Raw genomic sequence first — 57,671 nt, forward strand, 5'->3', positions numbered from 1 at the left:
GTATCGAATAAATATCGCCAATTGACCCTTCTCTTCTGATTTTAAGTGCGAATTAAAAAGGTGATATTGCTGGGGAAGACTAAATTTACAGTGCTAATGAAAGCCGCAGTGCGTACCCGATATGGCTCCCCTAATATTTTAACCATTCAGGAGGTGGATCAGACCCGACCAAAGAGCTACGAAATTTTAGTAAGAGTACATGCTACCACCGTAAACCGTACCGACTGCGGAATACTTAGCGGATACCCAGTCGCTATAAGACTATTTACCGGACTAACGAAGCCAAAGCTGACCACTACCGGAACTGATTTTGCCGGAGAAGTGCAAGCAGTGGGAAAGAAAGTCAGCCGCTTCAAGATTGGTGATAAAGTTTGGGGCTTCAATGATAACGGACTTCCATCGCACGCCAAATACTTAGCCATTGCGGAAGATCAACCTATCGCAATTATACCAGCGGAAGTTACGTATAAGCAAGCGGCTGCTAGTGCGGAAGGAGCACACTATGCTTACAATTTTATTAACAAAGTTGATCTTCGGGCCGGTAGTAGGGTGATGCTCAACGGGGCTACCGGCGCAATTGGCTCGGCAGCCCTACAATTTCTGAAACACGCCGGGGCTTACGTGACTGCCACCGCTAACACCAAAAACGTAGACCTGATAAAATCGCTGGAAGCTGATCGGGTAATTAACTACGAGCGGGAAGATTTTACTCAAGATGATGAGCGATATGATTTTGTGTTCGATGCAGTAGGTAAAAGCACTTTTGGCCGGTGTAAAAGGCTACTCAAACCGCAGGGCATTTATATTTCATCGGAGTTGGGGCCGAAGGCGCAGAATCCACTATTAGCCTTAATCACTCCGCTGCTAGGTGGCAAACAAGTAAAGTTTCCGGTACCGCTCAATATCCTCCGAAGTCTCAACTTCACTAATGAATTGCTGGAGGCTGGTAAGTTTCGCTCGATAATTGATCGAACTTATTCGCTAGGCCAGATTCAGGAAGCCTTCCGCTATGTAGCTTCCGGGCAAAAAACCGGGAACGTAGTTATCTCGCTAGACCAGAATTAGCATTATCCACTATGATTAAATTATTCTTATTCCTACTTCTCAATGGGTTTTTCCTCTCGCTTGCGGTGCTGGGGCAGAAAAACTATACTCCGGGCTACGTAGTACTCATTTCGGGTGATACGCTGAGGGGGCAAGTAATGGATCGGAGAGAAACCTTTACGGGTACCGAGCTACTTGATAAGATTCGTTTTAAACCAGAAGGTGGCGGTTTACGCCGAAAGTATCGGGCTAAAAAGCTGTTGGCTTATCGGGCAAATGATAATATCTACGAGCGGCACCAGCTTCGACCAAAAGGTATTAGTCTGCTGGATGCGTACTACGAGATTGTTCCGAACGGTGGCGAGCCGGTCTTCTTGCGGGTAGTTAGCCGGGGTAAGGTTACGTATTACCAGTGGGAGTGGGTAGATCCAGATGATAGCACAACAGACACCGCTGACTACTTTCGTAAAGGAAATGAACCACTGTTGGTCAGAGCTACCCAAGGCATCTTCGGCTTGAAGCGGAAAAACCTCACCGAGTACTTTCAGGATTGCCCTAGCTTACAGGAGAAAATTCAGCAGAAAGTATTTAAGTATCCTTTTGAAGTGGCGAATTACTATAACCAGAACTGTCGCTGATTAAATGAATAACGGGTGTTCCAGGTATTTTTCCTACCAAAAACACTAAGTTTGAAAAGAAACTTAGATTTATTTTGCGGTTGTATACGGGTTAGGCGTAGTTATGCGCTATACTTATGTCGTGTGCCACAAAATATAGCTAAATGGATAAATTGATCTTTCTGTTGCTTCTCTTCATTGCCTTTTTACTAATCATAGGATTGCCAATAGGGCTATCATATTTAGTATATTTGTGGACAAAAAGGAGAAGGTTCGACAGGAGATTAAGATTGCTTGCACTAACCCCTATTATCCTGTTTATCTACGCAGTTTATGATTCATTCTATCCATCAGATGATTTTTATAAGGAGGATTATGAGGAAGTAACCAGCCAAAAATTTCCAGAGAATGGGAAGATTTTATCCAAATCAGCCTCATTTCCTGATCACTTTGGTGATTATAATTCAGCAGCTCTTATAGAAATAGATTCTAGTGAATGTCAAATACTACAGGCGAGATTAGTAGAAAATAATTTTGAAGAAGACTCTATTGAATTTAGTTCGACTGAGCGAAGGTACGTTGAAAAAGAGTTGAGTGGACGAATATATGAGGTGCAATTGAAGAAAGAGATAAATGAAGGGAAGTACTACTTCGTGGGTTTTCTTTCTGATGGAAAATCAATAGTATACCAAAGGATAAGTTGGTGAAGAAAGTACGGACATACAACACCATGTAGCCGTCAGTCGAATGAAGTGAGAGTATGAGTACTTATTGTTGACCACAAGCAAAAAATACGCACAGGTATGTTTGAGAAAAATTTTCCAAATTTAGATTGGTGGATAAATGGACAGGGATGGGTTGAACTTGGCTCAGATGAACACAGTGACAGTTGGGTGAGAATACTTGATATTGGAGGAATGTGTTGGGAAGACGACAACTCTAAAACTTTCGAAGAAGCTTTACTAGCAGCAGAAAAATGGCTTGAAGTAGAGATAGAAGATCGGTTTGGAGAAGTTCCACCAAAAAAGTATTGATATGTCGCAGGAACAAAACGACCATATGGATTCATTTCCTGATAAAATGAACATCTTTGAAAAAGGTATTTCAGAAGAGTCATTCAATGAATTCTACAAAATACTTGGAGGGATTGGAAATGCGGATGAAAAATATAAAAATGATTTAATCTCAGCTTACAGATCAAGCCCGAAGTCCTGTTCCGAACAGGAGGTGAAAAAGGCTTTAGTATTACTTTCTAAGAAAGGAGATGTTCAAAGTTATCGGTTAATCGAGAGAACATACAATGAAAATCAAAATCTATCAATAAAGAATATTGCGTTAGTGGCACTTAGAAATGCACGGATGTATTTGGAAAGTGAGTTGATGGACGAACAATTTGGCATAATTTCTACAGGATTAGGTGGAGAGGGCAATAAATTGAGATATTACTTGGCATTCAGGCCAAGGGATCGAGAGGATTGCCTGCCAAAAGGTGATATTTTTTCTAGAATGGAAAGTCTTTGCTCAACATTGAAATCTAAAGTGGAAAATGTAGAAGAGGTGAAAGGGTGCTACCTTTTTAAAATATTGTTACCGACGGATTTAGCAGTAGGGGTGCTTGCCGAAGGTTTTATCGAAAAGAACGAGCTTCTATTAGACAGCTACTTCTGTACGAATGTTGAAAAGCCAGATGACGCTCAAATTGAGAGCTGGATAGAGGATTACGGATAGAATGAATATGTCTTAATAAGAATATAAATGTATTCATGCCTCTGTCTCAATCTAACTCAATCGTCTTTCCACTTTCTGCCGAGCGGATAGCCGCATCCAGAATCTCCATCACCACCAAGTTATTTTCTAGGGCAGAAAGGTCGGTGGGTTTAACTTTTATATTTCCGCGCACTACTCCCGTCAAGTAGGCAAACGGATCGTCTTGGGGATTCTCTAGTGGCTGGGCTTTTAAGGTTTGCTCGCTTTCTTGTTCGCTAGGGCGAAAGCGCATGTTGGTGGCATTGAGGGCGTGTACGTAGCCCGTTTTGCCGTACATCTCCATATCTTTCCGATGGGTAGGCCAGTTCCACGAGGCTTGAATGATACCTTGCATTTCGGGATAAGTCACAATAATCGTAGCTTCATCGTCTACCTTGGGATAGATATCCGGTTTAATCTGCTGGGTAACTGCGGTTACGGAAGTAGGGCGTTCGCCCTGCATCAGCCAAGTAATTAGGTTAGCCCCGTAGCAGCCAAAGTCAGTTAGTGCTCCTGCTCCGTTCCACTTAGGGTCGGTAAGCCACTCTAGAAATTCTTCATTCACCCCAATTTCTTCCGGCCCCGGGTGGCCATCGTGTACGACGATTTTTCGTAGGTCACCAATTGCATTTTCTTCGTGTACCAAGCGGTAGGCCTCGTGATTACTGCCGTACCAAGTGGTTTCGTAGTTGGTGAGCAAATGAATGTTGTGTCGACGAGCAAGCTTTGCCATTTGCTGAGCATGATCCAGGCTCACTGCCAGTGGTTTCTCTACCATCACGTGAACGCCCCGAGGAGCACAGGTTTCTACCACACTCAGGTGATCGTAAATAGTATTGAAGGCCGTAACTGCCTCGGGCTGGGTTTTATCTAGCATCGTTTCCAGATCATCGTACACCAAGTCCATAGAGTAACCGTGCTGATTAGCGTACCGTTGGGCTAGTTCGCGATTGGGCTCCACAATTCCGACAATTTTGATATCGCCCCGATCTTCCCGCCCCAAAATCCAGTGAACGTGGGTATGTACCAATCCTACTACGCCCACCCGAAGTGGCTTGTCGTTAGAGGATTGGGCAAAGGTTGTTGATATTCCTACTAAGAATAGAAGTGCGTATGTCCATTTCATACACCAAGTTTACGAAGAATAATTTAGTAAAACCTGTTCTCAATAGTACCTCAGAATTAAGCAGCTCAGCTCTTTTACCATCCCTCCCGCTCTTTTAATGATTGAATATGAGCGACGTGGTGCTGGCCGTGCCAGGCGTAGAGGGCTAGCATAGTATCTAACCGAATAATTTTGCTGGTTTGGGGATGTACAAGACTACGGGCGTAGTCTTTATCAGTCATTGCTCGCAGCAACAGCAACCAGCGTTGATGCAATGCCTCCAACAACTGTAGCGAGGGTTCGATAGGAGCCGATGAAGCATCAGGAAGCTCACCCCAGCGATCTTCGTAGTAGGCTTTGATGGTAGGCTGATTTTCAGTAAGAGTCCAGCGGTAGCGGATGTAGCTGTTGGCATGGCTATCAGGCACATGGTGCACTACTTGCCGTAGTGTCCAACCCTCTGGCCGATACGGAGTATTCAGCTGGTCGTCCGTTAAGCCTGCTACGGCTTCTCGCATAGCAGCCGGAAGCTTTTTAATTTCATTTAGGTAGTTTTCTCGGTCTTGGGCGGTAACCTCTGCCGGAGGCGAAAACCGCCCAATAGGGTAGCGTAAAGATTCGTCAGTCATACTTTTATTCAGTAGATTTAATCCGGGGTTCAGTGTTAAGGAGATCATCGCGAGGTGTTTTGATTCTGGGTCTTATGAGCTTGAACAATGTTTCACAACACCATTAAAGATAACACGAATACCCGAACATGTTACACTCTAACACCATATAACTATAACACTGACTTATCCCCAGTAAAGGCAAACTCGTGTACTGCTTTACGCGGTTTGTTAGGGCGTTCTTCTTTGCCTAAGTACCCCACAGCCATCATTGCCACCGGGTCATACTCATCGGGAATATTTAAAACGTCGCGAGCCTTATCAGGGAAGAATCCCGCCATTTGGTGAGCGTATAAATCAAGTTCGGTTGCTTTGAGTAATAAAAAACCAACGGCAGTTCCGGTATCGTGCCAAGCGTGGCGGTTGAGTTTCTCGGTTTGACTGAAGTGTTTCTTCGCAAGGCTCAGCATTAATACGTAGGCTTGTCGTGCCCACGCCCGATTAGATTCGTTAATACATGATAGCAACTGCTGGTACGCCTCGGGCTGATCGTGGGTAGCGTAGATAAACCGCCAAGGCTGTTCGTTATAGCTAGAAGGAGCATGCTGGGCTGCCTCAAATAACTGCTGCAACTGCTCTTGGCTTACTGGCTGTTCAGCAAAATGGTAGGGGCTGTATCGCTGCTCAATTAATGTGTCTAATGATTTCATGGATGTTGGTAATGTACTTTAGAAGTGTATGCGTTGCTAACGGGAAAGGTAGGTGAAGAGGTTGCGGTTCTTACCAACGAGCCTAGTGTAAATTGCGGTCTGGACTGAGCGGTATAATCAACTTCCAATACCAGGGTTAAATCTGCGTAGCTAGTAGGTTGATCTTAAGGAAGTTTTGGGATAAGCACAAGATGGCACAGGATGGCAGGCTTGCCCGATTTTTTGTATTTTCACCTTTGTAAATTAATTTTTCCTTTTTACGAAACCTATTCTTTATGGAAAGCATAACCGCCACCTTTAAATACGTAAATCATTTGTGGGACGAGGAAAAAGCGAAGTCGCTAGAAGGCGATGAAGTAGCTTTACTACTCTACCGCTCCAACATATTGGGGTCTGATCTTCGAATTACCAATTACGGCGGTGGTAACACGAGTTGCAAGACGGTTGAGAAAGATCCATTGACCGGTGAGGATACCGAGGTAATGTGGATTAAAGGCTCGGGGGGAGACATTGGGTCGCTAACCCGGAGTGGCTTGGCTGGACTATTTAACGAGCGACTACACGCCCTAAAAAACCGCTACCGAGGTATAGAGCATGAAGATGAAATGGTAGGACTATTCTACCATTGTCTTTACGACCTGGATTCACGTGCTCCGAGTATTGACACTCCTCTGCACGCATTTTTACCCTACAAACATATCGATCATCTGCACCCTGATGCCCTCATTGCCATTGCGGCGGCCAAAGATGGTAAGCGCATCAACGAAGAGCTATTTGAAGGACAGATTGGCTGGGTAGACTGGCAACGGCCGGGCTTTGATCTGGGGCTACAGTTGGAGAAATGCATTCAGGATAATCCTGACTTACGAGGAATTACGCTGGGTAGCCACGGATTGTTCACCTGGGCTGACAATGCTTACGATTGCTACGTGAACAGCCTTGAGATTATCGAAAAAGCATCGCGATACATTGAAGAACATGCCGGAAAAGACCGCCCGGTATTTGGTGGAATGAAGGTCGATTCCTTACCGGAAGTAGATCGGAAGAAGCAAGCGGCTGAATTGGCTCCTACCTTGCGAGGGCTTTGTTCCAGCCACCAACCCATGATCGGGCATTTTACCGATAATGATCGGGTACTGGAATTTATCAACAGTGAGGATTTATCTAAGCTTGCTCCTATGGGAACATCGTGTCCCGATCACTTTCTACGAACCAAAATTCGTCCACTGGTATTAGATTTTCTTCCGGCTGATGCCGATTTATCGGATGCTAAAGCCGTTCGCGACCAAATGCACGGCGCGTTTCAGGAGTATCGTAAAGATTATGCCGAGTACTACGAAAATCATAAGCACGACGATAGCCCGGCCATGCGAGATCCCAATCCGGTAGTAATTCTGTGGCCCGGAGTAGGTATGTTTACCTTTGCTAAAAACAAGCAAACGGCTCGGGTTGCTAGCGAGTTCTACGTGAATGCAATTAATGTAATGCGGGGTTCGGAGGCTATCTCGGAATATACATCGCTTCCGCTGCAAGAAGCCTTCAATATTGAGTACTGGCTGCTAGAAGAAGCCAAACTAAAGCGGATGCCTCCCGAAAAGCCACTCTCGCGAAAAGTGGCGCTGATTACCGGTAGCGGGGGCGGTATTGGTAAAGCTATTGCCGAAAAGTTTGTACAGCAAGGTGCCTGCGTTATTCTTTCCGATATGGATCAGGAGCGCCTGGAGGAAGCCCGTAAAGAGTTTGTAGAGAAGTACGGCAAAGATTCGGCTATTGGAGCCCAACTAAATGTCACTAAACCGGAAGACATTCACCAGTCGTTACAAGCGGCAGCTTTGGCCTTTGGTGGAGTAGATATTCTGGTGAACAACGCGGGACTGTCTATTTCCAAAACACTGGAAGATACTTCGGAGGGTGACTGGGACTTGCAGCAAAATGTGATGGTGAAAGGGCAGTTTCTGATGACCCAAGCGGCCGTAGATGTTATGCGTAAACAGCGGTTGGGGGGAGATGTAGTAAATATTGTTAGTAAAAATGCGCTGGTTTCCGGGCCTAACAACGCTGCCTATGGCACTGCTAAGGCTGCCCAGTTACATCTATCGCGTTTGCTGGCGGCGGAATTAGGCAAAGATAAAATCCGAGTGAATGTGGTCAATCCTGATGCAGTAATTCAGGGTAGCAACATTTGGGCCGGTGGTTGGGCTAAAGGCCGGGCAGAAGCCTACGGAGTTTCGGAGGATGAGCTGCCTAACCACTACGCAAAGCGAACGTTGCTCAACGAAGCAATTTTGCCCGAAGATATTGCGAACGGGGTATTTGCTTTAGTAAGTGGATTAATGAAGAAAAGTACCGGAAACGTACTGAACGTCGACGGAGGTTTAGCTCCGGCGTTTGTCCGCTAAAAGCTAATTATCTGGGGGAGCAGCAGTACCGATTTCCTGAAATGAAATATAGCCGGAAGTCGGTATCCACTCTTTTACTGAAGCAAAGTATTTTTTTCGTAAATGTTCATTACGCAATACTTTCGTTGCTACAATCGTAACCTCTTGATGCTGGGCTAATTCGCGATCTTCTATCAGCAGCATACATGCCAACGTAACCGTATTTAGTTTATCAATAGTAACCATATAAAGAAGGTATCTTGCTCTTTTTATCTAATTATTCAAGATACTTTCTTTACGGTTCCTACTGCTTAAATTTAGCTCACCTCATCTTACTCCTCGTTCAGTAGCACGAATAACTCGCTCAACACAAAGAGTGATGACTACTCATCCCAAACGGGAGCAAAATCTGGATTAATGAGCCGATGGTTTTTACTCAGAGAATGAATGCTTTCCATCTCTTCGTCTGTTAACGAAAAGTCAAAAATATTCAGGTTCTCAGCGCGGTGTTCGTGACTACTGGCTTTGGGAATAGCCGCCACATTTTCTTGCTGTACCAGCCACCGAAGCGTAATTTGCGTAGCCGACTTTCCGTATTTTTTTCCTAGCTCGAGCAAATTTTGGTCTTCCAATACTTCGCCTTTGGCAATGGGACAATAGGCCGTAAGCATCATGTTGTGTTCGCGCAGTGCACTAAGTACTGTGCTTTGACTCAAGTAAGGGTGATACTCTACCTGATTGCAAATGACCGGAGCAATAGATCGGGCTTCTTGCAGCAAATCAGCCGGAAAGTTGCTTACGCCAATTAGGCGAGTTTTTCCTTGCTGTTGCAACTCCATCAAGGTGTCTAAACATTCCTGCAAATTCATATTATCCGAAGGCCAGTGGATAAGCGTGAGATTCACATAATCTAGTTGCAATTTCTGTAAGCTGTCTTCCAGTCCGGCAGTGATTCCCGATCGGGTCAGGTCAGTATGCCATATCTTAGTAGTTACAAATAAATCGTTTCGGTTAATAGCGGCATCCTTAATGCCGTAGCCTACATCTTGCTCATTGTCGTACATTTTAGCAGTATCAATGTGGCGGTAACCAAGTGCAATAGCATCGGCTACTGAGGTGCGGCAGGTTTGTCCTTTGAGGCTAAAGGTACCCAGCCCCAAGACTGGAATACGCTCCTGGTTCATGTCTATGAAAATCATGGAATAATAAATGATTACAGTTGTTAAAAATCTTCTGATTACTTAACACCAGAGAGACTAATAGGTTTGTGCGCTATCCAGACCTAGAGTATCATAAAACGCTTGACTGGGTGAGGCTGAGCTACCATATTGTCGCTTTTTATCCATATCTCTTCTCACGATAAAGTATCACTACATTGTAGCCATGAGAAAATAGCCAAGGAATTTAGAAAGTACAACCCTTGAACTACGAATCGCAGCCAAGCTGAATACCTAAGGGTTTTTTATTAGCGAGGCTTCTTTTCTTTTTCTAGTAACTCTCCTTGTTCATCGTAGGACTTCCAGGTGCCGGAGGGTTCGCCACCGTTGTACTGCCCCTCTTCCTTAAGCTGACCGTTTTCATGATAAGCACGATAGTCGCCCTGAGCTACTCCGGCATAATACTCAGTTTCGCTCCTGAGCTGACCGGAAGGGTAATAGGTTTTGGTAGTCTGGGTTCTGCGCCCATCTTTAAACACCTCGGTTCGTTGCACGTTTCCGTTTTCGTGATAGTAGGTAGCTGTGTCGTTGAGCTTGCCTGCCAGATAGAACAGCTCTTCTTTCAACTGTCCGGAAGGGTAGTAAGCTTGCCAACGCCCGGCCGGTTTATCATTTACGCGCTGCTGTCGGTCTCGTAATTGCTGGTCTTGGTAGTATTTCTCTACGAATATTGTGTCGGGTTGGTGGATGGTTCGTTGCTGAAGAGCACCACTCGGAAAGTATTCCCGATGTTCGTTAGTCGGCTTTCCTGCTCTGTAGGTGCCCTCGGCTTTGGGAGTACCGTCGGGGTAAAAGTAGCGAACTGAACCATTCAAAAAACCATCTTCGTAAGGTTCTTCTACTACCAATTGACCGCTGGACGTGTAAGAGCGAGAGATACCCTGCCGCTGCCCCTGGCGAAAACTGGTCTGGCTGGCTATTTTCCCATTGGGATAATATTCAGTATATGGCCCTTCCAGGCTAGAGTTCAGGTAAGTGCCTTCGTTGCGGAGTGTTCCGTCCTCGTAAAACTGGCGTACTGGTCCCTGTTGTTTACCCTGCTCATAGGTAAGCTGCTCTCGCAAATTTCCGTTGGGATAATACGACTCGATGAGGCCATCGGGCTTATCGTTTACGAAAGTAGTTTTATTTTTGAGTGAGCCATCTTCGTGGTAAGCCCGCAACTCACCTTCCATTTTATCGGCTTGAAAGTGAGCCGTTTGCAGGGTGTCTCCGGTAGGGGTAAGTACCACTACGGCTCCTTCTTTTTTACCGGCTTGGTAAGGAATTACTCGTTGTACTGCTCCATTCGGGTAGAATTCCCGGAAGGTGCCAATCATCTTACCGTCGTCAAATACTCCTCGGGCGGAGACACTTCCATCAGGAAAGTAACGCACGTAGTCGCCGTGGGCTCGGGTGCTGTCGTTGTCTAGAATAAAATATTTTGCTTTGGGTATGGTTTGAGCCGAATCGTAGTAGGTGATAATCTGGGTAGTATCTAGCGGGGTTTGTGCCGACAAATTCCAGCTCATTACTATAAAAATGAACACAACACTTCGCATAATATAGCTGTTTTGAGCAGTTGTTAATAATTTGTTGGGTACTTAATGGTTCAATTGCTGATTGGTTATTAGTCTACGGTCGATAGTCTACAGTCCACAGTTTTCTATGGAAGCCTGGTCCCTGGTCATTAGATTACAGGCGACCGTTGCGCGGGTTAGAATGAAGTGTTCAGGTGTTAAAGTGTTAGCGTAGTTTGATGTACGGAATTTAGCTTTACCCATTGCTCATTGTCTACTGCACAGTGTCCCACGCCAATTCATCATGATTCATCAGTCATTACTCATTGCTCATTGCTCATTGCACACTGTTCATTGCCCATTGCTCACGGTCTCCGTTTTCCATCCACTATCAATTATCAACGGTACATTGTTAATTGTCCTCTGCTCATTGCTTATTAGCCCTAACGATCGGGTAATCTATTTTATTTGAACCCGGGTGGCACCGTAGCCAAATTTATCGCGCATACTATCTTGAAAATAATTAATGTTCTTGATCTTCGATAAGCGTTTGTGGATAGCATCGCGCAGCACTCCGCTACCTACTCCGTGAATAAAGGTGATTTCATCCATTCCGGTAGCAATCGCCTGATCTAGCTTCTCTTCAAAAATTTTTAGCTGCAGCTCCAGCATTTCGGGGTTGCTCATGGTATCATACGCCGAAGTAAGCTTCTCAATATGTAAGTCTACTTCGCGCGGTGGCCGCTCTAGTTGTGATATTGGTGTCTCAACACCCTGTTCTTCCTGTCGCATAAACATGCTCTCTTTAAGCTTCTCCGGGTCAAGGGGTTTACCCGTTTGCTCATCTATCCGAAAAACAAAAGCGGGTTTGTTCAGCACCGGAGCGGTAGCCTTACTTTTGAAGAAAGTATTAGCCTTAAATTGAACGCGTCGTTGCAGAGGTTCACGTAGAGTAAAGTAACCCGTGCGGTGAAAGATTAACTGCACAATTAGAGTAGGCCACTGATCGAACTCGGCTATCTGCACATTCTTCAGCTTAACTGTACCTTGGGGGGAAAGTAGGCCGGCGTTAATACCACGGTAATCTCCCTGAGCATCTTCGCCTACTGAGAAGGGTAGTTCAAAATCGGTAGCATTCACTAAGTGTAGCGAAAGCTGCTTATCATTAATCGCTACATGAGCGAAATAAATTCCCTGCTGCTGAGGTTTAGTGGTGCTTTCATCAGCCATAGAAGGGCGGGAGGTAGCCCGTTCGGGTTTCTCAAAGTAGTTTTTCTCTTCTTGGGCAACCACCACCACATCGCTGCGAAGCACCGGAATACCAAAGCCATCTTCAATTTCAATCTCGATCAGGTTTTTCTCCAAAAAGCGGGTAATTACCCCTTCTTCGCTGCCCCGCAACATGCGGACTTTATCTCCTATTTTCATCGTTTATTCTGCTTTAAATGCGTTAAAAGTGAGGTCTAGTATATTATTTAAGTAATAATTATTGTACGATTAAGCTTTTGCTGTGTTGTTTAATTAGCTGACTAACAACAACACATTAACGCGCCAGTGATTCACTATTTTTGGTTTATGGTAACAATTTCGTAAAATTAGATGTATATGTAATACGTCAGTTATAAGTTCTCTAAGAAATATGCCGAATGTTGCTATCACCGAGTCGTTAGTAAAACGTTTTATTCAGGGCAACCCTAAAGCATTTCGTCGTATATTTGACACACTTCACGCGCAGGTTTATGCCTTTAGTCTAAAAATCACTAAATCACCTACTGAAGCAGAAGAAGTCACCCAGCAGGTTTTTATTCGGCTATGGGAGAAGAGACATCTGGTTGATGCAAGCCGTTCTTTAGAGCACTACTTATATACAATTACCCGCAATTGTGCATTTAATCATCTAAAGCAAAAAGCAAATCAGGCTCATCTTAGTAATTTATGGGTGAATAATAGCTCTACAGTTACTGAAGATGATCTGGCATTGGCAGAATGCCAGCAGCTTACCGATGAGCTTATCAACTCCCTTCCCGAAAAGCGACAGATTATTTATAAGATGCACTTTGAAGAAGGGTACCTACCGGCTGAAATTGCTACTGCTTTAGGAATATCACTATCCACAGTAAAATCGCAGCTAACCAAGGCTACTAAAACGGTTAAAGGTTTTTTACTTAACTACCGTTCCGCCAGTGCCACCATACTTCTGCTGTTTTTCTAGATCCGCAAACAACCTGGCTATTGGTTAGATAATTTGTAACATATCTGTTTATTCATTGCACATGGTGTAAAATATAGTTAATTTTTTACTAGCGTAGTCCTCTCCTTTCTTTCGACTGTATTTATTGGGTACGTTGTTTCAGAAACAGTTCGCATGGATTACGCTAAGCAGTTGCTACAAAAGTATCTGAACGGATACTGTACTACGGAAGAAAAACGACAGCTTTATCGCTATTTGCTTCAAAGCGAAGCTAAAGATTATGATGAAGTGCTACACGCGCTCTGGGCTGAACTTTCGGATGTGCCCCAACCGGACACAGCTACCTCAGACCGGATATACCAATCGGTAGTAGCCAGTCAAACCACCTCAGAGCATCGTTTTTTAGCAAAGAAGAAATGGTATATCGCTGCTTCTCTTACCGGAGTACTGACTGTGCTAGCAGCTTGGTACTACCTCTTACCTCATACCCAAACGTACGAAACTCAGTACAGCGAAGTAAAAACGCTGGTGCTACCGGATAGCTCAATAGTCTACCTCAATGCCAATTCTAAAATCACTTATTCCTCTGACTTAGCCGAAAATACTACCCGCGAAGTATGGCTGAGTGGCGAAGCGTACTTTGAAATTACTCGTCGACAAGCACCATCGAACCAACCAGTAAAAATGATTGTGCATACTGCCCAAGTAGATATTGAAGTATTAGGCACTGCCTTTAATGTAAAAGATCGTCGGGGTATTACCCAAGTAGTGTTGGATGAAGGAAAAGTTCGTCTAAGGTCACCTCAGAGTGATGATGAATTAGTAGCTATGGAGCCGGGTGAAGCAGTTCAGGTGAACCAGCAACAGTTGTTCTCGGTAGAGAAAATTGGGGGCGAAACTCACGCATCTTCCTGGAAAGAAAATGAGCTGTACTTCGATAATCAGTCGCTACGGGAAATACAACAAGTGCTGGCTGATAACTACGGTCTGCAGTTACGATTTGCCAATTTTGCTGTGGGTGAGCTAACGTTTACCGGATCTGCTCCTGCCGATAATATATCAGTACTATTTACAACACTAGAAAAGTCATTCTCCCTAAGTATAGAAGAGATAAACGGTGAGTACGTGGTTAGGCGGAAGCCTTAAAAATACATGCAATCAATTACCTATCAAATAAACCTTTGTAACTATGAGTAGCGTTTTACCCCATTTTATTCGTAGCGGGATACTGCTTTTGGCCGTGCTGAGCAGTAGTTCGGCGTTCGCCCAAACAGTAGCCCTATCTACTCCGTTTCCCGCGGTACCAGAAGTGACTGTGCCCCGGCAGGAGAGCGGTAGCCTTAAGTTTGTGCTGGAGACATTAGAAACCGAACACGACATACGGTTTAACTATGCCAGCCAATTGGTTGAGGGAAAAAGAGCATCTGTTCGGGCTCTTCAGGAAAAGGAAACACTGGAAGAAATACTAAAGGCGGTGCTTCAGCCTCTGGGGTTGCAGTACGAGAAAATTAGTGAACAGATTTACGGTATCTATCCAGAATCTGATGAGGTGAAATCTTCGGATGAAGAACCATCTGCCGAGCAAAGCTTGCGCGAAGCTCACGTGAATACCCTGAACCGTCTGAGGAATCTGCCATTACAGAATCCGGTAACAGTAGAAAGAAACATTTCCGGGCAAGTAACCGATGAAGAAAATGAACCTTTGCCGGGGGTTAATGTATTGGTCAAAGCTACTACTATCGGAACAGTGACCGACATTGAAGGTAATTACCGTCTTACGGTACCCGATAATGCTGAAATACTGGTTTTCTCATCAGTAGGTTACGAAACAGAAGAAGTGGAAATTGGTGGCCAGAGCGTAGTCAACCTATCCATGCTACCCAATATCCAGGCACTTTCGGAAGTAGTAGTGGTCGGATACGGTACGCAGGAGAAATCAGATTTGACCGGAGCCATCTCATCGGTAGAATCCCAAGATATTACCCGCCTTTCCGAGCGTCGTTTGGAAAATGCTCTACAGGGGCGAGCGGCGGGAGTGCAAGTGATGCGTACCGAAGGAAGTCCGGGAGCACCCGCCCGGGTAAATATCCGAGGTTCGGGTTCTATCGGAAATACCGACCCGCTGTGGATTGTAGACGGAGTGCCGATGGATCCCGGTAATTTCTTCAACCCTAACGATGTAGAGTCGATGGAGATTCTGAAAGATGCTTCGGCAGCAGCGATCTACGGAGCTCGCGCGGCTCACGGGGTAATTTTAGTAACTACTAAGCGCGGAGCCGAAGGGCGGGTAAAGGTAAACTTCAATACCCAGGTAGGAGTACGCCAACCTCGACCACTTCCTAACATGTTAGGCACCGAAGATTTTGTACGAGCTAGCTCTATTGCCCGAAGCAATGCTGGACAAGACCCGGAACCCGCTTGGAATAACCCGGAAAGCTTACCTAATACCAACTGGGTAGACGAAGTGTTTGACGGCAGTGGTATCGAGCAGATGCACAACATATCCATTTCTGGCGGAAATGAAAACGCATCATTTTTCGTCTCTGGTGCTTACGACCGGGAAGAAGGGGTGATGATTAACAACTGGTTTGAGCGATTTGCCCTACGCGCTAATTCTGATTATAAAGTTGGCAAGCGGGTGCGACTGGGACAATCTCTGTTAGTTTCCCGTACCCGGGAAAATCCCACGGCCAATGACGGCGGTGACTTACAAACGGTGTTCCGGGCAATTCCAATTATGCCCGTGCGCGATGAAAGTAACCCCTTCGGTGGTTGGGGAACGGCAGCATCGTACTTTCAAGGACCTAATCCCGTAGCACAGCAAATGCAAAACCATATTCTGCACAAGGTAAACCGGATCAATGGTAATGTATACGGTGAAGTAGACATTGTAGATGGTTTAATGTTACGCGGTAGCGTAGGGGTAAACATTGCGGCTCTTCAACGAGAGCACTTTAGAGAATCATTCAGCTACGGTGCACTCTCTAATCCCATTAACTCGCTCACCATGCGTAGCCGTGATGCTGAAGAGTTAAATACCAACTTAGTATTAACTTACAATAAATCGCTAGGCAAGCATGACTTTACCGTAATGGGGGGATACGAAAGCTTTCGTCGTGATGGTTTAGACTTTACAGCTACTGCTCAAGATTTCCCTGTAAACTTTGCCCGTAGTTTTGCCTTGGCTACTGGAGCAGTGGACATCTCGGATCGTACTACGATTGACGATCAGTACCGATTAGAGTCACTCTTTGGTCGGATCAATTATAGCTTTGACAGTAAATATCTGTTTAGTGCCAGTGTGCGTCGCGATGGCTCTTCCCGCTTCAGTACGGCTAATCAGTTTGGGGTTTTTCCTTCCTTCTCTGCCGGATGGCGCATTATTGAAGAGGAGTTTATGCAAAATATTGATTGGCTTTCAGACCTAAAGTTTAGAGCTAGTTGGGGTATACTTGGTTCAGATCGTATTGGCGATTATATTTTCTCTCCCACCTACCGTAACACTCGCTCTACTTACGCATTTGACCCTACCGGACAGTCGGGAGGAAATAAGGTGCGAGGGTTTTACCTAAGTCGCTTCCCTAACCAAGAGGTGAAATGGGAGGAAATTGTCCAAACTGATATTGGAATTGATGTGGGATTATTGGATGGCCGTTTCAATATCACCGCTGATTACTACATCAAGAATACCACCGATATGCTGATTGGAGTACAATTACCTACTTCATACGGAGTTTCACAGGAGAACAGGAATCCGCAGAGTACTCAGCTAAATATTGGTGAAGTAGAAAATAGAGGACTTGAGCTAGCCCTAAATTACCGTCAGAATGTAGGTGATTGGACCTTTGATATTACTGGTAATGCAGCTTGGAACCAAAATGAAGTAAGAGCATTAGATGACAATCAGCAAATTCTAGCGGGTGGTGGTGGTCACGGCTACCGTGGTAATACTTCTATCACCGAAGCTGGGCAACCCATGGGAACCTTCTTTGGTCTGGATGCAATTGGTATCTTCCAAACCCAGGCTGAGATTGATGCGTTGAACGAAGCTTCCCCCACCGGAGTTTACCAAAACCAGTCTACTGCCCCTGGCGACTTACAGTACCGAGACGTAGATGGCGACGGGGTAATTACTCCCGATGACCGGACGTATATCGGTAATCCTTGGCCCAAAATGATCTACGGATTAAATGCTAACATTACCTTCCGTAATTTTGACTTCACGGTGTTCTTCCAGGGAGTACAAGGAGTAGACTTATTTAATGCGCCTAAAGCCTACACGCGCACTGTGTTTAGCGATTACAATACTAGCGATTTGGCATTTGAAGCTTGGACACCTGAAAATCCGACTGAGCATCCTCGCCTTATTGCGACTGATCCTAATGGAAACTTTCGACAGCCATCTTCTTACCATATAGAAGACGGTTCTTTCCTTCGCTTACGCAATATTCAGCTGGGTTATACGCTGCCTAACCCTGTGTTAGATCGGCTCGGACTTACTCAAGCTCGTATTTTTGTGAATGCCCAGAATATTCTGACCATTACCCAGTACGAGGGAATTGACCCGGAAGTAGTAGGCAGTGAGAACTCAAACAACGCTAATACGCAACGAGGAGTAGATCACTTTCGCCAGTATCCTCAAACCACTTTAGTTTCGGCTGGACTTCAACTTGGCTTTTAATATACATGACTATGAAACGATTTCTGAATAACACACTTTACCTAGCACTGGCATTACTACTGTTTAGCCAATGCTCAGAAGACCCGTTAGATGTAGCTAATCCTAACGAGATTAATGCTGGTGAATTTTTTCAAAACATCAATGACTTAGAGCTTTCGCTTACTTCAGTATACTCCGCCATGAAGCCCCACGACCTATTTGGGGCGGATCTCTGGCCTAAAGTACATTTCGGTTTGCCTAAAACGGCCAACCAAGATTGGCTAGGAACTGACGGCTGGAATCAACTCTATCGTAACGAAATAACCGCCGATAATAATTTAGTTCAGAACTTTTGGCGAGCTTTCTACCGAGGTATTGCTCGATCCAATGATTTTATCAACAATGCTAATCAATACGTAGAAACCCAAGAACCCCCGGCGGATGAAGTAGCTCGGATCAATGAAATGATCGGCGAAGCTTCTTATTTGCGTGGATTCTTCTACTTCCATATGATTCGCTTGTGGGGAATGGATATTCCGGCTAGGAACCCTAATGCGATGGGTATTCCATTAATTCTGGATGTTGCCGCCACCCGCGAAGAAATGTTTGTAGAACGGGTTACCGTAGACCAAATTTATCAACAGGTTATCAGTGATCTGGAGGCTGCCGAAGCGGCTTTGCCCGATAGTTGGGAAGGGGACAATACCGCCCGTGCTGACGCTTTTGCAGCAAAAGCCTTATTGGGTAAGGTGTATATGAACTACGAAGATTACCCTACTGCTCAAGGCTACTTCGAAGAAATCATCAATAGCGGGATGTTCTCATTAGTGCCGTTTGAGGAGTACCAAGGTTTGTTTAACGGAGAAAATGAGTTTAGCTCCGAGTCACTGTTTGAAATTAACTTTTCTACCGACCTACAAGAAAGTGCTTGGCAGGGCGGTTTGGGAGCTAATATTGCGCTGCAAATCGCACCTAAAGGAACTGGATGGAGCAACGTGTATCCGCACGATGTAAATATACTACGATTTGGCAATGATCCTCGTCTGCGAGTCAACGCTTTAGAACCAGGGGTGGATTCAGTCGTTTTTGGTGATGGTACCACTCGGATATTAGAACCTATGGTTGGTGATGCTGACGCTATTGGCTGGAGCTTCCGCAAGTGGGTGCCTGTTGACTACTCCGTATACTCTACGAACAATAACTTTGGGGCAAATTTACCGCTCACCCGCCTAGCTGATATCTACCTGATGTACGCTGAGGCTATGAATGCTCAAGGGAGTGATGCTATAGCAGCAGAATATATGAATAAAGTCCGTCGTCGGGCTTACGGTCTTGACCCTGATGCCCCCGATGCTTCGGTGGATTACGTGCTGGGAGGCACCCAACTGCGGGACTCTATTCGGGAAGAACGATTCAGAGAACTATTTGCCGAAGGCCAGCGCTGGTACGATATCACCCGCTGGGACATTGTGGAAGAAGAGCTAGCGAAGTATCCTAGCGTCCGCTCGGGCACGGTCATCTACAATTCAGAAGACTATTATCTACCCATTCCGCAGCAAGAATTAGATACTAACCCTAATATCACTCAGAGTACAGGGTATTAACTGTTCAATTATCTTTAACCTTAAATTATAATGGTCATGAGAAGATGTAGCAGACATTTATTTCTTTTGCTTTCCCCAGCAGGAAGGAAGGCTAGTATTCTTAGTGCTTCTCTTGTGGCACTTCTGATAGCACTACCTGGTTTTACGGAACATCAAGAACCGAATGGTTCGCTGCCTGAAGTTTATAGCCAAGGTATTGGTATAGAAGAAGTTTCTTTTGTGCAAGAAAATTGCTTCTATTACTGTAGCAATGGCGGTGGTATTGCAGGTGATTGTGCTAGTAATCAAGATTGGCAGGCAGCAGAAGTATACTGTAGTGGACGAGGGGGGTATGTCAAGTACTGTGACTGTGACACTGACTATTGAAAAAATTGTTTCCCAATTTTTACACGATCAGAAAAGTTGTTACTTAACTATATCCGCAGCAAGAATTAGATACTAGTCTGAGTATCATTCAGAGCGGCGAATATTAGGTATTTTTAGGGAAAACAAGTTTCTTGAAGGCTGGGTATTTACTTACCCGGCCTTCTTTATAAAGTCTCATGCATAAGGGGTTGCTAATTTTATTGCTGACGTTTACTTTTTCTCCGGTTTGGGCGGTGGAGAAGGTGATTTATTTAGCTGATTATCTGGATAAGTATCAGGATGCCAGCCTCGCGTTCTACCACGCGTTAGAAGCCTGCAAGAAAGAAAAAGCCGATAAACTGCTCATTCCTCCAGCTACCTACCACTGCCATCCGGAAAAGGCTTTTCAGCAGTATGTAAGCATCACTAATAACGAAAATGGCCTCAAAAGCATCGCATTGCCTATTATTGAGCAGGAAGACCTGGAGATTGATGGGCAGGGATCAAAAATTATTCTGCACGGCCTGATGATGGGCAGTGTAATTCACCGCTCTAAGAACATACGGGTAAAAAATCTTTCGTTTGACTGGGACATACCATTTTATGTACAAGGAAAAATTGTAGCAGTCAACCGAGATAGTGCTTACTACGACTTACAGTTTGCTGACTACGTAAAGTACCGAGTGAGCAACAACGATGTGCTGTTCGATACCTTTGGTAAAGAGTATCTAATTTCGGGTAATTTTTGGTTTGATCCTGATACGGGCTATCCGGTCTATAAACTCGCCCAAATTTTCCCCAAGCACTGGAATGCCCATAACGAGCCTCATTACCAACTACAAGATTTGGGCAACCGAACTATTCGGGTGTACAATCAAGTAGATTCTCTACCCGAGCCAGGGTGGAACTTTATTGCCAAATGGCGACATCCTGAGTACCGGATCAACCGAGCTGCACCATCCATTCATCTGTTTAACTCCTTCCAGGTATCGCTAACGGACGTAAAAATTCACTCGGCAGCCGGGATGGGGGTCATTGGCGAACGAAGTGGGGATATTCGGCTAGAGAGAGTACAGGTTATTCCTACTCCCAACTCTGACCGCATCGTATCGGTTACGGCCGATGCTACGCACTTTGCGAACTGCAAAGGGAAAGTAGTGTTGAAAGACTGTTTGTTCGAGAGCCAGCTCGACGATGGACTTAACATTCACGGAAATTACGCAGCAGCGGATGGGCTGATTGATGGTTTTACCCTGAGTGGCCGAGTAGTGCATCGGCAGCAAGTAGGTTTTCAATTTGCTTTACCCGGTGACACCATCCGCTTTATCAACCGAGAGACACTACTGCCTACGGGCGAAACACTGGTAGTGAAAGATATTCGCTACCTCAATGATTCGTACTTTGAGATTACAGCGGAAGATTCTATCAAGAATACAATGCCGGAGATGGGGCTGGAGAATATTAGTTGGGTAGCCGAACTGGAAATGACGGGTTGCTCTATCGGAAAAAACTGGGCCAGAAGCGTTCTGGTTAAAACACCCGGAAAATCAGTAATCACCAATAACCGGTTTTATTCCAGCATGCAGGGGGTGAGAAACTGGGGAGAAATGCTATGGTTTTACGAGTCGGGAAACGTAACCGATGTTCTAATCAGCAACAACGAATTTATTGACCTCGGGCGGGCCGGAGTAGGTTTGCCGGTCATCGTCATCAACCCTGAAATAAAGAATAAATCGTTGGCAGCTAAAACCGGGTTTTACAATCAAAATATCCGAATTATTAATAATACCATCCGAACGTTTGATCGCCCCATCCTCTCGGCCTACTCAGTAGACGGACTGGTTTTTGAAGGCAACGAAATTATCAAAACTGATACGTTTGAGCCTATTTTTCCCGATGAACCGGTTATTAAGATCATGCACTGCAATAACGTAAAGTTTAGCGGTAATCACTACGATGGGGCAATTGAGGCCGACATTGTTATTGATGAATTCAGTGAGTCCAATGGTACTATCACTGGTAATAAAGGTTTCGTCGTAAACCCCTGATACTTTGCAGTCAGTCAATCAAATATCAAAAGTACTGTACCAAGCCATTTTCGTGTGGGTAAGCAGTTGGCTAGTAGCTTGCGGCCAAGCGGACTCACTCAGTGAGCCTGAACAACTTGCCCAAACTCACTGTAGCAGCTGCCATGCCTTTCCCGAGCCGGATTTGCTGGATCGAGCTACTTGGCAAGGAAGCGTGCTTCCGCAAATGGCGCTGCGGATGGGTATTGCCCCAGCCAACATCAACGAATCTAAAATTCAGCAGGCCTACTATCATCTCACCGAAACCGGACTGTATCCGCGCCCCGCACTAATTTCTACCGAAGACTGGGAAAAGATTGTCCAATTCTACGATTCGCTGGCTCCCGAAAGCCTGCCGGTTATATCGGATTCGTTACCCATCACCAAACAGTTTGCATTCCACCAACCTGAGAAAAAGCTGCCTCCGGCTGCCACCTGCGTTTATTTTCACCAAGAAACGCAGCAAATGCTCGTCGCTGACCATACCCAGGGTCAACTACTCACGATTGGTTCGGAGTGGGAAGCTCAGCCACTGTTGTCCCAGACCAAACTGATAAGCCATATTCAGTCTTTTTCTAGCAACCAGCCGGATCAGTCATCACTACTGATTACTTATTTGGGAGAAAACATTCGCCCTGAAGACCGCCCCTCGGGAGAAGTTGCTGAGGTAGTTCTCGCGAGCGATACGGTGTTGAGCTATCAGAAATTAGACTTACCGGATTTACCTCGAGTAACGCAGGCACTTTACGTGAATTTAGTAGGAGATACAAACCCTGAATTGCTCACCTGTAGTTTTGGCTATCTGAACGGAAGACTTTCGTTCTGGCAGCAGGACGAATCGGGTAGCTACCAAGAATCGGTTATTCGGAACGAAGCCGGGGCTCAGTGGGCTATTCCACAAGATGTTGACCAAGACGGAAAGATGGATATATTCGTGCTCTGGGGACAAGGCGACGAGCGAATTGCGCTTTACCAAAACCTGGGTGATGGTTCTTTTGAAGAAAAAATTCTGTTACGTTTTCCGCCTTCCTACGGTTCCAGTTACTTTGAATTAGCCGATTTTGATGGAGATGGCTTACTGGATATTCTGTATACCTGCGGTGATAATGCTGATTACTCTACTGTATTGAAACCCTACCACGGAGTGTACATTTTCCAAAATCAGGGCGATCAGCAGTACGAACAAACCTACTTTTTTCCGATGAACGGAGCCTACCGAGCAATTGCCCGAGATTTTGATGGGGACAATGATTTAGATATTGCGGCAGTTTCCTTCTTTGCTGATTACGCTCATCGGCCTGAAGAGGGATTTGTTTATCTGGAAAACCAAAATCAATTTCAGTTTCAAGCCAGCACATTACCGATTCATAAACTAGGTCGTTGGATTACGTTAGATGCCGGAGACGTAGACCAAGACGGAGACCTAGATTTGGTGCTGGGTAATTGTTCTACCGCCGGAGGCTTTGATCGAACGCTGGATCGGCAGTGGAAGGAAGGTCCGCCCTACGTGATTTTAGAAAACCGTCAAAACCCATCCTAATTTTCGCTATTTTAGGGATAGTTTTACCGTATGAGTTCACCACCTACCATATCGAAGCAACGAACCCAATGGTTTAAGGCCATTGCGATACTGCTTCCGTTTCTGCTTCTACTTACGTTGGAAGGCGGGTTGAGAATAGTAGGCTACGGAACTGACTATCCTCTCTTTGTAACCAGCGAAACCAATGCCGACTATTGGGTAATGAATCCGCAGGTTTCGGAAAAGTATTTCTCCCAAAACGCTAATGCAACGGTAGGCTACCAAGAGCCTTTTCTCAAAAGTAAAGGTGCTAGTACCTTTCGGGTTTTTGTGCTGGGCGCATCAACCGCCGTGGGTTACCCTTATCTCCACAACGGTTCCTTTCACCGCCACCTTCAGTACCGACTAAACCGGACGTTTCCTGATAAGACGATTGAGGTGATTAACCTAGCCCTCACTGCCGTTAACTCTTATACGGTGCTGGATTTTGCCGAACAATTGGTCGATTATCGGCCGGATGCGGTGCTTATCTACGCCGGTCATAATGAATACTACGGAGCTTTGGGAGTAGGGTCAACTACCGCCGTAGGCAATAACCCTACTATCGTCCGGTTAATACTGCAACTACGGGAGTGGCGGTTGGTACAATTGCTTATCAATACATTAGATCTATTCAAACCCTCAGTATCCAAATCAGATTTGCAAGAGAACTTGATGAAGCGGATGACCGCCGAACAGTCTATTGCCTACGAGTCTGACTTGTACCAGAAAGGAATTCGGCAATACGAAGCTAACCTTACTGCAACCCTGTCAACTTTAAATGAACAGAATATTCCTACGTTCATCAGCACGCTGGTGAGTAATGAGAAAGACCTTACACCCTTTATCAGCGATAGTACACAAGAAGAATCTTCGGCAGAATATGTCTATCAACTGGGGAAAGCAGCTTATCAGCGAAAAGACTTTTCCCTAGCTAAGCAGCATTTTGTACAAGCGAAAGAACTGGACATGCTTCGCTTCCGGGCTCCTGGAGCGTTGAACAATATTATTCGTGAACTAACGGAGCAGTTTCCTAACGTACATTTAGTAGATGCCCGGGCGCATTTGGAAGCTCAAGTACCCCACGGAATTATCGGAAATGAAGTGCTGCTGGAACACGTACACCCTAACCAGTTGGGGTACTCGTTAATTGCCGATGCGTTTTACCAGCAGTTGCGGGAAGAAGGTATGATTGATATCGATTGGAAACTAGCATCCGATTGGGAAACGGCGTACCGAGAAATGCCCATTACCGAAGTAGATTCACTGAAAGGAGCTTATGAGATAATGATACTCAAAGAAGGCTGGCCTTTCTACGAACCCATCGCTGAGCTTGACACTGCCAATCGTACGCTACCCGAAGCGATTGCCGGGGCATTGACTGTTCAGCAAATTTCGTGGGAAGAAGCAATGGAGCGATTATACCAGCACTACTACCAGAATCAAAACTATAAAGAGGCTCTAAAAGTAGCCGAGGCAATTACCTTAGAGCACCCCAACGAAGTTCAGTTCTTCACCAAAGCTGCCGGACTGGCTCTTCAACTCAACGACATTCAGAAAGCGGATTATTTATTTCAGCGAGCCTTGGCTCGGGAAGAATCGGCCTCGTTGGCTCGTAAAATTGCGATCAATTTTATTAAAGCTGATGCATTGGAAGAAGCTTTGCCCTATCTTCAGTACATCATGGATCGGGAATCTACTGACGTATTGAGCTTTCGTTTAGTTGGGGCAATTAAATCAATACAAGTACTGACTGAAAAGGCTGATCTACTGAAAAATGATACCGGAAAAATGATCCAATTAGCAGAAAGCTATCTGCTATTGGGTAAGCAGGATACTGCTGAAGGATATTTGCAGGCGGTACTGAATCAAGAGCCAAACCACCAGCAAGCGATTACGCTGATGAAAAAGATACAAAACTGAACCTATGGGAACGCTAAGAGAATTTTGGTTATTCGTTCAAACCCGCAAGAAGTACTGGTTAATTCCTACGCTCGTTCTACTGATACTGATCGGGTTTCTGATTGTAGCGACCAGTGGTTCCGCCTTAGCTCCGTTTATTTATTCAATATTTTAGCCAATGTGTTATGGTGTTCAAGTGTCAATGTAATCAGCAATCGTCACCCGATTTACTCTTATCAAACTCTGAACGGTACGCTAAAATACTATAACACCAAGAACCATAACACACTAACACCCGAATCCATAAACACCTGAACACAATAGATATAAACTATGAAACCACCCAAAATCATTGTCGCGCAAATTAGTCAGTTACAGTTGCTAGAAACTAGTTTGGTCGCTATTATTCTTAGTGTAATTGTGGGTTTTGTAACAGATCATTCAGGTTGGTTTATTGCAGCAGCTACTCTGGCGGGTATCGGACTATTAGTTCCTAAGATTCTGTATCCGGTAGCTATATTCTGGTTCTCACTCGGAAACATACTAAGTACGATCGTTTCGCCCTTGCTGCTAACGGTAGTTTTTCTTCTCATAATTACTCCCATTGGTACCATTCGGCGGTGGTTGGGCCATGATTCTCTGCAACTGCGACAGAACAGTAAATCGATGTTTAAAAAAAGAGATCATATGTTTACCACCTCTGATTTAGAAAATTCATTTTAGGTGCCAACTCTATCAATGCATTCTTCTTACCTATTTTAGTAGTACGTGCGGTATACGATCCTCGGAATTTCGGCTTTCTATCACGATAGTGCGGCTGCTTTAGTGATTGACGGACGTATTATTGCGGCAGCGCAGGAAGAGCGGTTTACGCGAATTAAGCACGATGCCTCTTTTCCTATTCACGCAATACGCTACGTGTTAGCCGAGGCTAGTGTCGATATTGGCCAAGTTCATAGCATTATATTTTACGATAAACCACTGCTAAAATTTGAGCGATTACTGGAAACCTACCACGCTATTGCTCCCCGAGGTCTTACAAGTTTCCTCACTGCTATTCCGGTTTGGGTAAAAGATAAACTCTTCCTCCGCCGACTCATTCGTCGTGAATTAGTTACGTTGGGTAAATTCACGGCTCCTATCCAGTTTACGGAACACCATCTATCCCACGCGGCCAGCACGTTTTATCCTTCCCCGTTTGAGGAAGCCACAATCTTAACGATTGATGGAGTAGGCGAGTGGGCAACCACCACCATCAGCCACGGACAAGGTAACCAGATTCGGATGCTGCGGGAACTTCATTTTCCGCATTCGGTAGGGCTGCTGTATTCAGCGTTCACGTACTACCTGGGTTTTAAAGTAAATGGCGGAGAATACAAACTTATGGGGTTAGCTCCCTACGGTAATCCTACAGCGAAGCAGACCCAATACTTTCGAGAAAAGATTTCAAGTGAGTTGGTTAGTTTGAAAGAAGACGGATCCATTCAGCTAGATATGAGCTATTTTAAGTTTATGGGCGGATTGCGTATGACCGATGACCGCAAGTGGAACCGACTCTTCGGTATTCCCCGTCGCTCTCCCGAATCCGAAATTCTTCCTGAATACACTAATCTGGCGCTAGCTATTCAGCAAGTTACCGAAAAGATCGTACTTCGATTAGCTACTACCGCTCGCTCTCTTACCCAAAGTAAGAATCTGACAATGGCGGGTGGGGTAGCCCTGAATAGTGTAGCCAATGGAAAACTGCTGGACAGCGGATTGTTTGATAACATTTGGATACAACCTGCTGCCGGTGATGCCGGAGGTGCACTGGGAGCCGCTTTGGCGGGTTGGTACATTGGACAACAAGCCCCTCGGACGGCCAACACTTCAGACAGTATGCAGGGAGCCTACTTAGGCCCTTCGTTTACTCAGCGAACAATTGAACAATTACTTTATCGTCAGAATATTGGCTTTACCTACTATGAGAACTTTGTCGAACTAGCTGAGCAAACAGCGCGACTGCTCGCGGATGGTAAAGTCGTTGGCTGGTTTCAGGGACGCATGGAGTTTGGGCCTCGGGCGTTAGGTAATCGTAGTATTCTAGCTGACGCTCGCCACCCTGAGATGCAACTACGGCTCAATCAGAAGGTAAAGTTTCGGGAAAATTTTCGCCCCTTTGCCCCTAGCGTGCTGCAAGAAGATGCAGCGGACTATTTTGATCTGGATGTTCCATCACCCTACATGCTGCTGGTACGACCAGTATTAGAAAGCCGTCGTTGCTCAGTTGAACAGCTCCAAGAAGATAAAGATTGGCGAAACCAACTGGCTCAGGCCCGATCCGATATTCCGGCGGTTACCCACGTAGACTATTCGGCGCGTATTCAAACGGTAGACGAGCGGACAAACCCTCGCTTTGCTCAACTGTTGCGAGCCTTCAAAAAACAAACAGGGTACAGTTTGCTAGTCAACACCAGCTTCAATGTGCGCGATGAACCGATTGTTTGTACTCCTGCCGATGCACTACGTTGTTTTCAGCAAACCGAGATGGATGCATTAGTCATGGAGAATTTTCTGGTTATAAAGCAGTGAAGTGATTTAAAGCTCTCGAGCTTCTTCTACAAAAACTGTTTTATTTTATCATTTGCTATTCATCCTTCAGCATATTCAGTACATTGGCTCTTGCCATTTTCAGCCCTTCGAAGCTCAATGACGCTAAGGTAAGTACTGATAGAAAAATGCATGGCATGATTAAAATCCACGGATCAAAAGAAATCCGGTAATTAAAATTTGATAGCCAAAGGCTTACTAAGTAGTAGGCAATGGGTACCCCTAAAAACATCGCTAAACCTGCTTTTCCCATAAACTCATTTGAAAAAAGGGCAAGAATTTGGGTTGGTTTTGCTCCCAGAACTTTTCTAATCCCTATCTCCTTTTTTCGTCTTGATGAAATGTACATTGATAAACCAAATATGCCCAAAAAAGTAACGATTAGGGAAATAATGGTGAACGTAAAGAATATTTGCTGAAAGAGTTTTTCTTTCTCGTAGACATTGTTAAACCGCTCATCTAAAAAGTAGCTATCAAACGCCTGATCCGGATAGATTTGGTGCCAGATATTTTCAACGCTTTCAACGTTACCCATTAGGTTTTTAAGATCAGGTTGATCTGACAAATTGAAGTTGATCGAGACAAATCCAACCGTTGGATTATACTCAAAGACCTGGGGTTTAATTTCTTTTCTTAGAGATGCATGATGATGATCTTTTACCACACCAATGATCTCCAATTCCATTTCAGTCTTTTGATTAATGATTGTCTGGTTCAAAGCCTCTTCCGGATGTACGTAGCCCATTTTTTTGGTGGTAAGTTCATTGACTAAAACTCGTTTACGATTGTTTTTGTCCTGGCCTTTCCGAAATCCCTCTCCCGCTACTAATTTCAAGCCATAACAAGTAAAATACTCCTCATCTACCCGAAGCAACGTTAGCCTAACATCTTCTTCGCTGCTATTGGTTTTAAAATCAGTCGGTGATCCGGGCCACCAGAGCGGGACTGAGGTTGAAGAGGATACTGAGTTGGTGGAGGACAGATTCTTCAATTGATTCTTGAAGCTGCTCATTCGCTTAGATTTTCCTTCCCAGGCATCCTTGGGAGGCTTAACGATCATCACATGATCTCTATCAAAACCCATTTCCCGATTCTGAATAAATTCCATCTGTTTATAAATCGTAGTAATGCCAATGAGCATGATGATGGAGATGGTGAATTGAAAAACTATCAGAGATTTCTGGAAACTCCGTGATTTGGGATTGACAACCTTACTGTTTTTGAGCAGTCGGGTGATTGAGAAACGATAGATAGATAATGATGGATAAATTGATGAGACAACTGCGCCCAGCATCAGAAATACTAAAAAAACGAAGTTGATGGGAGTATCAAATTCAAAAATGGGCAGCAGTTGTCCACTAAACAGATCAAAGAGTATTGGATATACACTAAGGACAGTTGTGATAGCTGCCACTATGGAAATGAAATATATGACCCATGCCTCGTATAGAAACTGCTTAATAAGCTGTGATTGGTTCGAACCCACCACCCTTCTTACTCCAAATTCTTTCCCTCTGGTCAATGATTTTGCTCCGCTGAGGTTGGTATAGTTGATCCAAGTAATCAATAGCAAAACCACCCCAACCAATAGTAATAACTTTTGGTTAATCGTCAGGCCTACTTCATCGGCAAAGGAAATAAGGTAGAATTCAACGCTTCGTGGTTCTGACTTAAAGACCTCTAATTCATTAATGGTAGATGTTATTTTCTCTGCCAGGAATCTGGCGTTAGAAGGCTCGTTTAGTAGAAGGTAGCTCTTGACATTTGGGTAAGACCAATTATGTTCCGCTACGTCAAGTTCTTTTCCGGCCAGGGACTGTAGGCAGTCAAATTGAAATCGTGAATTTTCCGGGTAATCTTCAACAACGCCGGTTATTGTCCATACCCCCTCCTGACCCCATGCTTTTTTCGTGGTGAGCGTTTGGCCAATTGGGTCTTCTTCACCAAAATACTTCTTCGCTAAGGAGAGAGTTAAAACGGCACTATTAGGCTCATCGAGCACTGTCTGAGGATCACCTTTTAGAAAATGGAAGGTAAAAATCCGCGTGAAATCCGGGTCTACTTCAACAATATTATTTTCATTAAACTTTAGTGATTCACCATTTTGACGCGTGGTAGTTACCAAAGTCTCACCAGTAGTAAAATAGCGACTCATGCCATCCACTTCGGGAAACTGATCTCGGGTAATCAGGGCTACTTCATTGTAGGTACTTTCCGTATAATCATCAATACCGTCATTCCCCTTCAAGGTTTGATGGATAGCAAATACACTCTTTTTATTTTCCTGAAAATCATCGGTAGTTAAATGAAACCCGAGATACTTCGAGAGCAGAAATACCGAAGCGATACCGATAACCAATCCAATTGAATTGATAAGAGAAAAAGTCTTATCAATAAATAATCTTCGGAGTGATATTTTAATGAAGTGTTTAAGCATAGCTGCTGGAAGTAATATAGCATCAGTATAAACGGAGTGCGGTATTTATTTTCAGCATATTAAGCTCCAATTACAAAACGATTAAAAGTTACGCTAAAAAATTTGGGTTGATTTTCTGCCTAATGCACTGAAAATTACGATCAATAGTTCTATAAAGGCTTCAGATCACCTCTTTAGGAAGACTCCCGGTATACCAGTACCGGATACGTAGCAAAATAAGAAATATCCTTTACCGTACTACTTTCAAACAGACGCTCGAGGAAATTTCGGCGGTAATACAGCAGAGCGACCATATCCATCTCTTGTTGGAGCGCGTACTGGTCTATTTCTTGAACAATATCATCTTTACTGATTACTTTCTCAAACTGTAAAGGAGTATTGGGCAGTACCTCCTTTATCTTTTGCTGAAAATCTTGATAAGTAGCCTGTTCTTGCAAACTTTTACTTTGGGATAAGTGTACTACGTGCAACTCGGCGTTAAATGGTTCGGCAAATAGAGCCAGACGAGTGATGGCTCTAGTATCTTCTTCCTGATAATCAGTAGCATACATCATCTTTTTGGGCTTCTCGTAGCTGGCTGCGGTAGGCACGCAGAGCACTGGGCAAGGTGCTCGGTCAATGGTCTTTACGGTATTACTACCTACGTATTCCTCAAAAATATCTTTCACTCCCGAAGTGCCCATTACAATCATAGAGTACTGATGCTGCTTAGCGTAATCTACAATCTGGCGATTGAGCGGGCCGTAGGTAAAATGGTAGTTGCAATCAGTGAGTCCGTCTCTCTTCTGCATCCGAAGAACTTCGCTAGCCAGTTGCTGGAGCATATCTTCGGCGTGACCTACCAAATTATCAATATCTGATTTTCGGTAATGTTCCGGAAGCTTCTGACTGGAGAGAGCCGCCTCGAATTCTTCTTCGGTAAATACATGAATCAGGGTGAGCGAAGCCTGATGAGCCGCTCCTACCTTAGCAGCAACCTCTACGGCATTCAGTGAGCACTCAGAAAAATCAACCGGGCAGAGAATTCGGTTCATCATAACAGGATAGTTTAGTAGGTAATGATACGAATTTCGCTAGTGAATAGTTGGCGCAGAGACCAGAAGCAATGGGCAATGAACAGTGTGCAATGAGCAATGAGTAATGACTGATGACCAATGACTAATCAGCAATTAGACAGTCGAACATTAACACCAGAACACTTCGAGCTTCCCAACCTGTGGACTATCGACTATGGACTGTTGACTATTAACTAATGCCCAATATTTACTTAGCCTTACTCACCCAGGGGTTGTCCTTAATTCGGAAACGCCACGGGAGTTGAGCGTCTTCTCCGGCATAATCAATGCCCACTCGGGGGCTGGCAATGATATTGTCGTCATTTACTGCTTCGCCTCGATCCTCCAGCCAGATTATTTTTCCGGTAGTAACTGGTATTCCGTAGTGATCGGTGCTAATTCCCAGTGCTTGGGTGAGCATCCCCGGACCGGCCGTGAGTCGCTTCTCATCGTTTATTTCCCGTCGCTGCTTCATAATTTCAATTCCCGTACTGGGTTCAATCGCTCTAATCAGCACGGCATCAGGCTTGCCCTCTTTATTCGCAATGATATTAAACATTCGGTGAATGCGGTATACGGTGTACACGTAGGCTACTCCGCCAGGTTGAAACATAACATCGGTGCGCGTATTGCGTCGGTTCAGATGCATTTCGGTGGCCCGGTCTCCCTGGTGGGCGTAAGCCTCTGTCTCTACTACCTTTCCCCCCGTAATGTCGCCATCAATCTCAGTAAACAGGTATTTCCCCAGTAGCTCACGACTAATTTGTAGTACATCAGATCGTTGGTAAAACGTGTTATCTAGTATTCTCATAAGTTTAGGTTTCTGAGTGCGTGGTGTTATAATGTTATGGTTCTCGGTGTACAGTATTGAGTTCTGGGTTCAAAGTTTGGTAAGAGCAAATCGGGTGACGGTCGCTTAGAGTTTCATACTTGAACACCTGAACAATGCGCGGCAACCGCCTGAACACCTGATACTCTAACACCACGCACTACGAACTATAACACCATAACACTCATCAACACAGTACTTGTTTTCAAGTGCTCAACAACTAACTTTGCGTTCTTAACTAAAATTGCATTAACTATGAAACGAAGTATCTATCTTATGGTAATTGCCCTGCTAATTGTTTGGCAGGTAGAAGCTCAGATCAACACTCCGCAGCCGAGTCCGTTGGGAGAAGTTTCTCAAACAGTAGGACTAGCCGAAGTAAGCATTGAGTATTCACGACCCGGAGTGAAAGGACGCAAAATTTTTGGAGGCTTAGAGGCTTACGACAAACTGTGGCGCACCGGAGCCAATATGGCTACCAAGCTTACCGTGAGCGATGAAGTAATGATTGAAGGCAACGCTCTACCCGAAGGTGAATACGCGCTGTTCAGCATTCCGGGTGAGGAAGAATGGACAATGATCGTGAACAAAAATGTGAACCAAGGAGGAACCGGAAACTACGATGAGGGCGAAGACATGTTCCGCTTTACTGTACCTGCCAAAAAGATTGACATGCCCTTCGAGACCTTAACGTTTATGTTCTCCGATTTGACCAATACCGGAGCAAAGCTTCACTTGGTTTGGGAAAATACGATGGTGAGCTTTGGTATAGAAGATCCGAACGTAGACAAAAACGTAATGGCTCAGATTGAAGAGCAAATGGCTGATCCGGGTGACGATCCTAACATGTACTACGCAGCGGCAAACTACTACTTTAACGCCGATAAGGATATGGAGCAGGCGCAGGAGTGGATTGATAAAGCGGTAGAGCTTAATAGCGACCGTTACTGGGTAGTACACCTACAGGCAAAAATTCACGAGAAAAACGGGAGCTACGAAAGTGCTATGGCTGCTGCCAAAAAGTCTAAAGAACTAGCCGAAGAAAACGGAAACCAAGCTTACGTAAAAATGAACGACGAACTGATGGCCACCATTAGCGATCAAATGTAACTTTACGGAAACCGGAAACCGGAGACCGGAGACCGGAAAATATGAAGGGCGGAACAGCTTACGGGGAGCTTTCCGCTTTTTTATTGAAACATCTGGTTCGTTAAGTCAGTTTCGTAATCATCAATCATCAATCATCAATCATCAATCATCAATCATCAATCATCAATCATCAATCATCAATCATCAATCATCAATCATCAATCATTGTCTGAACTAAGTGAGCGCGATATTGACCGGATTATTGAAATGGCCTGGGAAGACCGAACCACCTTTGATGCCATTGAAGCCCAATTTGGCCTGTCCGAGAAAGAAGTCATCAAACTGATGCGTCGGGAAATGAAGCCCAGCTCCTGGCGCATGTGGCGGGAACGAGTACAAGGCCGCAACACCAAGCATCAAAAAAAGCGCAACTTCGACGAAGGAACCTTCAAGAGCACCCGCCAGAAAAACATCTCTTCTAATAAGATTTCTAAGCGTTAACCCTAATCAACTGGTATTTCTACATCAGCGGTTAGCGAATCACCCTGCGGGTTAGTTATCCGCAAACTAAACTTCCCTTCAGGCAAAACCAACGACTTTTGATTGTGGTACTCCGGCAGCTCAATAACATCTATCGGCACGGCCTCATCACTTTCATTTTCCGCATAAGCCTTAACCAATACTGGGTAATCAATCGTTATCGTACTGTCGCTTATTGAGCATAAATAGCGTCGTCTACTCATCAGTAGCCAGCTGGGGCGACCATTAGTGAAGGTAGTGCGAGGGTGAAAAAGCCGGACATCAAAGCGGTTATCGCCCTTCCCGCCGTGAAAAACTTCATCGTTAGCATTAATGAAAACAGCCGGATAATCTAAAGTATCTACCAGTTGAAAATAGGGGTTTTCGGTTTCCCGAGAAAAGTGTTCGGTTAGTATTTCTTGGTTAATCGTTAACGGGTTTATTCCGGTGTGTTCTTTTACTCTACCGGCCATAGCTTTTTCCCAACCGGGTACTTCTGACTCGACTACATGGCCAAAACCACAGTGGATGAGAAACTTTGCATCAGGATTAGCTTTAACCATGTGCTCAATATTTCGGGCCTGCTGAATCTCTCGCTCTTTACCGTTAACCTGAATTTGCGTTTCGTAGGGAAAAACCGTGAAGCCTAACTTCAGTGCCTTTCGTACCAAATTTCCGAACTGCGGTTCCTGAGTATAGTAGCCCGAACCTAGCACTGGGTAGCCTCTTTGGTTAAGTAAAGTATCGGAGTGGGCTAATGCCTCCAAGCCTAAAAAACGATAACCACGTTTGTATAAACCTTCTAGTAAAGAAGTAGTGAACACCCGGTGCATCGGTTGGTGATGGGCCTCGTTAATAATAACTATTTGCTCCCGCTCAGCTTGTGCTAAAATATAATCATCCGCTGGAGTAGGGCGAAACAGTGAAAAGCGAATTTTTTCTTCCTCGGATAAGTCCGGATAGCCTACACCTACTTGTTCAAAGGCCCACAACGCTTGCTGATAGTTACCAATAAACGAATACTGCCAGGCGGCTTTATGGTAAGCAAAATTGGTATCTTCTGCTTGAAGATAGCCTGTTATTTCACTAGAAAATATGTAAGGGTCAGCTGGAGTATCCTTCAGAAAAAACAGAAAACTAACGAATAGAATAAGTAATCGCATAGCATTTTCTTAGTAGGATGCTGCATTAGCCTGAATTCCACACGAGAAATGAAAATAGGATTAGCGAAACACTAACTAGGTGCAGCAGTCATTCCACGAGGGTTGCTAAAAAATGTTAAATTTCAGTGCCTACGAAATTTATCTGAGCCTTACCACGTACTAACTTTACGGTAGTTACCCAAAACATTTTAATCTACCGGGGTTTCCATTAGTTTTGCAATCCTATTTTGTAACGTAGTTGTAGGTTCATGCTCACATACAAAAAGCTCAATGACTTTATCGGCTGGGGAATTTTCGCGGTGTCCCTTCTCGTCTATATGCTCACCGTGGAAGAAACGGCTAGTTTCTGGGACTGTGGTGAGTTTATTGCCGTATCGTACAAGCTAGAAGTTCCGCATCCTCCCGGTGCCCCGCTATTTCTGCTAATTGGTCGTCTGTTTTCCTTTTTATCTTTCGGCGATGAGCAAATGGTAGCCTACTGGGTGAATATGGTGAGCGTGATCAGCACGGCCTTCGCCATCATGTTTCTGTTCTGGACCATCACGCTACTCGGCCATAAAGTGTTGAAAGTGAAATTGGGTGAAGAAACTCCGGCGCAAAAAGTCTGGCTACTAGGTAGCGGAGTTGTTGGTGCTCTGGCCTGCTTGTTTTCCGATTCTATCTGGTTTTCGGCTACTGAGGCGGAGGTATACGGTCTTTCGCAGTTCTTTACTGCTTTTGTCTTTTGGGCCATCTTGAAGTGGGAAAATATTGAGGATGAGGCCGCGGCGAACCGTTGGTTAATCCTGATTGCCTACACCATGGGCCTTTCTATTGGAGTACACTTACTCAACCTAGTAACCATTCCGGCGTTAGGTCTGATATACTACTTCCACAAGCATCAACCCACTACTCGCGGGGTGGTTACCACTTTGGTAATAAGCGGTGCATTAATTTTATTAATCTTAATTGGAATCATCCCCGGCTTACCCACGATTGCGGGTAAAATAGAAGTGTTTTCCGTCAATAGTATCGGACTACCGTTTGGCTCGGGTTTCGTTATTTTTGGCTTGTTGCTGATTGGCGGATTGGTGTACGGCATCCGGTATTCTGTTCAGCATAAGATGCCAACGCTGAATACATTTTTGCTCGGACTAACCTTTATTCTAATTGGTTACTCCTGCTACTCGTTAGTAATCATTCGCTCTCGTTACAATCCTCCCATTGACGAAAACAACCCCGAAACCTTTATCAGCTTCACCTCATACTTGAAGCGGGAGCAGTACGGCAGTCGTCCGTTAGCCTACGGGCAGTATTTTACCGCCGAGCTAGTGGCACAGGAGGAAGGAGCTCCTGTTTACGAAAAAGGGGAAGAGAAGTACATAATCTCCGATTACAAACTGGAAAACACTTACGACCCCAAGAAGAGCACCATCTTTCCCCGAGCGTATAGTACGCAGGGGAACCACCCGCAACTCTACCGGCAGTGGATGAACCTCCGACCCAATGAAGAACCTAAGTTTCTGGATAATCTAGGCTTTTTCTTCCGCTACCAGTTGGGGCATATGTACATGCGCTACTTTATGTGGAATTTTGCCGGGCGAGAGAGCGATATTAAAGAAGCAGCTTGGCTTCGTCCTTGGGAGGGCGACAAGGGTATCCCTGAAATTTTAGCGCAGAACAAAGGGCGTAATCAATTTTATATGCTGCCCCTGGCTTTGGGATTGATCGGCTTGTTCTTCCAGTATCGGCGGGATGTGAAAAGCTTCTCGGTAGTGGGAGTACTCTTTCTCCTCACGGGCATTGGACTGGTAGTGTACCTGAATTCCCCTCCGGTGGAACCGCGAGAACGGGATTATATTTACGCTGGATCGTTCTACGCCTTCGCCATCTGGATCGGCTTCGGAGTGATGGCTCTTAGTCAGTTTATCAGTCAATTTGTGAAGAATCATCGTAATGCTGGTATTATTGCCGCAGTAGCCTGTTTAACTGTTCCGGGAATTATGGCCGCCGAAGGCTGGGACGATCATGATCGATCTGACCGCTTTTTCTCAGTCGACTCGGCCAAGAACTTTCTGGCTTCTTGCGCGCCTAATGCCATTATTTTCACCGGGGGAGATAACGATACCTTCCCGCTGTGGTACGCCCAGGAAGTAGAAGGCTTCCGAACCGACGTGCGGGTGATTGTACTAAGTTACTTTAACACCGACTGGTACATTGAACAAATGACTCGTCCGGCTTACGAGTCGGAACCACTGCCGTTTTCATTAACCAAAGAGCAGTACAAGCAGGGTGGGCCGAACGATTATCTGCCTTATGTACAAAATCCGCAGGTGAAAGGAGCTATCAATCTGGAGCAATACTTAGGATTAATCAGAAAGAACTCTCCGGCTTTAAAGCTACAAAATGCCCGGGCTGACTATAACACCGTTCCATCCAAAACTTTCTACTTAGACGTAGACCTGTACGATACCAGCGAAACCCAGCAGACGGTTTCCGGTAATGACTCCATTCCACCGGAATTACCCGCCAATTTGAAGGAAATTGTTCCGGTAGAGCTTCGTAACTTAGTCACGGACCGTCTGATGCTGAATATAAAGGGGCGGGCACTGGAGAAGAAAGACCTGATGATTCTGGATTTAATTGCAGCCAACAAGTGGGAACGCCCGATCTACTTCAACAATACATCGCTGATGGGCACGAACATTGACTTTAAGCAGAATGTAGTGCAGGAAGGGCAAGCTTATCGATTACTACCCATCGCTAATCCTGACCCGAATGACGAGATTGTTAATTTAGATGTGATGTACGAGAATATGATGGAGAATTTTCACTGGCGAGAGTTGAATAACCCCGATGTATACTACAGTGAAGATTATCGTAATTTTGCCCTGAATCATCGTTCTAGTCTTAATAGCTTGGCGAGAGAATTACTGGCTGCCGGACGTACGGAAGAGGCGAAAAATGTATTGAACCGTAGCTTGGAATTAATACCGGATGAAGCCATTCCTTTTGACTACGTGAATGCTCAGGCGGTAGCTCTGCTGTACGAAGTGGGCGAAGATGAAAAAGCTACCGAAATCGCTCAGGTGATGGGCGATCGCTCCGATGAAATGCTCACGTACTTGATTGACGAAAATCGTAATAGAGGGGTTGAGCATCAAAAACACTTGATTGTGCTGAATACCATCAGTGAAGCGTTGAAGAACGCTGGAAAAGCCGAACTCGCGCAACAGTACCAGCAAGCACTAATGGAACATTACAATCGGATAAATTCGTAAAAACAACTCGTTATGCGGAGAGTTTGTGTATTTTCGTAATCAGTATGAAGTGGTATTTCCGTATTCTTATTAGTGTATTTCTACTTGGGGGTAGTACTACCTTGCCTGGTTTGAGCCAGAGCTTATCCAAAACCAACGTAAGTCATGCGTATGATCCGGATGCTCCGGTACAGCTTCACTCTCGGGTAGCGCGTAGTGGTGGCGATGCAATTGTTTTTCTTGAGCTCATTAATCAGTCTGGCGTAGAAATTCCCTCAGTTCGTTACGAATTGCGGGATAGCTACGCTTCCGAAACAGCAATAAGTAACCAAACGCTTTCATCAGAGCAGTTAATCAAGCAAGAAGAAAATACGGCATACTATCGGTTTAACGTACCCCTTCAAGAAAATGCTAATTATGTATTTCTGTATCTTACCGTATCGGTAGCTGGTGCTTCACTACCTCTTCGGTTTGATGTGCCTCTGAACACCGACCAGAATTTTCCGCTTTCCTCGCTACTGCTTATGCGGGCTTCGGAAGATATTCCGGTATTTTCTAATTATGTAAATGCTAGTACTGCCGTACGGATAGTTTCTTTTGATGATTCGGATTCGGTGGCCTACGCTTACTACTACAACCATGATTTCGGCCCCAATCCGTCTCCTTTAGGAACTAGCAGCGAAGTGCAACCCAAACTTACGGTCGATTCATTGTTGCAGGTTTCATTAAATAGCACGATGCGTCTGGAGCAACCGGGTCTGTACTTTGCTCAGTTAGATACTACCTCACTTTCCGGTATCTCCTTTCGGGTAGAAGATGCGTACTACCCTCGCTTAGTGCAGGCCGAAGCATTGGTTGAACCCATTCGTTACATCAGCACCTCCGAAGAAATTAGCGAACTTCGCGAAGGAGAAACCCCTAAATTGGAGTTAGATAAATTCTGGATGCGAGCTGCTCGTTCTCAAGACCGGGCTAAAGTGATTATTCGTAACTATTATCGTCAGGTAGCTAAAGCCAACCATTTTTTTACTACCTACAAAGAAGGCTGGAAAACCGGTATGGGCATGATCTACACGCTCTACGGAAAGCCAGATGATGTGTACCGTGATGATGAAAAGGAAGTTTGGATCTACGCCGCCGATAATACGCTGGTGAATACCTCATTTACGTTTATGAAGGTGAAGAATATTTTTACCGATCAGCATTATAACCTCATGCGCGACGAAGCCTTCGAGCGATTCTGGTACCGTAACATTGACCTCTGGAGAAAGGGACGCAAAACGCTGTGAGCCATCCTAAAACTGATATTGCTTTCGGTACCCGAGCCGTACAAGAAGCGCTGAACTCCGGTCGGGAGATTGAGCGTATACTGCTCCAGAAGGGGATGCAGAATGAGCTGTTTAAAGAAATTATCGTTGAAGCCCGTCGGCAACATGTACCCATCAGTACCGTTCCAACTGAAAAGCTGAATCGGGTTACCCGGAAAAATCACCAGGGCATTATCGCGTTTCTTTCTTCCGTGGTTTACGCTTCATTAGATAATATTATTGATGAATGTTACCAGCGGGGGCAGGAGCCTTTGCTAATACTAATGGATCGGATTACCGATGTTCGTAACTTTGGCGCGATTGCCCGAACAGCCGAATGCTTAGGCGTACATGCCATCGTTATTCCTGATAAAGGAAATGCCCGCTTGGGGGGAGATGCCATGAAAGCTTCTGCCGGAGCATTAAACCATATCCCAGTGTGCCGGGAAGAAAACCTCAAACGCAGCATCCAGTACCTAAAAAATAGTGGAATCCGAGTGATAGCCTGCACCGAAAAGGCGGAGGCTTTGCTGCCTCAGCAGGATTTATTAGGGCCGATAGCCCTGCTGCTAGGCTCCGAAGAAGATGGAATCTCCGACGCGTATCTTAAACTCGCTGATGCTGCGGTGAAAATTCCGATGAGTGGGCAAATCGCTTCACTCAACGTATCGGTAGCTGGAGCTATAGGTCTGTACGAAGTAATTCGGCAGCGGTCTGCTTAGTTTGCTGTCTCCACCAAATCCCTGTTAGCAAAACAAAGAAAAATTCCATACCTCTCAGGGGTAAGGAATGAATGCGCGAGTGCGTTTTATTTACTCACGTTCCCCGCGAGACTCGCCCAATTATTCGTCTCCATCTCTACTACTGTCTTAGAGCGTGTTTGGATTTTATTTTTAGAATTTATTATGAGGTGTTTTTCGGACAGACGAGACTCTTTTTGAGGAGGATAGCCTAAGCTATCGTCCGAAAAAAAGGCGAAGTATGGGCGGAAAACAGCCATCAGAAAACTAAAGAATAAAGTTCAAACACGCTCTTAGGTACTACAAACATTTAGTAGCAGTTACATAGCAAAAACCTAAGGTAGGTACTGATTTGGGGTAGATGAGTCGATGATGTTTATTCATCATATCCAAAAAACCCACTTCACCTTTTGTTTACAGTTTCTTAATACTGAGGTAACCTAAGTTAGCGTCTTGCCTTCTACTTTCGCAGTATTGTTACTAATTCATTTGAGTGTATAACGAATTGGGTGCAGAGGAAAAGCGAGTGGGAATGCAGAGATTCCCTTAATTTTGAGGTCTTCAACCACCATCAAAAAAACTCGCTATGGAAGTAAAGGAAGCAAAAATCAACCAGATAAGACAACACTTAGATCAGATAATAGCCCAAATGGATGCCCGAAGTAAAGAAGGAATGAGAATTCATCAGGTAGAGCGGTCTTTGTTTACCAGTTTATTGCAGTTAGGTTTTCAACTGTTAGAATACTACATTTTGAGTATACAACAGGTAGTCGCTGTTCAGGGGGTTCCCGTTGATCGTGCAGGGGAAAAGATGAAGAACACCGGGCTGCGTAGTCGGCCTTACCGAAGCATTTTTGGCCCGTTATCCATTGCCCGCCCCAAGTATTACTCAACCACTGGTAAGAGCTATTACCGGCTGGACGAAGCGTTGGGCTTACCCAAGAGCAACTATTCTTACGTATTGGATGATTGGTTAGGGTATGGGGCCACCGAGATGGACTTTGCCCAAAGTGCTGAGCAGTTGGAGCGCATCTTAGGTCATCCCCTAAGGGGTATGCAAAGCCAACGGTGTAGTTACAGGCTTTGCGAGCAAGTAAAAGACTTTTATGAGCAACAAGCCTGGGAAAACATAGAAGATGGTACTCATTTGAGCGTAGGCTTTGACGGTAAGGGGGTGCCCATTCGTCGCAGCGAAACTCAGCGAGCTGAGGAAAGTACGGCGGTTCGTCTGAGCAAAGGACAGAAGAAGGGGGTCAAAAAAGAAGCCACAGTAAGCCTGAGCAGTTCGTTTACCCCGCGGCCCCGGCAGGCTCAAGAACTCTTAGAGAGCTTGTTTTGCCCTACCCATGAGCCGCAGAAGCCCGATGGAGGGCATACCTGGCACGAGCACAAGCATCTACGAGCCTTTCTCTCAGACAAGGTAGGGGCCATCCGCTACGGGGTGGAAAACCTACTTCGGCGCGATGCTAGTGCAAAAAAGCCGATCATCGTTTTGATAGACGGTGACCGAGCCTTAGAAAAAGCAGTTCGGCAAGTGGTAGAAGAAAAGAAAGTTACCCATCGGGTAGAGGCCTACGTACTGGATTTTATTCACTTGCTAGAGTACGTTTGGAAGGTGGCTAACGCTCATTGGGGGGAGAAGCATCCCAATCGTTTTGCTTGGGTGAGAAGCCAAGCCGCCTTGTTACTAGACAGCCAGCATGATGAGGTACGACAGCAATGGCAAGTTATCTTGCAACAGGCTACCTTGTCTCAATACAAGCGTGACACTGTCCAACGAGCCATCACCTACCTGACCAACCATCAGCATATGGTAGATTACAAAACCTATCTACAGCTAGGATTTCCTATCACCACCGGAGCGGTGGAAAGTGCCTGTGGACATTTTGTAAAGAGCCGTATGGAGAGAAACGGCATGCATTGGGGAAAACAAGGTGCGCAGAATATGCTCAACCTACGAGCCGTCAGAAAGAACGGCGATTGGGACAACTACCTACAAACAGTAGTCAAACACGAACAACAAGCTCTTTACCAAAAAGCTGCCTGAGTTACACCCTTTTTGTTATACACTCAATTCATTTTGCGGTGAGATTCGCTCATCGTTCTGCCCTATTTACCTATCAAAAGTGCCTATTTTATGAACGTATTATTACGATTGTCTGTAGTGGCTCTTGCCACGAGTTTGGTCTTTCATCAGTCAATACTTGCTCAGGCTCAAAGTGGGCAGATTACAGGAAAAGTGACTGACACCCAAACGGGTGATTTACTGCCCGGTGCTACCGTGAGGGTTCAAGGAACTTCGCTCGGAACGGCTACCAATGTAGACGGACGCTACCTAATTCCCAAAACCCCAATTGGTGAGCTAACCTTGGTTATTAGCTCAGTAGGCTACCAAGGTATGGAGACTACAGTGAATGTTGCTCCCGGAGAAAAAATCACCGCCGATGTTACGCTGCAAGTCAGTTCTACTCAGCTAGATGATATTGTGATTACTGGACTTCGGAAGAGCCAGATTGATGCGATCAATCGGAAGAAGCAGGCGTTGAATACCAAAGAGGTACTCACCACCAACGATATTGGCCGTTTGCCCGATATCAACGTAGCGGAAGCCGCCCAGCGGGTATCCGGGGTATCCATCGAAACTGACAACGGCGAAGGTCGCTTCATCTCCATCCGAGGCATTCAACCTGCCCTAAACAATGTGACGCTGAATAATACAAATATTGGTTCTACGTCAGGTGGCCGAGAGACTCCGTTAGACTTGATGCCCGTAGAGATGATTTCTAGCATCGAGGTAACCAAAGCAGTGACTCCCGATATGGAGGGTAGTGCCGTTGGTGGGGCAATTAATATCAATACTATTTCGGCCTTTGATAAGGCAGAATCACAGTTTCTTATCGCCTCGGTAGACGGATTAATTCAGGAACAGCAAGCCGACTACGGAGACGATAAGTTTCCATTTAGAGCAGCCGTAACGGCAGGGAAGCGATTTGGCGAAAATGAAAAATTTGGGGCTGTGGTTTCCGCTAACTTTTTCCGGCGCGATTTTACGGTATCGGTACTTGACCCCGACCGCTGGCAGTTGCTGCAAGGCACTGATCCTAATGGTAATCCCTCTCCCGGTTATTTAGGTCCCAACGAAATAGAGATTCAGATGGAAGACAACGAACGTGATCGTTACGGCGTGACTGCCGACCTGGAGTATCAGTTTACTCCTAATAACTCGGTGTACTTCCGCTCACTCTACACGCACAACAATGAGCGACGACTCAATTCGGAGTTCGAGTTGACCGTTGCGGGGGTGGGCGAGGTAATCAATCAAACCCCTACCTCTGGGCAGTTTACTGCGGGGTCTGGCGAACTAGATTTGAGTAGCTCCGACGAAAATGAAGATTTATACAGCTTTACTTTAGGTACCGAACACCGCTTAGGGGCATTTTCGTTTGATGTATACGGAACCTACTCGCGAGCCGATCAGAATAGATTTAATATTGATGGTACTTATGAGAACCCTCCCGAGACCGAACCTTTGCTGGCAGCTACCTACAATGTATCGCCGTTCTTCTTTGACATTACCGCGATTAATCAGGAAGAAGCTCGTGACCCTAGCTTATATGTACTAAGAAGCCTGAACTTTAACCGCAACAATACGGTACAGGAAAATATGTACGAAGCTTCTATTGATCTGCGGTATGATTTTACTTTGGGAACGAGCATACCAGCTTATATTAAAATAGGAGGACGCTATCGCTCGCGGGAAAAAACGGTAGATAACGCGCAGGAAGAATACAACGATGATCGGGAAAACCCACTCACGGGGGACAATCTCGATAAAGTGAGTAACCCCTACCGATTAGATCAGTTTAATATTGAACCTCAGGGACCCGAACAAGGGGGAGCGCAACCCAATGTACACGGCGATGCGGAAGCGTTTCGGGAATTTTTTGCTAACCCCGAAACGCTGACTGACACCACACGGATCGCTTTTCGCCCCTACGATACTGCCGAAGAAATTTATGATGAAGACATCAGCTACAGCGAAGATGTAACCGCCGGATACATTATGGGAGTGGTAGATTTTGACTTTATGACACTCACCGCTGGGGTGCGAGTAGAGCATACCGCGACTAGTTCAGCACCGTTTACCTTATTAAGTAATGACGAAACCATTCCGTTGCAAGACCGCTTTGAGCAATTGTTTTTTGAAAATAGTTATACGAACATAATGCCTTCCGTACACCTGAAGGCCAATCCGTTTGATAACTTTATCGCCCGGCTTTCCTGGACAAACACCCTGGCCCGACCCGATTATGATCAGTTAGCGGGCACTTCGGAGCTTGAGATCAACGAAACCGCAACGGAGGGTCTATTTGATGGTACTTTTCAAGGAGCGAACGCTGGTCTGCAACCCTACGAGGCTATGAACCTGGATTTATCACTGGAGTATTATTTCCCGAGTGGCGGTATTTTATCAAGCGGATTCTTCTATAAGGATATTGACAGCTACATATTCGATTCAGAAATTACTCAGAATAATATTGAGTTTCAGGGAATACAGTTTGAAAGCCTTGGCTTGGCGCGGAGTCTTAATTTAGATAATGCTATCGTCCGAGGAGTTGAGGCTACCTACGATCAAGCTTTCACGTTTCTCCCCGGATTCTGGAATGGCTTTGGTATCACTGCTAATGTAGCTCTCATTGACTCAGAGGCCGAGTACCCTAACCGAGAGGACGATGACTTGCCTTTAATCCGTCAGCCCAACAGCGTATTTAACATCATCCCATATTATCAAAAGTACGGCTTCGAGCTACGCGCAGCAATCACCTACCGAAGTGAATTTTTGGATGAAATTGAGAGCCTTTCCAGTGGTTGGGTAGGAGATGCTGTAGAAGCAGGTTTTGCCGTATCTGATTTTGACGTATACGAGGCTTCCCGAACCGCAGTGGACTTAACGGCTGCTTATACGTTTCCTTCCCAGAAGTTCAAGATTCTGGCACAAGCCCGAAATCTAACAAACGCACCCGAGCAGGAGTACCGAGGTGTACCAGAGCGTTACGACCGTCACCAACTGTTTGGTGCTTCTTATTTCTTAGGATTTACGGTTAATCTGTAATTATTCTTACTAAATTGAAGCGACCGGAGGGGTTCTCTGATTGCTTACTTTATTTCTGAACTTATGAGATTTTACCTAACCTTTCTTCTACTACTACCGATAATTTCGCTGATTGCCCAACCTCGCGCTTACAAGTCACCTAGCTTTGCCACTGATTGGAGTAAGCCAGGATTACATCCCGATCATATTGTGCTTAACTTTTCTGATGATCCCGCCACCACTACCAGTGTAACCTGGCGAACTAGCCCTGAAGTAACCGAAGGCTACGCGGAGGTTGCGATTGCTGATGCCGCCCCTAAGTTCTGGCGCAATGCGAAAACGATCAAAGCAACCACCGAAACAATGGATGCTTCCGAAGTACTTACCGCCGAAGTAGTCTCTAACTATCATTCGGTAACTTTCACCAATTTGGTGCCGGATACACTATACGCCTATCGGGTGGGCGACGGTAACATCTGGAGTGAGTGGATTCAGTTTCGTACCGCTAGTCAGGAGCAGGAACCGTTCTCCTTTCTGTACGTGGGCGATGCCCAAAACTACATTCTTGAGCTGTGGTCGCGCCTGATTCGAGAGGGCTATCGCAAAGCTCCTGATGCGAGCTTTATCATTCACGCGGGCGATTTGGTAAGTGATGCCCACAGCGAACGGCAGTGGCATGAGTGGTTTACCGCCGGAGGCTGGATTCATAGGATGTTACCCTCTATTCCCGTACCCGGCAACCATGAGTTTGAACCTTACACCGAGGAGGAAGATGAGAACGACATCGAGCATTTGTCAATACAGTGGAATCCCCAGTTTACTCTACCTACCAATGGTCCCGAAGGGTTAAACGAGACTTCTTACTACGTGGATTATCAGGGAGTACGAATTCTAGCGCTCAACAGCAATGAGCAGTTGGAAGATCAGGCCGTTTGGCTAGAGGAAGTGTTGGCCGATAATCCGAATAAATGGACGGTCGCCACCTTTCATCACCCATTGTTCTCTGCTTCGGCTGGGCGCAACAACAACCGGCTGCGCGAAATATGGAAACCAATCTTCGACAAGCATCAGGTAGATATTGCTCTGCAAGGCCACGACCATAGTTATGCCCGTGGGCGGGTTGCTCCGCTAGGCGAAAATGTAGTGGCTGGATTAAACACTCGCGACGAGACAGGGACTGTGTACGTGGTATCGGTGAGTGGTGGCAAGATGTATCAGGTTCGGGATGGCTGGGAGGACTTAGGTGCTCAGCGTGATCGGGCAGCGGAAAACACCCAACTCTTTCAGATCATCGACGTGAACGGAGATACGCTCTCGTACCAAGCCTACACCGCCACTGGTGAACTCTACGATGCCTTTGATTTGATTAAATCGTTCGAGGGTGGACCGAACCGCTTCGTAGAACGAAAGCAAGAAGCCGTTGCGACTCGTCGTCACGATAACACCATCACCTACGAAGATAAGCTACCTCAGGATGTGGAAACAATGGTGATGAATCGCTACAAAGGTTACGAGCTAGACGGGGTTCGCTACGTACAAGAAGGTGATTTTACCGGCTATCAAGTAGAACTGGAAAAAGGTGAATCCGAAGTGAACCTGAAAATTAATAGTGAAGGCGAAATTGTGGAGGAAGTGATGGAGAATTAAAGCAGGGTTGCTGGATTATAGAATTAGGCTAGACGTTAAATATCGCTGATTTCATTCAAAAATAGCAAATCACTTAGTAAAAAGATGATCCAGAAGACCTGGGTCAAAGTCAAGAAATTTCGCAATAGCTTCTAAAAGCAACCTCATCATGTACCCTTCCCGAAGAACATTTTTGCGCCAATCACTAGCCGTTTCGGCGGGCTTTGTTGGCTTATCTAGTTATCTTACTCACGCTCACGCTCTAGCTCCCACCGCTTGGTCACCTACGAAGCAGTGGCTGGAACTACCCGAAGGCTTTACCGCCAAAATTATCTCTCGCTGGGGCGAGAAAATGAGTGACGGTTTCTTTGTCCCTAATCGGCACGATGGTATGGCCGCGTTTGATGTAAACGGTCAAGTTGTACTTATCCGTAACCATGAAAATAGTCCCACCCCCACTGAGTTTGGCCCATTCAACCAAGATAAAGCATTATTTCAAAAACTGGGCAAGACCAATTTCTTCGACTATGGTTCGGGCGAAAAACCCGGATTGGGCGGTACTACTACTGTGGTGTACGACGAAACTACCCAAACCGTGCGGGAGCAGTACCTGAGTTTAATCGGCACCAATCGCAATTGCGCGGGTGGCTCTACTCCCTGGAATACCTGGATTAGCTGCGAAGAAGATGTTACTCCAGCTGGCGATAGTCACGAAACCGCCCACGGCTATAACTTTGAAGTTCCGGCAGCTGGAAAAGGGTTAGTTGAGCCGATGCCCCTGCGGGCGATGGGTCGCTTCAACCACGAGGCAGTTTGTGTAGACCCTACTACCAGTATCGTGTACCAAACCGAAGATAGTGGGGACAGCCTGATTTATCGCTACCTCCCGAATACTCCCGGTAAACTGCATCAAGGCGGGGTACTTCAGGCTTTAGCAGTACAAGAGCAGCCCGGACTGGATACTCGCAATTGGAAGGCGCGAACGGTTATGGTGAACCAATCGCTTTCAGTTCGTTGGATTACCCTAGATGATGTGGAACCCACGGAAGATGACTTACGATTACGAGGACACGCTGCTGGAGCTGCTTTGTTCGCTCGGGGCGAGGGCATGTGGTTTGGTAATAATGAAGTTTACTTTGCGTGTACCAATGGTGGTCAGGAGTTAGCGGGACAGGTATTTAAGTACGTACCCAGTCCCTACGAAGGAACCCCTCGGGAGAAAGAATCACCCGGAGTCCTCACTCTCTTTGCCGAGCCGAATGATACCGATTTGCTCAAGTCTTGCGATAATTTGACAGTAGCTCCCTGGGGTGATGTCGTATTAGTGGAAGATAAGGCAAACTCGCACATTCGGGGTATTACGCCACAGGGAGAAATATATACCATTGGGCGTAACGTGGGTTCGGACTCGGAGCTAGCGGGAGCCTGCTTCTCTCCCTCGGGTCAGACATTTTTTGTCAATGTTCAAAATGAAGGATTAACATTAGCCGTAACCGGACCTTGGGAAAAGCTCCGTCGGGCTTAGTCTGAGAAAGTTACGTATTATCCACCACTTGGTATTGCAAGTAAAAAAAGAAAGAATAAGACACTGAAGCTGGTCTTCTCAAGAACAACTGCCGTACTGATCTGGAACGGAAAAGAAATAGAGCTAAACAACCAGCAGACAAAAGCACTGCCAGCGTGGTTGATTTTCAAAATCAGTTCTTTCCGATTTTATAGCAAAAAAAGAATAAAATATGATATAGCTAGTTGGCGGGCTGACTGTCCTGATATTCTGCCTCGGTTTGAAATGTTCTGAGTATCGTTTCAACTTCTCGTATCTGGGTTCGTTTATTATTGCTTGGGTGATAAACGTATCCTTCAATATAATAGAAACGATTAAGTACCTCATCTACGAAAGAATAACTAAGAAAAGGACCGCCCATCGTAATATTGCTCAGTTTCCAAAGCCCTCGAGCCTCAATAGCAAACTTACCGTTAAAATTGATAGTGTCGTAAACGATTGGCTCAAGTTCCTGAATAGTCATGTAGGCTGGCGGGTTGTCATCAACAATGTACTTGCCTAGTGTTTCCTCTCGAAACCCCATAATTCCTTCGGGCTGAAATATCTCTTCAGAGGTGTATTCTTGATAAGTGACTACAATACTTATATCAGGCTCTCCGACTTGCCCCAGTTGGCGAAGCCAGACAAACTGTTGTATGCTATCTTCTAGAGGCACCAAATCGTAATCCTGTGGAATTCGTAGGTAGAAGCTATGATCTTTCAACAGCTCTCGCTCAAGTGCTCTCTGCTCTCCTGATTTATAAAGTGCTTCCAGGTTTCTGTTTCGCTCCGTATCGGAGAAGTGCTGCCGTACTTGCTTACGATTAACTCGGAGATTTTCCAACAAAATATCCTCACTGACCCCAAACAGGTAGAGGTTCTTCTGCCCTCTGGCAAACACGTTGCTGATGGGATAACTGAAAAACGTAGAATCACTTTCTATGCGGGTCAGTGAGCTTTCAGTAAAAAAACGACGCATCCGCTCTCCCGAGGCACTTCGGTTGTCTAATGTGGTTACGAAGATCATATTCTTGGCACTTCGTAATACATCATTTAGCTTGAATGGATTGACGTAGCGCAGATCGAAGTAAGGTTCAGGCTGAGGTAATCCGGGAACATCTTGCATGAAAACCTGCCGTAGCTCGTCGCCTAACTCCCCCCGCCATGCGGTGGAGTCCATTACTAGAATAATTTCCCCCGCTGCACCTCGTGCGAGAGGGAGAGCACTTTCACTAGAACTCCTGCTTCCTTCGCAAGAAGCTAAACCGATAATAATAAGAGTAAAAAAGGAAAGAGAGCGTAAATAGGTAAGCAAAATCAAGAGTATGTTTGGTTAGGATGCACTTCGTTCAATTATACGAAGTAATCCGGATTTTGGTGCTCTGATTTTGCAAAAATGCAATTAACGACCGATAATCAGCTTTTGCCCAGGCTTGATGCTGTTAGAGCGTAGGTTGTTAAGCTGCTTAATTTTAGAGACCGTCAATCCTTGGTATTTGCGAGAGATTTCCCACAGTGAATCTCCTGGTTGTACCAAATGTACCTTACCATTGCCAATTGGGGTTTGAGCTGAAGCCACGGCTCTACTCGATGATTTTACGTAAAGTGTTAGTCGTTGCCCAGCATAAATCCGGCTTCCGCGAATATTATTCCACCGCCGAACATCAGATAGGCGTACTCCGTGACGCTCCGCAATTTTACCTAGCACATCGCCCCGGCGTACTCGGTAGGTCGTTTTGCTTCTTCCGTAGGTAGAACCACTGCTCTTCTGCGCCTGGGCAATAAATTGCTTCTTAATAGTTTCATTTCCGGCTGAGTCGAGAATAGCTGAAGAGTTAGCAGCTAAAAAATCGACTTTATCGGCCGGAATGCGGAGAGGGTACTTTTTGGCGGTCTCCGGAACTGCCGCTCTTCGCAACTCAGGATTGAGGTTTATCAAGTCCTCTTCGCATACGTTTAGCTGCTCGGCCAGCACCTTCAGGCTGGCAAACTGACTAATTAGTACTGTTTCGGCTTCTACCATATAATCCGGAATTTCTTCCTGCAAGTTATGCTCGTCAATGTAGTTGAGCGTGTAGGCGATAGCAACGAACTGAGGTACATAAGAGCGGGTTTCGCGTGGTAAGTAGCGATAGATACCCCAAAAGCTTTTCTTGTACCCGGAGCGACGAATAGCTTTACGGACGTTGCCAGGTCCGGTGTTGTAAGCGGCTAGAGCCAACTCCCAATCATTGAACATACCGTAAAGCTGTTTCAAGTACTTACAAGCGGCTTCGGTAGATTTCTCGGGGTCTTGCCGTTCGTCGATGTACCAATCGCGGTTTAGACCAAACATTCGCCCGGTGCTCGGCATAAACTGCCACAAGCCTACTGCCCCCACTCGAGATCGGGCAATGGGTTTTAGGCCAGACTCAACAATGGCTAAATACTTTAGGTTTAAGGGCAGATTATACTTTTTAAGATATTTTTCGAAAAGCGGGAAGTAAATATTTTTACGTCGAATTACCATGCGAGTGTATTCCCGGTCGCGAACGGTAAAATAATCAATAAAAGATTTTACTCGGTGGTTGTAGGTAAGCGGAATGTCAGTTTGTATGCAAGCAATTCGGTCAGCCACCAAATCATAAGAAGCATCGGGTACATATTCGTAATCGTACGCGGGTTGGTACAAAATAACCGAATCAGCAGGGTCAACTAATGCTGTGGTATTGCCACACGATGGTGCAACAATGGCAGTAACTAAAACTAAATAAAAAATTCCGACTGTTCTTATCATTACCTATCTCTTTAACGCTGAGTGCTTAGATACTGTAAGCAAATTCTGTACAATTTAACGAAAAAAAGTGATTTTATAAAGTATTTTTAGTTACTTAGGTTGGTTTGTCGCCTGTCTGTTCAGAAAGTGTTCAGCAAAGTTGAATAAATCACTTTCTTTGAATGCCCCGCCAATAATTTGCAGCCCAATGGGTAAACCTTCGTAGCTGTCACCTACCGGAACTGAAATAGCGGTAACTCCGGCAATAGAAGCCTGTACGGTAAACAAATCCGCCAGATACATCTCAATAGGAGTTGCTTTATCCCCTAGTTTAAAGGCTGGAGTTGGGGTAGTGGGCAACACAATAAAATCATATTCTTCTAATAAGTTACATGTGGCATTTTGCAGCAGACGGCGTACTTTCTGAGCTTTGGTATAATACGCATCGTAGTAACTTGCGCTAAGCACAAAAGTTCCCAGCATAATTCGTCGCTGAACCTCCTCTCCAAACGCCTCGGTTCGGGTTTTCTTATACATAGCTTCCATTGTATTACCCTCGGCACTGCGGTGCCCGTAGCGCACTCCATCGAAGCGAGAGAGGTTGGAGCTGGCCTCAGCCATCGTCAGAATGTAATAGGTAGGTAAGACGTACTCTAGCAGCGGAAAATCAATCGGCGACACGGCGTGTCCTTGCTGACGAAGCTGCTCTAATGCCTGCTCGGTTTTCTCTTTAATATCGGGGTGTATTCCCTGATGGTCTAGTGTATTTTGCAGATAAGCAATTTTACGAGGCTCAGATTGGGCAGAGAGTAGGGTGCTGTAGGCTGGAACGGGCTGTTGGGAGGCTGTGCTGTCGTATTCATCCGGCCCAGCCATAATTTCGGTAAGCAGTGCCGCGTCTTCTACGGTATGGGTTAGTGTACCGATAACGTCGAAAGAGGAGGCGTAGGCAATTAATCCGTAGCGCGAAATGCGGGAATACGTAGGTTTCATTCCGACTAGCCCACAAAAAGCTGCTGGTTGGCGGATAGAACCGCCCGTATCCGAACCCAACGAAGCAGTACACATATGAGCTTGCACTGCCACGGCCGAACCACCCGATGAGCCACCGGGCACGTGCTCGGGGTTTGCTGCATTTCGGGTAGTAAAAAACGAAGAGTTTTCGGTAGATGAGCCCATTGCAAACTCATCGCAGTTTTGCCGACCAATAATGATGACATCCTCACCGAGCAAGCGCTGTACGGCGGTAGCAGTAAATTGCGATTTAAAGCTATCTAGAATTTGGCTGCCACCTTGTAAGGAGTGGTTCTGGTGACAGAGCACATCTTTGAGGCCAATGACCATACCGGCCAAACGCCCCGCAGTGCCTAACGCTAGCTTACGGTCTATCTCAGCAGCCTGGGCTAAAGCCTCGGCTTCGTACACTTCCAGAAAAGCCCCGAGCTGCTGTTTTTCTCGGATATTGGCGAGATAATATTGTACAACATCCTGGCAAGAAATAGCTTTTTCTTGCAGCAGTTGCCGAATATCGCGAAATGAGGTGAATGACGGTAGGTTACGACTTGGTAGTGGTGGTTCGGCTTCCTTCTTCAATTTCGTCCTTAATTTCTTTAGTAGCATCTTTAAACTCACGGATACCACGACCTAGCCCTTTGGCCAGTTCGGGAATACGTTTGGCTCCAAAGAAAATAAGTAATACTAAAACTATCAAGAGAATCTCCCAGCCACCTAGACCGCCTATGAATGCAAGATTGGTCATCATATCTAATTATGTTGTGATAAACTACATTTTTAAGCTAAACGATAAATATAACGAATATATGCGTATGCTTCTCGTTTTAACGCAACTATTGTTCTTTTTGATGAATAAATGTGTTTGGGTATTCAGGTGTTCTCGTGCTTAAGTGTTATGGTGTTATAGTGCGAAGTGTTTAAGTATAAGTCTTCTCTTATCAAACTCTGAACTCTACACTGTACGCTGAAGTACCGTAACACCAAGAACTATAATGCTATAACACCTCGTACTACGAACCTGAACACATAACACTTCGCAATCTACCACTACCTTCGCTGCAACCAAGGTTCAGGATTTAATTTTTGCTGATTGTGCCAGATCTGAAATTGTAGGGCCGAAATACCGTCAGAATCAGTGTAAACCATGCCGACGGGTTCTTCGGCGCGTACTGCTTGCCCCTTGCGGACGTTCACATCTTTCAGGCGAGAATAAACCGTAAAATACTCGCCGTGCTGCATAATAATGGCTTTGCTATTCCCCGGGCCAGGAATGGGAGTGATAGCGATTACCACCCCGTCGAACACGGCTTTTACTTGGGCATTCTGGTTGGTTTGGATGTCTACGCCATCGTTGGGTACTAAAATATTTTTCATCACCGGGTGCGGATTATTACCAAAGCGTTGGGAGATAAAACCACTGTTAACCGGCCACAATAATTTAGATTTTTTGCTGGCAAATGAGGTGGATAACTCCTCCTTCGATGTATTGAGCGCTACCGCATTTTCGGTTTTATTTTTGGCACTTTCTTCTATTTCTTCTTTAATAAGTTTGGCAATCAGCCGTTCCAGCCGTTGCACATCGTTGCGGCGTTTGGCTACTTCTTTTCGGAGCTGCTTTTCTTTTTGGCTCAGGTCACGGATTAGAGCCCGTTGCTTGGTTTTTAGGGCAATCAGATCCTGGTTAGCAATTACCTGCTGGTCTAACAGAACTTGTTGCTCTAGTCGTTTGCTTTCAATCGTCTCTCGCTGATTAATCAAGGTTTCTCGTACCTTCTGGATTTGATTAACTTGATTTTTGCGGGCTTGAGAATACTGCTGCATGTACTTAATCCGCCGGAAAAGCTGGTTAAAAGTTTCTGCCGAGAACAGGAACGTAAGGCGATTGTAGCTGTTGCTGGTTTTGCTGGTGGCATAAACCATATGGGCGTATTCCTCCTTCAGATTCACCAAATCTTCTTCTAAAGCTACAATAACCCCCCCCAGCTCGTTAATCTGCGTAGCTAACAGCTCCAGTTCCTGACTGATAGACTGGATAAGGGATTCTCGGGCTTGAATTTGCTCATTGATTGCGTTGAGTTGTCCGATACTGCTCTCGCGGCGCGAAGATGTTTCGGAAAGAATGCGCTGCGCTTCTTTGATGCGCTGTAGGTTTTCTTTCTTCTCCTTTTCCAGTTGCTCGCGAGAAACTGGCGATTGTTGCGCCCAACTAACCGTCACCGAAAAAACTAAACAGATACCTAACAGTAAGCTGCGGAAGCCCAAAAAGCTACCAACGAGCGTATTTGTCAGGAACTGAAAACGGAAAGCGTAGGGCTTCATTAACAATGGACACTTTTTTATGCTCAATATCAATCTGGGTCCGGCGTTTCTGACCTCGCTGCCGATAGTCCAAAGAAACCAAATTATTAAATGGTAATATCTCTTCATCTAACTGCTTAAAATCACTGTACTGTAGATTAAGCGTGTTTTTTCGGTTTCTTGCTGACCCACTTTCTTCTTTCTCTACCATAGCCACTCGCTCCACTTTCATCAGTTGCCGATCAATAAAGTTATTAATCACCACAGGGCCTTCCATTTGTCGAACTACAAAGTAATTTGTCTCTTGCTTCACTTGGTCGCTATCAACAATAGAGCGGGGCATATCTCCCAACAATACGGCTTGCAGTAGGTCGTAATTAATAGTAAAATTATACTTTTTACTCAGTTCTTGAAAATTGTAGCTGCGGTACTCCTTTTCGAGCCGATTAACGAGCGACAGAGAATCACGATTGATAATTGCCCGAGCGGCTTCAATACCGAAGCCCGGAGTGATTGAAATCCAGATCACACTATCTTTTCTAATCCGAATATTAGCCGTGGCACTCACATTTTGCCCATCACCCCGAAATTTTATTTTGCTACTAGCAGTCAAGTACTCAAAGTCTACGTTAGCAATATTGAGTTCAGTAGCTTTTACACCACTACGGTCTGGCGAGACCCGGCTGGCACCAGCAATTTTTTTGCTACAGCCCGAGGCTAGGATCAAAAGAAAAAGCCCAGTAAGTGAGCCGATGAAATAGCTTTTTATCAAATCAATCGAGCGTATTGAGTTCAGGTTATTCGTATAGTTTTCGGTCAGCAATTTTTTTATCAATAAGTTCGGAAGCATCATCCATACCTTTGGCTTTCATCCATTGCTGCACAGCTTGGTCTACTTCGCCTAGCTTAAAAAGCACATCGCCGTAGTGCTCTATCACTTCGCCACTACTAGCTCCTTGTTCTATGGCTTGTTCAATATACTTTTTGGCTTGTTTGTATTCACCTAGCATGTACAAAACCCAACCGTGGGTATCCAGATAATTTGCATTATTCGGATTTAGTTCAAGCAGTCGGGCAGAAAGTTGCTTGGCGTAGGGCAGTTTCTCTTGGCGCAAAGCTAGGAAATAGCTGTAGTTATTGAGCACATAATCATTGCTGGGGTCTGCTTTTAGCACCGCCTCGTAGGCTTCGCTTGACTTTTCGTACTGCTCTAGTCCGTTGTAAACATCGCCTAGGTAGATATTGCAGTAGATGGTAAGCTCAGTATTATTAGACAATCGTCGGGCCTGATCGAGGGAGTAGGCTGCTTCATCGTAATTTTGCAAGGCGGCGTGTGCGGCACCGTTGTAAAAGTAGACAATGGCTTGGTTAGGAAATAGCTCTAGTGCCTGTTCAGAGTGTTTTACTACGCTATCGGTTTCTTGTAAAGTCTGAAACTCAATAGTGAGCAAATTTTGCCAAACGTCAAAGTTGGTATCATCGTACTGAATGGACTGTAGGTAATAATCACGGGCCTGACGGGCACTGTCAATAGCATTCAAGTAATCGCCTTTAATGATGTAGGCTTCGGCTTCATCGGGGTGCGACTCCAGCATTTTGTCCGTCAGGGTACTTACCAGTTGCTGATTGTTGGGCAACTCTCGAATGTACTTCGCTACCAGTTCTAGCTTAAGCTTTAAGTTTAATCCAGGGTTGGTAAAGGCCGCACTCATGTGTTTTTCGGCTTCCGCATCATTCCCCTGGTTCTGATAAATTTTAGCTAACAACAGCTCAGCTTCCGGATTATCGGGCGATATTTCCAGCAAACCCTTTAGGTACGGAATGGCATCTGCATCCTTGCCGTTAGAGATAAACATTTCGGCTAGCCCAATTACGTAATCGCCTTCACCCGGAAAAGTCTCAATAAGCTGCTCACCTTCGGTAATCGCTTTCTCCAGGTTGTTCTGTTGTAAGTAAATGCGCTGCTTGGCAGTGGTTACCTCCGGTAAGATTCCGTATTTCTGCTCAATGCGGTTATAGGTTTCAATGGACTGATCGAACTCCTGTTGGTAGAGGTAGAGAGCGGCTAGATCAAACAGGTAATCTTCGGTTTTATCTAGGCGGTCAATCATGGTTTCGTACACCAGGGCGGCTCCCGCAAAATCGGACTGCTGGGTTAAGACTTCGGCCTTGGTAAGATAGTAGTACTTGTTATCGGGGTCTAACTCAAGTGCACTGTTGGCGTGAACCAATGCATCGTCTAGCACTCCCTGCCGCGACAGAATAGAGGCAATTTTAAAGTGGGCCGCAGCATTGTTTGGGTCACTTTCCAGCGACTTTTCAAACAGGGCTAGTGATTTTTCAAAGTCCTCGAGGATATAATATTTAGCTCCTTCGGTGAAGTAGTAGGTTGCCTCCCGGATTTTCCGCTCCGCTTTGTCTTCTTTTTTATTCTTTTGACCAAAGCTATTAACTGACGCTAGCAAGATAAATACCAAGCTCACTCCAATACTTCGCCTTACAAAATCAGATACTTTCATGCTACAAAATTCTCTAACCGATTAGAGTGTGTTTGGATTTTATATTTAGAATCTATTATGAGGTGTTTTTTGGTCAGTCGCGCGGCGAACCGTCGAAGCTCTTTTTGAAGGCCGCAGTGGAACTGGGATAGCCTGAGCTATCGCCTGAAAAGAAGCCACCGTGGCGCGGCTGAAGTATGAACGAAAAATGGCCATCAGAAAACTAAAAGATAAAGTTCAAACGCGCTCTAAGTTAGCGCAGACTTGTTAAATTATAGACTTTTTCACGTACTAACAACGAATATGTTCCCCTCAGTAGTATAAACAAAATCAGTGCATGATTTTTACTAAATGAAGGTACCACCCTGTACTCAGCTAAAAAAACTGAAATAAAGAGATTTAGTACACTTTACAATGATGATTAATTAATAATGAGTGATGAATAATGTAATACCCATCAATCACCATTCATTAATCATTATCCATTCTCAATTGCTTGCCAGTGCTACCGTAGCCACCAGCTCCGCGAGTGGTTTCGCTGAGCGACTCTACGGCTTGCCAGCGAATTTGCTCGTGTTTAGCTACTACTATCTGGGCAATTCGTTCGCCGGGCTGTACGGTGTAGGCT

Annotated in this window: 44 protein-coding genes (1 of these 44 only partly in view); 25 read left to right on the plus strand and 19 right to left on the minus strand. The window is 45.3% G+C overall.

The annotated features are described in order from the left end of the window. The first annotated feature begins 96 nt into the window (after positions 1-96). The 5 genes from P0M28_RS20520 (at position 97) to P0M28_RS20540 (ending at position 3,389) form a co-directional block, all read left to right on the plus strand. The gene (locus P0M28_RS20520; RefSeq protein WP_302204706.1) at positions 97-1,065 is read left to right on the plus strand and encodes an NAD(P)-dependent alcohol dehydrogenase; all 969 of its coding nucleotides are present in this window, start codon (positions 97-99) and stop codon (positions 1,063-1,065) included. Positions 1,066-1,076: 11 nt separating this feature from the next. Further along, the gene (locus P0M28_RS20525; protein WP_302204707.1) at positions 1,077-1,682 is read left to right on the plus strand and encodes a hypothetical protein; all 606 of its coding nucleotides are present in this window, start codon (positions 1,077-1,079) and stop codon (positions 1,680-1,682) included. A gap of 143 nt (positions 1,683-1,825) precedes the next feature. Further along, complete coding sequence (locus tag P0M28_RS20530) at positions 1,826-2,368, plus strand: hypothetical protein (RefSeq protein ID WP_302204708.1); 543 nt, start codon at positions 1,826-1,828, stop codon at positions 2,366-2,368. 96 nt (positions 2,369-2,464) lie between these two features. Then, on the plus strand, positions 2,465-2,695 hold the full coding sequence (locus P0M28_RS20535) for a hypothetical protein (RefSeq protein WP_302204710.1): 231 nt from the start codon (positions 2,465-2,467) through the stop codon (positions 2,693-2,695). Between the two features lies 1 nt (position 2,696). Further along, complete coding sequence (locus tag P0M28_RS20540; protein WP_302204712.1) at positions 2,697-3,389, plus strand: hypothetical protein; 693 nt, start codon at positions 2,697-2,699, stop codon at positions 3,387-3,389. 46 nt (positions 3,390-3,435) lie between these two features. Here P0M28_RS20540 and P0M28_RS20545 read toward each other — a convergent pair whose 3' ends face one another. The 3 genes from P0M28_RS20545 to P0M28_RS20555 form a co-directional block, all read right to left on the minus strand. Further along, positions 3,436-4,533, minus strand: coding sequence for a Gfo/Idh/MocA family protein (locus P0M28_RS20545; protein WP_302204713.1), 1,098 nt, complete (start codon positions 4,531-4,533; stop codon positions 3,436-3,438). Positions 4,534-4,607: 74 nt separating this feature from the next. Further along, positions 4,608-5,189: a YfiT family bacillithiol transferase gene (locus P0M28_RS20550; protein ID WP_302204714.1), complete on the minus strand. Its 582-nt coding sequence runs from the start codon at positions 5,187-5,189 to the stop codon at positions 4,608-4,610. 104 nt (positions 5,190-5,293) lie between these two features. Beyond that, positions 5,294-5,830, minus strand: a complete 537-nt coding sequence (locus P0M28_RS20555; protein WP_302204715.1) for a nitroreductase family protein — start codon at positions 5,828-5,830, stop codon at positions 5,294-5,296. Positions 5,831-6,105: 275 nt separating this feature from the next. On the opposite strand from P0M28_RS20555, the gene P0M28_RS20560 reads away from it, so the two are divergent. Continuing rightward, complete coding sequence (locus P0M28_RS20560) at positions 6,106-8,229, plus strand: bifunctional aldolase/short-chain dehydrogenase (RefSeq protein WP_302204716.1); 2,124 nt, start codon at positions 6,106-6,108, stop codon at positions 8,227-8,229. A 3-nt stretch (positions 8,230-8,232) separates the two neighbouring features. On the opposite strand, the gene P0M28_RS20565 is transcribed toward P0M28_RS20560, so the two are convergent. The 4 genes from P0M28_RS20565 to P0M28_RS20580 form a co-directional block, all read right to left on the minus strand. Further along, entirely contained in the window at positions 8,233-8,454 is a 222-nt protein-coding gene (locus tag P0M28_RS20565; RefSeq protein WP_302204717.1) for a hypothetical protein, read from the minus strand. A gap of 137 nt (positions 8,455-8,591) precedes the next feature. Beyond that, positions 8,592-9,407, minus strand: coding sequence for an aldo/keto reductase (locus tag P0M28_RS20570; protein WP_302204718.1), 816 nt, complete (start codon positions 9,405-9,407; stop codon positions 8,592-8,594). A 266-nt stretch (positions 9,408-9,673) separates the two neighbouring features. Further along, the gene (locus tag P0M28_RS20575; protein ID WP_302204719.1) at positions 9,674-10,936 is read right to left on the minus strand and encodes a toxin-antitoxin system YwqK family antitoxin; all 1,263 of its coding nucleotides are present in this window, start codon (positions 10,934-10,936) and stop codon (positions 9,674-9,676) included. Between the two features lie 447 nt (positions 10,937-11,383). Continuing rightward, entirely contained in the window at positions 11,384-12,352 is a 969-nt protein-coding gene (locus tag P0M28_RS20580) for a DUF2027 domain-containing protein (protein ID WP_302204722.1), read from the minus strand. A 211-nt stretch (positions 12,353-12,563) separates the two neighbouring features. On the opposite strand from P0M28_RS20580, the gene P0M28_RS20585 reads away from it, so the two are divergent. From P0M28_RS20585 to P0M28_RS20630, 10 genes are all read left to right on the plus strand, one after another. Next, on the plus strand, positions 12,564-13,136 hold the full coding sequence (locus tag P0M28_RS20585; RefSeq protein ID WP_302204724.1) for an RNA polymerase sigma factor: 573 nt from the start codon (positions 12,564-12,566) through the stop codon (positions 13,134-13,136). 153 nt (positions 13,137-13,289) lie between these two features. Then, positions 13,290-14,261 carry a FecR family protein gene (locus tag P0M28_RS20590; protein WP_302204726.1) on the plus strand — a complete coding sequence of 324 codons (972 nt, stop codon included), beginning with the start codon at positions 13,290-13,292 and terminating at the stop codon, positions 14,259-14,261. 43 nt (positions 14,262-14,304) lie between these two features. Beyond that, positions 14,305-17,796, plus strand: coding sequence for a SusC/RagA family TonB-linked outer membrane protein (locus tag P0M28_RS20595; protein WP_302204729.1), 3,492 nt, complete (start codon positions 14,305-14,307; stop codon positions 17,794-17,796). Positions 17,797-17,807: 11 nt separating this feature from the next. Continuing rightward, positions 17,808-19,379: a RagB/SusD family nutrient uptake outer membrane protein gene (locus P0M28_RS20600; protein WP_302204731.1), complete on the plus strand. Its 1,572-nt coding sequence runs from the start codon at positions 17,808-17,810 to the stop codon at positions 19,377-19,379. Between the two features lie 542 nt (positions 19,380-19,921). Beyond that, positions 19,922-21,772, plus strand: a complete 1,851-nt coding sequence (locus tag P0M28_RS20605) for a right-handed parallel beta-helix repeat-containing protein (RefSeq protein ID WP_302204733.1) — start codon at positions 19,922-19,924, stop codon at positions 21,770-21,772. A gap of 4 nt (positions 21,773-21,776) precedes the next feature. Then, positions 21,777-23,330, plus strand: a complete 1,554-nt coding sequence (locus P0M28_RS20610; protein WP_302204735.1) for an FG-GAP repeat domain-containing protein — start codon at positions 21,777-21,779, stop codon at positions 23,328-23,330. Positions 23,331-23,360: 30 nt separating this feature from the next. Continuing rightward, a complete protein-coding gene (locus P0M28_RS20615) occupies positions 23,361-25,271 on the plus strand; it encodes an SGNH/GDSL hydrolase family protein (RefSeq protein WP_302204737.1) in 1,911 nt (636 codons plus the stop codon). Positions 25,272-25,275: 4 nt separating this feature from the next. Continuing rightward, on the plus strand, positions 25,276-25,425 hold the full coding sequence (locus tag P0M28_RS20620; protein WP_302204738.1) for a DUF5989 family protein: 150 nt from the start codon (positions 25,276-25,278) through the stop codon (positions 25,423-25,425). Between the two features lie 158 nt (positions 25,426-25,583). After that, the gene (locus tag P0M28_RS20625; protein WP_302204740.1) at positions 25,584-25,973 is read left to right on the plus strand and encodes an SxtJ family membrane protein; all 390 of its coding nucleotides are present in this window, start codon (positions 25,584-25,586) and stop codon (positions 25,971-25,973) included. A 45-nt stretch (positions 25,974-26,018) separates the two neighbouring features. Then, positions 26,019-27,821 carry a carbamoyltransferase family protein gene (locus P0M28_RS20630; RefSeq protein ID WP_302204742.1) on the plus strand — a complete coding sequence of 601 codons (1,803 nt, stop codon included), beginning with the start codon at positions 26,019-26,021 and terminating at the stop codon, positions 27,819-27,821. A gap of 55 nt (positions 27,822-27,876) precedes the next feature. Here the strand turns inward: P0M28_RS20630 and P0M28_RS20635 are convergent, their stop codons facing one another. The 3 genes from P0M28_RS20635 to P0M28_RS20645 form a co-directional block, all read right to left on the minus strand. Beyond that, positions 27,877-30,276 carry an ABC transporter permease gene (locus P0M28_RS20635; protein ID WP_302204744.1) on the minus strand — a complete coding sequence of 800 codons (2,400 nt, stop codon included), beginning with the start codon at positions 30,274-30,276 and terminating at the stop codon, positions 27,877-27,879. A gap of 173 nt (positions 30,277-30,449) precedes the next feature. Then, positions 30,450-31,313: a universal stress protein gene (locus P0M28_RS20640; RefSeq protein ID WP_302204746.1), complete on the minus strand. Its 864-nt coding sequence runs from the start codon at positions 31,311-31,313 to the stop codon at positions 30,450-30,452. A 226-nt stretch (positions 31,314-31,539) separates the two neighbouring features. Then, positions 31,540-32,142: a DNA-3-methyladenine glycosylase gene (locus P0M28_RS20645; RefSeq protein ID WP_302204747.1), complete on the minus strand. Its 603-nt coding sequence runs from the start codon at positions 32,140-32,142 to the stop codon at positions 31,540-31,542. 273 nt (positions 32,143-32,415) lie between these two features. Between P0M28_RS20645 and P0M28_RS20650 the strand changes: the two genes are divergently transcribed. Together P0M28_RS20650 and P0M28_RS20655 are read left to right on the plus strand one after the other, a co-directional pair. Then, entirely contained in the window at positions 32,416-33,270 is an 855-nt protein-coding gene (locus P0M28_RS20650; RefSeq protein WP_302204748.1) for a DUF2911 domain-containing protein, read from the plus strand. Between the two features lie 204 nt (positions 33,271-33,474). Further along, positions 33,475-33,750: a TIGR03643 family protein gene (locus tag P0M28_RS20655; RefSeq protein WP_302204749.1), complete on the plus strand. Its 276-nt coding sequence runs from the start codon at positions 33,475-33,477 to the stop codon at positions 33,748-33,750. Positions 33,751-33,752: 2 nt separating this feature from the next. Here P0M28_RS20655 and P0M28_RS20660 read toward each other — a convergent pair whose 3' ends face one another. Further along, complete coding sequence (locus P0M28_RS20660) at positions 33,753-34,931, minus strand: hypothetical protein (protein ID WP_302204751.1); 1,179 nt, start codon at positions 34,929-34,931, stop codon at positions 33,753-33,755. Positions 34,932-35,179: 248 nt separating this feature from the next. Here P0M28_RS20660 and P0M28_RS20665 point away from each other — a divergent pair, with 248 nt between their 5' ends. The 7 genes from P0M28_RS20665 (at position 35,180) to P0M28_RS20695 (ending at position 48,460) form a co-directional block, all read left to right on the plus strand. After that, complete coding sequence (locus P0M28_RS20665) at positions 35,180-38,191, plus strand: glycosyltransferase family 117 protein (protein WP_302204752.1); 3,012 nt, start codon at positions 35,180-35,182, stop codon at positions 38,189-38,191. A 44-nt stretch (positions 38,192-38,235) separates the two neighbouring features. Beyond that, positions 38,236-39,459, plus strand: coding sequence for a GWxTD domain-containing protein (locus P0M28_RS20670; RefSeq protein WP_302204754.1), 1,224 nt, complete (start codon positions 38,236-38,238; stop codon positions 39,457-39,459). Then, a complete protein-coding gene (gene rlmB / locus P0M28_RS20675) occupies positions 39,456-40,199 on the plus strand; it encodes a 23S rRNA (guanosine(2251)-2'-O)-methyltransferase RlmB (protein WP_302204756.1) in 744 nt (247 codons plus the stop codon). Before P0M28_RS20670 ends, rlmB begins: the two co-directional genes overlap by 4 nt. 604 nt (positions 40,200-40,803) lie before the next feature. Then, on the plus strand, positions 40,804-42,264 hold the full coding sequence (locus tag P0M28_RS20680; protein WP_302204760.1) for an ISKra4 family transposase: 1,461 nt from the start codon (positions 40,804-40,806) through the stop codon (positions 42,262-42,264). A gap of 90 nt (positions 42,265-42,354) precedes the next feature. After that, positions 42,355-45,330, plus strand: coding sequence for a TonB-dependent receptor (locus P0M28_RS20685; RefSeq protein ID WP_302204761.1), 2,976 nt, complete (start codon positions 42,355-42,357; stop codon positions 45,328-45,330). A gap of 63 nt (positions 45,331-45,393) precedes the next feature. Beyond that, a complete protein-coding gene (locus P0M28_RS20690; protein WP_302204763.1) occupies positions 45,394-46,956 on the plus strand; it encodes a purple acid phosphatase family protein in 1,563 nt (520 codons plus the stop codon). Positions 46,957-47,104: 148 nt separating this feature from the next. After that, the gene (locus P0M28_RS20695) at positions 47,105-48,460 is read left to right on the plus strand and encodes an alkaline phosphatase PhoX (protein WP_302204764.1); all 1,356 of its coding nucleotides are present in this window, start codon (positions 47,105-47,107) and stop codon (positions 48,458-48,460) included. A 220-nt stretch (positions 48,461-48,680) separates the two neighbouring features. Here the strand turns inward: P0M28_RS20695 and P0M28_RS20700 are convergent, their stop codons facing one another. The 8 genes from P0M28_RS20700 to dut all read right to left on the minus strand — a co-directional run. Continuing rightward, complete coding sequence (locus P0M28_RS20700; protein ID WP_367281877.1) at positions 48,681-49,799, minus strand: DUF4837 family protein; 1,119 nt, start codon at positions 49,797-49,799, stop codon at positions 48,681-48,683. An 81-nt stretch (positions 49,800-49,880) separates the two neighbouring features. Next, on the minus strand, positions 49,881-51,254 hold the full coding sequence (locus P0M28_RS20705; protein ID WP_302204768.1) for a lytic transglycosylase domain-containing protein: 1,374 nt from the start codon (positions 51,252-51,254) through the stop codon (positions 49,881-49,883). Between the two features lie 90 nt (positions 51,255-51,344). Beyond that, positions 51,345-52,826, minus strand: coding sequence for an Asp-tRNA(Asn)/Glu-tRNA(Gln) amidotransferase subunit GatA (gatA, locus tag P0M28_RS20710; RefSeq protein ID WP_302204770.1), 1,482 nt, complete (start codon positions 52,824-52,826; stop codon positions 51,345-51,347). Continuing rightward, complete coding sequence (locus P0M28_RS20715; protein ID WP_302210925.1) at positions 52,789-52,992, minus strand: Sec-independent protein translocase subunit TatA/TatB; 204 nt, start codon at positions 52,990-52,992, stop codon at positions 52,789-52,791. Before P0M28_RS20715 ends, gatA begins: the two co-directional genes overlap by 38 nt. Before the next feature lie 302 nt (positions 52,993-53,294). Then, a complete protein-coding gene (locus P0M28_RS20720; protein WP_302204772.1) occupies positions 53,295-54,566 on the minus strand; it encodes a murein hydrolase activator EnvC family protein in 1,272 nt (423 codons plus the stop codon). Continuing rightward, the gene (gene lolB1, locus P0M28_RS20725) at positions 54,514-55,317 is read right to left on the minus strand and encodes a lipoprotein insertase outer membrane protein LolB1 (RefSeq protein WP_302204774.1); all 804 of its coding nucleotides are present in this window, start codon (positions 55,315-55,317) and stop codon (positions 54,514-54,516) included. Before lolB1 ends, P0M28_RS20720 begins: the two co-directional genes overlap by 53 nt. 25 nt (positions 55,318-55,342) lie before the next feature. Next, positions 55,343-57,064, minus strand: coding sequence for a tetratricopeptide repeat protein (locus P0M28_RS20730; RefSeq protein ID WP_302204775.1), 1,722 nt, complete (start codon positions 57,062-57,064; stop codon positions 55,343-55,345). Between the two features lie 450 nt (positions 57,065-57,514). Beyond that, on the minus strand, positions 57,515-57,671 hold the 3' portion of the coding sequence (dut, locus tag P0M28_RS20735; protein ID WP_302210927.1) for a dUTP diphosphatase. 296 nt of this gene lie beyond the right edge of the window; 157 of the gene's 453 nt are visible here — the last part of the coding sequence; the start codon falls outside the window, past its right edge; its stop codon occupies positions 57,515-57,517.

Origin of the sequence: Tunicatimonas pelagia, assembly GCF_030506325.1 — a bacterium.
In the GTDB taxonomy this organism is placed as follows: domain Bacteria; phylum Bacteroidota; class Bacteroidia; order Cytophagales; family Cyclobacteriaceae; genus Tunicatimonas; species Tunicatimonas pelagia.

Excerpts from the sequence above, each read along its gene's own strand:
- P0M28_RS20550 (WP_302204714.1), bottom strand. The coding sequence starts at position 5,189 with ATGATCTCCTTAACACTGAACCCCGGATTAAATCTACTGAATAAAAGT.
- P0M28_RS20645 (WP_302204747.1), bottom strand. The coding sequence starts at position 32,142 with ATGAGAATACTAGATAACACGTTTTACCAACGATCTGATGTACTACAA.
- P0M28_RS20525 (WP_302204707.1), top strand. The coding sequence starts at position 1,077 with ATGATTAAATTATTCTTATTCCTACTTCTCAATGGGTTTTTCCTCTCG.
- P0M28_RS20520 (WP_302204706.1), top strand. The coding sequence starts at position 97 with ATGAAAGCCGCAGTGCGTACCCGATATGGCTCCCCTAATATTTTAACC.
- P0M28_RS20545 (WP_302204713.1), bottom strand. The coding sequence starts at position 4,533 with ATGAAATGGACATACGCACTTCTATTCTTAGTAGGAATATCAACAACC.
- P0M28_RS20635 (WP_302204744.1), bottom strand. The coding sequence starts at position 30,276 with ATGCTTAAACACTTCATTAAAATATCACTCCGAAGATTATTTATTGAT.
- P0M28_RS20670 (WP_302204754.1), top strand. The coding sequence starts at position 38,236 with ATGAAGTGGTATTTCCGTATTCTTATTAGTGTATTTCTACTTGGGGGT.
- P0M28_RS20605 (WP_302204733.1), top strand. The coding sequence starts at position 19,922 with ATGCATAAGGGGTTGCTAATTTTATTGCTGACGTTTACTTTTTCTCCG.
- P0M28_RS20625 (WP_302204740.1), top strand. The coding sequence starts at position 25,584 with ATGAAACCACCCAAAATCATTGTCGCGCAAATTAGTCAGTTACAGTTG.
- P0M28_RS20530 (WP_302204708.1), top strand. The coding sequence starts at position 1,826 with ATGGATAAATTGATCTTTCTGTTGCTTCTCTTCATTGCCTTTTTACTA.
- P0M28_RS20705 (WP_302204768.1), bottom strand. The coding sequence starts at position 51,254 with ATGATAAGAACAGTCGGAATTTTTTATTTAGTTTTAGTTACTGCCATT.
- P0M28_RS20600 (WP_302204731.1), top strand. The coding sequence starts at position 17,808 with ATGAAACGATTTCTGAATAACACACTTTACCTAGCACTGGCATTACTA.
- P0M28_RS20730 (WP_302204775.1), bottom strand. The coding sequence starts at position 57,064 with ATGAAAGTATCTGATTTTGTAAGGCGAAGTATTGGAGTGAGCTTGGTA.
- P0M28_RS20690 (WP_302204763.1), top strand. The coding sequence starts at position 45,394 with ATGAGATTTTACCTAACCTTTCTTCTACTACTACCGATAATTTCGCTG.
- P0M28_RS20660 (WP_302204751.1), bottom strand. The coding sequence starts at position 34,931 with ATGCGATTACTTATTCTATTCGTTAGTTTTCTGTTTTTTCTGAAGGAT.
- P0M28_RS20535 (WP_302204710.1), top strand. The coding sequence starts at position 2,465 with ATGTTTGAGAAAAATTTTCCAAATTTAGATTGGTGGATAAATGGACAG.
- P0M28_RS20615 (WP_302204737.1), top strand. The coding sequence starts at position 23,361 with ATGAGTTCACCACCTACCATATCGAAGCAACGAACCCAATGGTTTAAG.
- P0M28_RS20565 (WP_302204717.1), bottom strand. The coding sequence starts at position 8,454 with ATGGTTACTATTGATAAACTAAATACGGTTACGTTGGCATGTATGCTG.
- P0M28_RS20580 (WP_302204722.1), bottom strand. The coding sequence starts at position 12,352 with ATGAAAATAGGAGATAAAGTCCGCATGTTGCGGGGCAGCGAAGAAGGG.
- P0M28_RS20650 (WP_302204748.1), top strand. The coding sequence starts at position 32,416 with ATGAAACGAAGTATCTATCTTATGGTAATTGCCCTGCTAATTGTTTGG.
- P0M28_RS20665 (WP_302204752.1), top strand. The coding sequence starts at position 35,180 with ATGCTCACATACAAAAAGCTCAATGACTTTATCGGCTGGGGAATTTTC.
- P0M28_RS20575 (WP_302204719.1), bottom strand. The coding sequence starts at position 10,936 with ATGAGCTGGAATTTGTCGGCACAAACCCCGCTAGATACTACCCAGATT.
- P0M28_RS20695 (WP_302204764.1), top strand. The coding sequence starts at position 47,105 with ATGTACCCTTCCCGAAGAACATTTTTGCGCCAATCACTAGCCGTTTCG.
- P0M28_RS20590 (WP_302204726.1), top strand. The coding sequence starts at position 13,290 with ATGGATTACGCTAAGCAGTTGCTACAAAAGTATCTGAACGGATACTGT.
- P0M28_RS20560 (WP_302204716.1), top strand. The coding sequence starts at position 6,106 with ATGGAAAGCATAACCGCCACCTTTAAATACGTAAATCATTTGTGGGAC.
- P0M28_RS20715 (WP_302210925.1), bottom strand. The coding sequence starts at position 52,992 with ATGACCAATCTTGCATTCATAGGCGGTCTAGGTGGCTGGGAGATTCTC.
- P0M28_RS20680 (WP_302204760.1), top strand. The coding sequence starts at position 40,804 with ATGGAAGTAAAGGAAGCAAAAATCAACCAGATAAGACAACACTTAGAT.
- P0M28_RS20720 (WP_302204772.1), bottom strand. The coding sequence starts at position 54,566 with ATGAAGCCCTACGCTTTCCGTTTTCAGTTCCTGACAAATACGCTCGTT.
- P0M28_RS20685 (WP_302204761.1), top strand. The coding sequence starts at position 42,355 with ATGAACGTATTATTACGATTGTCTGTAGTGGCTCTTGCCACGAGTTTG.
- P0M28_RS20640 (WP_302204746.1), bottom strand. The coding sequence starts at position 31,313 with ATGATGAACCGAATTCTCTGCCCGGTTGATTTTTCTGAGTGCTCACTG.
- P0M28_RS20620 (WP_302204738.1), top strand. The coding sequence starts at position 25,276 with ATGGGAACGCTAAGAGAATTTTGGTTATTCGTTCAAACCCGCAAGAAG.
- P0M28_RS20555 (WP_302204715.1), bottom strand. The coding sequence starts at position 5,830 with ATGAAATCATTAGACACATTAATTGAGCAGCGATACAGCCCCTACCAT.
- P0M28_RS20570 (WP_302204718.1), bottom strand. The coding sequence starts at position 9,407 with ATGATTTTCATAGACATGAACCAGGAGCGTATTCCAGTCTTGGGGCTG.
- P0M28_RS20540 (WP_302204712.1), top strand. The coding sequence starts at position 2,697 with ATGTCGCAGGAACAAAACGACCATATGGATTCATTTCCTGATAAAATG.
- P0M28_RS20585 (WP_302204724.1), top strand. The coding sequence starts at position 12,564 with ATGCCGAATGTTGCTATCACCGAGTCGTTAGTAAAACGTTTTATTCAG.
- P0M28_RS20595 (WP_302204729.1), top strand. The coding sequence starts at position 14,305 with ATGAGTAGCGTTTTACCCCATTTTATTCGTAGCGGGATACTGCTTTTG.